The sequence below is a fragment of the Domibacillus indicus genome, assembly GCF_023715895.1.
In the GTDB taxonomy this organism is placed as follows: Bacteria; Bacillota; Bacilli; order Bacillales; family Domibacillaceae; genus Domibacillus; species Domibacillus indicus_A.
This window is the reverse complement of sequence record NZ_JAMBOO010000031.1, coordinates 1-45,802: the sequence shown is the minus strand read 5'-3', so window position 1 is coordinate 45,802 and position 45,802 is coordinate 1. Positions and strand designations below refer to the sequence as shown.

Below are 45,802 nucleotides of genomic sequence, written 5' to 3'. Positions count from 1 at the left end.
CATACGTCAAAGTCAAAAACAAATGGCATTACGTATGTATCTTTGTCGATCTCTTTAACCGCGAAATTATTGGCTTCAGCACAGGCCCAAACAAAGATGCAAGCCTTGTCGCACGGGCTTTTTCTTCTATTCAAGGTGATCTGCGGGATATCCAGCTGTTCCACACCGACCGCGGCAGCGAATTTAAAAATCAGTTGATCGATGAAACGTTAGCGGCCTTCCAGATTGGCCGCTCTTTAAGCATGAAAGGCTGTCCATATGATAACGCCGTGGCGGAAGCCACGTTTAAAATCATCAAAACAGAGTTTGTCAGCCAGATGAAGTTTGATAGCCTGGAGCATCTTACGCTTGAATTCAGTGATTATGTTAACTGGTTTAACAAGGTGTGAATTCACGGAACACTAGGCTATGTAAGCCCAATTGAATACAAACAATGGTCTTTTAAAAGAGTTGTCTGATTTAGTGTTGACAATCCAAGCATAAGTAAAATATCTAGAAGAAGAGAGAAGGCTATCGTAGGTGAGCAGGAACCTATTTGGCTCCACGGTAGTGGAAACATTTTTACTTTGTGAGCGATGTTCGATCAGGAAGAAGAAAGACTTGGTCACCAGACGTGTACTTACTCAAAAGTGTATCTTTGCTTAGGTACACTTTTATTTATATAGAAGTATACATAAGTAAAATATCTAGTAGAAGAGAGAAGGATATCCTAGGCGAGGAGAAATCGATTAGGCAGGAACCGGTTTGGCTGCACGGCAGTAAAAACACTTTTACTTTCTGAGCGATGTTTGATCAGGAAGAAGAAAGACATAGTTCGCAGAAGTGTACCTATATAAAAGTATACATTTGACCAAGTACACTTTTATTTATATAGGAGTATACATAAGTGAAATATCTAATAGAAGAGAGCAGAATACGAGTATATAGGAACCAATTTGGCTGCACAGCTGTGAAAACAATTTTACTTTGTGAGCGATGTTAAGGCCAACAAGAAGAAGAAAGACATAGTTATCATAAGTGTACTTATTAAAAGTGTACCTAATCAAAAGTATACATTTGATTAGGTACACTTTTGCGTAAAAATTCCTTATGAGAGCCAGACACGCCGCTGACAGACTAATAAAACTCTAAACAATGGTAGTGAAAGATTCTGGTTCATCCGAAACTTTTATCCAGAACAATAAAAAAATCGTGCAGAATTTGATTGAAACGATGCCCGAAAAATGGACGGCTCAACCGACTATCCAAAAGACTATGGAACAGCAACAAACACTGGAGCGCCTACACTTATCTGGACAGAAAAATTAAGGTCACGTACACTTGACCTAAAACAGATGAGGAGCTCTAACTATGACAAAGCGAGAACGCCGCACATTCACGCCTGAGTTCAAAAAGCAAATGGTGCAGCTGTACCAGAATGGAAAAACGAAACGAGCGATTATTGATGAATATGATCTGACTCCGTCATCTCTTGACCGCTGGATCAACCAGGATGAAACCTCCGGTTCTTTTAAAGAGAAAGACAATCGTTCTCCTGAACAGCAGGAGCTTTTGGAACTCCGCAAGGAACTAAAGCAGCTCAGAATGGAGAATGATATTTTAAAGCAAGCCGCGCTGATCATGGGACGAAAGTAAATGTCATTAAGCGAAATAAAGACAAATACTCGGTATCAGCAATGTGCAGCGTCCTGCAAATCTTCCGTAGTACGTACTACTATGAGGCCAAAGAGCGTCAGTCAGAAGACGACGTAACAGGCGCTGTCATAGAGATTTTCAAACAAAACCGAAGTGCCTACGGCACGCGTAAGATCAAAGTCGAACTGCACAAGCGTGGATTTACCGTTTCTAGAAGACGCATTGGCCGTATCATGAAGGAACAAGGGCTTGTTTCTTCCTATACAGTGGCACAGTTCAAGCCGCAGAAAACTCCCTGTAATGAGTCAGCTCAGGCAAACGAATTAAAACGCGAGTTTGAGCAGACAGAAGCCAAAAAAGTAGTCGTCAGTGATTTAACATACGTCAAAGTCAAAAATAAATGGCATTACGTATGTATCTTTGTCGATCTCTTTAATCGCGAAATCATTGGCTTCAGCACAGGACCCAACAAAGATGCAAGCCTTGTCGCACGGGCTTTTTCTTCCATTCAAGGTGATCTGCGGGATATACAGCTGTTCCATACTGACCGTGGCAGCGAGTTCAAAAACCAGCTCATCGATGAAACGTTAGCGGCCTTCCAGATTGGCCGCTCTTTAAGCATGAAAGGTTGTCCATACGATAATGCCGTGGCGGAAGCCACATTTAAAATCATCAAAACAGAGTTTATCAGCCAAATGAAGTTTGATAGCCTCGAGCATCTTACGCTGGAATTCAGTGATTATGTTAACTGGTTTAATAAACGGCGGATTCACGGAACACTAGGCTATGTAAGCCCGATTGCATACAAACAATCGTCCCTTAAGCAAGTTGTCTGATTTAGTGTTGACAATCCACACAATCCAGTTATGGCGTATGTCCGGTTTGTAAAAAAGGGCGCATGGTAGATCGGAAAACACTTATTGGCTGCTCGGAATATTCAAATGGATGTACGTTTTCCATTGGAAAAACCATTGCTTCCAAGAAATTGACGGAGAAAAACATTAAAGACTTGCTAGAAAAAGGGATAACTCCTGTCATAAAAGGCTTTAAATCATCTAAAGCAAAGAAATTAAGACAAAGAAAAACCCGTTAAAAAAGAACCGGCCGCGGCAATGGTTTTTGAGAATTCCGTAGAAAAATGTAATGCTGTGAAGCTACTACTCAGCTTTTCTTTGTCTTTAACGACTTTGTGAAAACTTGTACTTAAGCTAGCGGGGGCATTGTTTCATCTTGGATTAATGCCTCCGTTTGTTTAAGTGTATTCCTTCACAATGTCGCATGTTTATGGATGTACTACTTGTTAATAACAATGGATAATTTGTAGCTCACCAAATTGCTCAAACCTGTTAAGAATTCATCTAATATTTCATTGTATGGGAATTTGCATTCGAGAAGATAACAACTTTCTCCACTGATTTTATAGTTGTTTATGACGTATTGATCTTGTTCTTTTATAAACGACAGATAAGGTTGATGATTCGTGCTTTTCGTATAAATATGTATAATTGCGTGAACAAGATACCCCATTTTTACTTGATTCACTTTAATGGTGTACCCCTCAATAATTCCATTGTCCTCTAATTTCGCCAATCTAGCTGAAGTAGCTGGTCCAGTCAAATGGACTTTTTCACCCAATTCTTTCATTGTAATCCGACTGTTCTTAGTTAGTTCCTTCAAGATATGCATATCTGTGTTATCTAACATTTATTTAACTCCTTTCATAAATAAAGTCAAACCGCCAAAAGACTTTACTTAATTTATGTATCCGTCATGTGTCCATAGTTTAGACTATACATTGTTCAGAGGAAATTTCAAAAGATAAAGGAGTTAATAAATATGAATATACATCAAATTCGTAATGCAACAATTGTCGTTGAATATGCGGGAAAGAAGTTTTTAATCGATCCAATGTTATCAGAAAAAGGGACTTACCCGCCTTTCCCTAATTCATTAAGACAGGATCAAAACAATCCTTTAGTGAGCCTGCCCACATCCATTGAAGAAATCATTAACGTGGATGCAGTTATTGTTACTCACCTGCACCTAGACCACTTTGATGATGCAGCCAAAGAAGCACTGCCAAAAGAGATCAAAATGTTTGTTCAAAATGAAGAAGATGCTGGAGAAGTGAAAAAAGCCGGCTTCCAAAATGTCGAGGTACTGCAGGAAGATACTGCCTTTGAAGGAATCCAGTTAATCAAAACAAAAGGCGAGCATGGAAGAGGAGAAATCTTGAAGCTCGCTGGCCTTGTGTGCGGTGTTGTTTTCAAGCATCAAGACGAAAAAACGTTGTATGTAGCTGGAGATACCATATGGTACGAAGCGATCCAGGAAGCGCTCGATGCCCATAAGCCGGAAATCATCGTAGTAAATGGCGGAGACAACCAGTTCCTAGAAGGCGGTTCTCTCGTAATGGGGAAAGATGATATCTATGAAGTGCATAAAGCTGCCCCTCACGCCAAAATCATTTCTGTTCATATGGAAGCTGTAAACCACTGGACATTATCCAGACAAGAATTAAAAAGCTTCACTGAGGAAAAAGGATTCTCTGCGAGCCTTTTAGTGCCAGAAGACGGCGAATCTTACACATTTTAAACTGAAAGACGTCCAGACACTGTCGTCTTCTTTTTATTTCGTCTGATTTTTAAGCATTCATTTGCTCTTCCAAAATATAAGAAGCTCATGATTATCAATGATATAATCACGAGCTTCTTATTTATTTAATTATTGGTCAACAGCTGACCAAACTGCTGATAAAACGGTGACCTTCTAAAGGAGGAGGGACAAAAGACAGTTTAAAAAGCTGAAAATTTATTTTGTTAGGAAGTGCAGTTTATGATAAGGGAAACAGAAGACACCAGAGGGGCAAAACAGCAGCCTTCCTGGTTGCAAGGTTATATTGATTCATCAGAAAAACAAAAACAACTTTATAAGAAAACATTAAGAGTGGTAATCCTTGCACAAATCTTCGGAGGAGCAGGACTTGCTGCCGGTATAACGGTAGGCGCCCTTCTCGCACAAGATATGCTGGGGACGGAAAGTGGTGCAGGGATTCCCGTTGCCTTACTTACGTTAGGATCTGCGGGAGCCGCTCTGGTTGTAGGCCGGCTTTCACAGCATTTAGGACGCGGTGCAGGACTCGCAGCTGGTTTTCTTGCTGGCGGACTGGGTGCGATCGGCGTTATCGTCGCTGCCTTACTCAACAGCATTATGCTTTTATTCGCTTCCCTGCTGATTTATGGAGCTGGCACCGCTGCCAATCTGCAGGCACGATACGCAGGTACAGACCTGGCGACACCTAAACAGCGGGCAACGGCTGTAAGCATGGCCATGGTTTCGACTACCTTTGGTGCAGTTACGGGCCCTAATCTGGTCGGTGTAATGGGGGAATTTGCAGGTTCTATCGGGATTCCAGCTTTGGCTGGTCCCTTCATCTTGGCTGCTGCTGCTTTCATCCTTGCCGGACTGGTTCTCTTACTTTTTCTTCGGCCAGATCCTCTAGTTGTATCTACAGCCGTAGCAAATGCCCAGGAGAAAGATGGGACAGTGCAGGAATCACATAAGGAAAGTGCTGTAATAAACAAAAGAGGAATTGTCGTAGGCGCTACTGTTATGGTTTTGACTCAATTTGTTATGACGGCCATTATGACCATGACACCCGTTCATATGGGACACCACGGGCATAGTTTAAGCGAGGTTGGGCTGGTCATCGGTTTTCATATAGGTGCCATGTATCTGCCTTCTCCTTTGACAGGCTTGCTGGTAGATAAAGTGGGTCGCACGGCAATGGCTGTTGCTTCGGGTGCTACACTTCTAGCCTCCGGTATACTGGCAGCTTTTGCGCCGGGAGACTCAATGGCACTGCTTATCTGCGCGCTGATACTGCTTGGTGTTGGCTGGAACTTTGGCTTAATAAGCGGCACAGCTCTTATTATAGATGCAGCACACCCATCTGTTCGGGCAAAAACACAGGGATCGGTTGATGTCCTGCTTGCATTATCGGGTGCCTCAGGCGGTGTGTTAGCAGGCGTGGTAGCCGCTCATTATAGCTACGCGGCACTATCTCTTTCTGGAGCAATTCTGTCACTATTGCTTATTCCTGTAGTTGTTTGGTCTCGTAAGACTCCGAGCAAAGATTTGATATAAATTTTTTCTACTTGCAATAGACAGCAATTCCTCCTCCGATTCAATACTAAGTGCCTCATATTCCGGAACATATCTTACACGCCCTTATTTAGCCGAGCGTTTAATGAAGTCGGCTAACTCAACGGAAACACCATTTAACCGGGCATCTTTCATATGAATAATCCACCGGTCTTTTAACCGTTCCATATACAGATTGGCCACTGGGATCTGCCGTTAAAGCAGATCCATCACTTGATAGGTCAGGGAATAGACTGTCGGAAAATTGAGCACCGCATACCCAGGTTTCGTGCTGGGATTGCTCATTTCAATGAAAATGATGTAAAGCACTTTTCAATATTCACATTTGGATGAATTCTCTCGCCTTCAAATATCAATATTTATGATATTAAATAGGTAATTAATTCGTTTTACAATAGTTGAGTTCGTATTTAATATTTAGTTATCTAAATATTTTGTCTACTGAAAGGGGAGAAAAGAATATTGAACTGTAAAGTCCTTTATTTCAAAAAGGTATTTACTGTAACAAAAGAATCATGAATTCATGCTCTTAAACAATGGAAAATTTAAAACAAGAGGTATGTTTTTGCTTCTCGCCAGTTGCCGGGAAAGTTGTCCATTTTCTCATTTTTATACAAACACTCGGCCAATAATGTAAATAGGAAGGTGTCTGTATGTATCTGGAAATTAATGACATTAAAAACCTAAAAATTGGTCTTATCGGCTTTGGAGAAGTAGGGCAAATTTTTGCCAAAGAACTCATTGAACGTAAGAATCAAGTAGGGTCTACGATATTTTATTAGATAATAATGATAGTATTCTGTTGGATATAATAAGCAAAATAGGCGCTAATGCCGCTGAAAGAATTGAACAAATTGGAGAATACTGTGATGTTATTCTTTCATTAGTAAGCAGTTCAGCTTCTGAAACAGTAGCCGAAGGAGTGGTCAAGGGAATAAAAAAGGGTGCAATATTTTTAGATCTTACCACAAGCACTCCTCAAGTAAAGGTAAGGAGTGAAACGCTGATTGCATCTAATAACGGTATTTATGTAGACGCTTCCATTATGGGTACTGTGGCTACGGAACAGATGCAAATTCCCTTGCTGATAGCTGGAGAGCATTCGGAAAAAGTGGAATTACTGTTAAACTCAGTGGGATTTAACGCTCAAGCTATAAACCATCCCAATGGCAGAGCAGCCAGTATTAAATTATTAAGAAGCATTTTTATGAAAAGTTTGGAAGCGCTTACCTTAGAAACGTTGATTACTGCTAAGCATTATGAAGTTTCGGATGAAGTCATGCAAAGCATTTCAAAAACAATCAATAATAATGACTTTAGTACTTTTGCTGAGGCTCTTATTACTACCCATGTCATTCATAAGAACCGTAGGTATAAAGAGGTTCTGGACAGCTTTGACTTAATTAAGAATGCTGAACTTCAATCCTATGTAACAGAAGGAGTAATATCGTTCTTCTCAAATTCGATGGAAATGGATATAGACCAAGAGATAATTCAATCAAAGAGTGTCAGCAAAATTCTTGATCATTATTTATTAGTAAATACAAGAAGCCAGCAAGAAAATACTTTTTGAAAGTGCAATCACAATAGGGCTTGGCCTGATATCTTTTAAAAAGTTTTGAAAAACAAAATATAATTCACAATTTAAAAGGGGGTATTTAAATGTTCTTAAAGATAAATAGAGTTAAAATGCTTGCTGTTATGCTTTTGAGTTTTACTCTGGTTTTATCAGCTTGTTCGAACAAACAAAGTGTTAGTAAAAGTGGAAGCGCATCAGAAACATATCCTTCTGATCCCATTGAGGTAATCGTTTCATACTCAGCCGGTGGAAGTTCCGATCTTGGAACACGTACACTTATGCAGTATGTTGAAAAAGAACTTGGCGTACCAGTAGTTGTAGTAAACAAACCAGGCGGCGGTGGCTGGGTTGGCTGGGAAGAACTCTTAAATTCTGAGCCAGATGGAAATACGATTGCACTTATTAACACACCAAATTTAACGACGGGCTATATGGACCCTAATGCAGGCCGTGACGAAAACTTGGACGACTTTGAATTAATCGCAAATCAAATTACTGATCCTGGAGTAATCGCAATTAAAAAAGATGAAGATCGATTTAATAATCTAGAAGAATTAATAGAATATGCAAAGAAGAATACTACCACTACTACATCAACGGGTGTTGCGGGCGATGACCACATTGCAGCATTAAAAATGAACAAAACCTTTGGAACAAAATTTAATGCTGTTCAAAACGGTGGCGCAGGTGAAAGTACAACAGCTGTACTAGGTGGTCATGTAGACGTATTGTTTGCAAATGTTGGTGATGTGACAACATTGTACAACGATAAAGAAATCAAAGTCCTTGCAGTAATGAGTAAAGAGCGTTCACCACTTCTACCTGATGTCCCAACTTTAGAAGAGGAAGGATTTGAAGGGGTTGTTTCTTCGTCAAGTCGTGGGTATGCTGCACCAAAAGGTGTAGATGAGGAAAAAATGAAAGTATTGCGTGATGCATTTGAAAAAGCCATTCAAAACGAAGAACATATTAAGAAAATGGAAGAGACAGGATTGCAGGTTAACTATCAAGACCCTGAAGCCTTCGAAGCTTCCTTACAGAAAGAAGAAAAGGAAATTGAAGGAATTAAAGATCTATTGAATTGGTAAAGTAGTAGTTGTGTAAATTAGTGGGGAAGGAAGAGAAAGCTCTTTCTTCCTATCACTCATATTTCCATACTAAATTCTATTAAATGTGCTCTAAATAATAGTAGAAAAAAATACTAAAGGACTGATGTCTTTTGAAAAACTTAAGCTTTTACGTAGGTCTTTTCTTCCTTGTCTTCGCTGGAATCATTTTTTGGCAATCACTCTCGCTTGATTATTACAGCGAGTATGGACCAGGACCTGGATTCCTTCCAACTTGGACAAGCGGAATTATTATTGTTTTGTCACTGATCTACTTATTCCTTGCATTTAAAAAAGAAAGAATCCTATTTGAGAATGTTTTACCGAAAGGTGCAGGTTTGGTAAGTCTACTAGCGAGTATGGGGTCTTTATTACTTTTCATCGTAATCGTTCCCTATGCAGGTTTTCTCTTAAGCAGCATTCTTACGCTATCTCTGTTATTCAGTCGCGGTTATAAGTGGTACTGGGGACTTGGAATGTCTACGGTTGTTGCTTGTGTAGTCTTTTGGGTTTTTGGAAGTCTGCTCGGCATTCCGTTGCCAGTAAATAAATACGGTTGGTAGGAGGATGTAATGGAATCACTAGGCTATCTATTATCAGGTTTCGGTGAAGCATTAACATGGGCTAATTTGCTTTATTGTTTGATCGGGGTTTCTCTTGGCATGTTTATTGGTGTATTGCCAGGGCTTGGTCCCACAGCTGGCACGGCTCTACTTCTTCCACTGACTTTTGCTCTTGAACCTATTTCGGCAATTATCATGCTTTCAGGTATATACTATGGATCTATGTATGGTGGGACGATCACGTCTGTTTTAATAAACACCCCGGGAGAGGCCGCTTCACTAATCACTTGTTTTGATGGGCATCCTCTGGCAAAACAGGGGCGGGCGGGTGTAGCCTTGGGAGTTTCTGCTATTGGCTCGTTTCTAGGCGGCTGTGTTTCAATCATCGGCCTTGTGTTAATTGGTCCTGCTCTTGCAAGAGTAGCACTGCAATTTGGGCCTCCAGAATTTTTTGCATTGGTATTTATGGGAATGGCGCTGCTGCTTGGTCTAATGGGAAAATCATTAATCAAAGGTGGAATCAGTGCACTGTTCGGATTGACTTTAGCGTTTATTGGAATGGATCAGGGTACAGGAACCCTTCGTTTTACATTTGATCAGACACACTTAATGAGTGGTATTGATTTTATTTCTATTGCAATGGGACTCTTTGGTTTATCAGAGCTGTTTTTAAATGCTGAATCTCAAATGGGGGCAAATGCTCAAAAGCCGCCGAAAGTGAGCGGGCTTTTTCCGAAACGAGATGAGTGGAAGCCTACAATGAAATCAATAGGGAGAGGTAGTATCTTAGGCTTTTTTATAGGTTTAATCCCAGGGACAAACTCTGTTATCCCAACTATATTAAGCTACTCTATGGAAAAAAAGCTCGCGAAGGACCCTTCCCGATTTGGTAATGGAGCAGTAGAGGGAGTTGCTGGACCAGAGACGGCAAACAATTCATATAGCGGCGGCGCTTTAATTCCTTTATTTACGTTGGGCATACCGAGTTCTCCTACTATTGCTGTTTTATTAGGAGCGTTTGTAATGCACGGACTTACGCCAGGACCTACCTTATTCCAAAAGGAGCCTGATTTTGTCTGGGCAGTTATTGCCAGTATGTTTATCGGAAACGTAATGCTGTTATTTATGAATTTACCAATGGCGAATTTATGGGCTAAAATCACCATGGTTCCTTTCCGGTTACTGTTTCCGATCATCATTATGATTATTCTTGTAGGTACTTACAGTTTAAATAACAGTTTATTTGATGTGGGAGCAATGTTGATCTTTGGTATTATTGGCTATTTTCTTAAAAAGGCTGATTTTCCTCTGGCGCCTATTATTTTAGCTTTTGTTCTAGGCGAGCTGCTTGAACAAACATTAATTCAATCATTGACTATTTTTGAAGGAAACTTTTTTGGATTCTTTATTCGTCCTATCTCTGGAACAATTTTGGTCATTGCGATTATTGCTATTTTTATTACAATGATTTCATCATTAAAAAATAAACGTTTAGTAACAGAAGATGTTGAAATGTAATAATCAGTTTTGATGAATTTCTAATCTTACTAGGAAGCTTGTAAAAGTGAACTAGCTATGACAGAGTTCCTGATAATGATTGGGAACTTTTACTGTTATAAAAGTTCTGAAAAATGAAAAGGCAATTACGCCAGTCAAAGTCTAAGGAAAATTATATACTAGTTTTCAAAAACTTAAAGAAAAAGGGAGTAGCCAACAAAACAGCCAGCTGAAAAGGCTTAAGTGGGTTAATACGGTTGAAGTACTCGGATTGAACACTTAAACTATTTGGATGATAGGAATGGAGTGAAAGACTTGAGAAAAATTGCTTTTTTAGGACCGGCAGGAACGTTCACTGATAGCGTTGTCTCAGGTGCATTTCCGGATGATGAACGCATTCCATGTGTTACGATTCCGGAATGTATGGATTTTGTACTGGAGGACCAGGTGGATTTCGCTGTTGTACCGATTGAAAACACAATTGAAGGCACGGTTAATATGACCATCGATCATCTTTTTCATGAAGCTAATCTGACAATTATAGGGGAGTTAACAGCACCCATTCAGCAGCACTTGCTCGTTCATCCAAATCATGCCCTGCGCTGGAAGAAGGCCGAGCGTATATTATCGCATTCTCATGCCATTGCGCAGTGTCATAAATTTTTGCATCGTGAATTTCATGGTGTTCCGGCCCGGCAAATGACATCAACAGCCGCTGCCGCAAAGTATGTAAACGAACATCCAGAGCAGTGTATTGCTGCCATTGCCAACTCATTATCGGCAGAAGAATACGGATTGTTTACGGCCCAGGCGGATATTCATGATTTCAACTTTAACCATACCCGTTTTCTGGTGCTGTCCAAAACCCATGAAGAATTGACGTTTTCATTGCCGCAAACAGGGGGCAAAACGACCATTATTGTAACACTGCCAACCGATAGGCCCGGCACTCTGCACCAAGCCCTCGCAACATTTGCCTGGCGAAACTTGAATCTTACCAAAATCGAATCACGGCCGCTAAAAACCGGTCTTGGCAACTACTTTTTCATTATTGATGTTGCCCAGCGTATGGATGATGTGCTTGTTCCCGGTGCATTTGCTGAAATAGAAGCACTCGGCTGTCGTGTACAAGTACTTGGGAGTTATTACGGATATGAAGTTGGACAAACCACCAGCAAAGTATAGAAAAATACTGCCCCATTTTTAAGACAAAGTTCAAAACACCTTTAAGCAGCCAGCTGCCGGTACGTAACCGGCGGCTGGTTGTTTGGTTTCTCGCCTGAATCACCTCAGGACAAAAATAAAACACATTAGTAAAGCAAATCAGCGGTTCTTTCCATTTAGAACCCTCTATGATACCGCATTTAAATGGCTTTGATTGGTTTGATTTGCTGCATGCTTTTAGGTTTATATCAGCACCAGTCTTGCCAATGGTGACAGGAACGTTTAACCAAACTCTTCCTGAAAGAGATGATCCAATGTTTCTAAAGCCTTTTGCTTAAGCAGTGTTTGCTTTATGTGAGTAAGTTTATAAACTGTATAATCTGGAGGGGAATCTGTAAGCTCATAAATTTTGTAATTCCCCCGTTTAATTGCTTCATTAGCTATCCAGCTTGGGACAATCGCCCACTGCATGGGATCTTGGAGAAGATATAAAAGTAAATGAGTACTGTCTAATTTTGTTCTGGAAATCGACAAAGGATCCCACCAATAGCGATGCCAGGATTGATATTCGAGCCCCCACGGCATAAATAATTCGTAATTAGAGTCTAATTCTTTAGGGTCAAGTTTCTCTGAACTATAGCCACTCGTATCAGAAGGCTTAAGAACGACCATAGGCGATATAAAGCACTTTTCAACATTCACATTTGGATGAATTCTTTCTCTAAGGGTGTAGGCTACATCAATATGTCTTTTTTCGACTTCTGAGTATAAAATATCAGAATGTAAAGTATGGATTTGAAGCTTTATTGGAGGCTGATGGTTACTTAGTTTTTTAAAGACCCTTGGCAAAACAAAGGTATTAGTGCTGTCAACTCCCCCAATGGTTAAAGATAATCGTGGACCTTGAGTTTTTAACAGATTTGCTTCTTGTTCTATACGACTCCATTCTTCTGCTAATTTATAAAATTCTTCACCTAAAGGAGTTATAATGATTTGTTTTATTCCTTTCCCACGCTCAATTAATTGAACCCCAAATTCTTTTTCAAGTACCTTAATTCGCTGACTAACAGTCGTTTGCGCTACGTGTAATTCTTGTGCTGCGCCACTGATCGTTTTTGTTCGAACAACTGCGAGAAAAGTTTCAATAGAATCAAAATCCATTATTCCGCCTCCGAATAGCAATTTTTATGTTATTAAATAGGTAATTTATTCGTTTTACAATCATTATATTAATATTTAATATAAAGTTAATTAAAGATTTTGTCTAATTGAATGGGGGAGAGAAATAACATCGAACTGTAAAGTCATTTGTCTTGAAAGGGCATTCAAAGTAATACAATAAATAGTAAACGCCTTCAAAAGTCCAGGCATAGAGGTTAAATACTAGGCTCATTTGATTGATGTAGAAAAAGAGCAGGCAGTACATGAAGTGAAATATTTAATTACGGGATCTTATTCTTTTATATATGAGGTGAATTTTATGAAAACTTTAATTCTCGACCCTATTGATTCAGAGGCCTTGGAATACGCGATAGAGAGATTAGATATAGTTGATTGGAGAAATGTAGAGAGTAAAGACTACCCTATTGCAGAAGCAGTTATTGTACGGACATTTAAAATGACAAAAGAAATAATGGATCAAATGCCAAATCTAAAAATAATCGCAAAGCATGGAGTGGGAGTAGACAATATAGATTTGGATTATGCAAAGAGCAAAGGGATTATAGTGACAAATACTCCTCAAGCGAATATGAACTCAGTTGCTGAATTTGTTATTGCTCTAGCATTAAACTGTGCCAGGAAAGTTACCATGGCACATAATATGGTTAAAGAAGGTATTGAAAAAAATTCTCCATTTGAATTGGCTGGTTTTGAGCTGCAAAATAAAACTGTTGGATTAATTGGACTTGGACGTATAGGTACATTAGTAGGTACGAAACTAAAAGCGGCTTTTAATACGAAAGTGCTTGTATATGATCCATACGCAAGCGAATCAATCTGTGAAAAAGAAGGATTTATAAAGTGTGAACATTTAGATCAAGTACTAAAAGAAAGTGAGATAGTTAGTATCTCAGTACCTTTGACAAAGGATACAGAGAATTTGATTTCCGCACGTGAGCTCTCCTTGATGAAAGAAAATGCAGTCCTAATTAATACATCAAGAGGAAAAGTGATCAATGAAAAGGATCTATATGATGCATTACAGCAAAACAAATTATTTGGTGCAGCTATCGATGCATTTGCCGAAGAACCTGTTTCAAAAGAGCATCCGTTGTTAACATGTAATAATTTTATTGGGACTCCGCACAATGGAGCAAATACAAGGGATGCGCTTATTCGAATGGGAACAGAGGCTGTCGATGAAATAGTTAGGCTGATGAGTAATGAGGAATCTTTAAACAGGGTTGTAATGTCTTAATGAAGTTAGATATGAAATCATTGTAATCGCTTTCTTAGGGGCGTGACTAGAGATGTGTTAGAAACTGTACTGCGCGTATCCTTTGAAAATATAAGTAAAGTCGAAGCAGGGAACACGCCTGACAATGTAGTGATACTGACTTCACCTGCTGTTTGACACTTAATAAATGAATTAAAAATAGAAAAGGGGAATTAAGTTATGTCTAATGTTGGAATGCGTGTATACTCAAATATTAATCGACCAACTAAAGAAGTAATAAAACAGTTTAATGGTTTACCAGTCTCTGTAATTGCGGATAATATGAATCGTATGTTTTGCATGAATTCTAAAATTCGCCCAATTAATGATGTGCCTTTACTTGGGCCCGCTTTTACAGTTAAAACACGTCCCGGTGACAATCTAGTCTTTCATAAAGCACTTGATCTTGCCCAACCCGGCGATATATTAGTTGTGGATGCTCAAGGTGATTTAACAAATGCAATTATGGGTGAATTAATGGCATTATGGGCTCAAAAAAGAGAGTTAGGCGGGATAATAATTGATGGTGCTATTCGCGATGTAAGAGCTTTAAAAGAAATGGATATCCCAATTTACGCAGCAGGAGTTAATCCGCGGGGTCCATATAAAGATGGACCTGGAGAAATTAATGTTCCTGTTTCTTGTGGAGGAGTAGCAGTTCAACCTGGTGATATTTTAGTCGGTGACGATGACGGTGTTGTGGTCATTAATCCAAAGGACGCGGATGAATTGCTAGAAAAATCCAAAGCTAAACTGCTTAAAGAACAACAGGAAATGGAAGCTATCAGTAATATGAGTTGGGACCGGACATGGGTTGATAAAAATCTTGAAGACCGAGGCTGCGAGTTTAAAGATAAGTCATTCACTTTTAAATGAAATTAGTCTAAATAATTTGATTTAAGGTTATTGAGACTAACTATGGTGTATGCTATGTTTTTATAACTTGCGCATTCTGGCAGCAACTATTCCAAGAGTGTAAGTTATTTTATGTATTGCTATTTAAGTAGTGCTGATGGCAACCGCTTTCTATAGACTGCTCTAGAATTTCCCGGGCATTTATCAGGGTGCTGGGAAATTAAACTAGAGTTTTCCATTCTTTTAGATTTAAAGCATTTGAAAATCTTTATATTAAGGGAATTTACAAATGAAGTACATGATAACGAGGAGATTTTCACTAAATAAATTAGAAGGAAATCTATGTTACAGCGAAGTCTTTATCAGAAGGAGAGTAACATAATGCAGAATTCATTACAAAAAAAGACTCGATTTCGTTGGGTAGTCATGGCCATAATCTTTATAACTTACATGATTGCCGGGGCAGACAGGGCTAATATAAGTGTGGTTATTCCATATTTTCAAAAAGAATTTGAGTTGAGTAATACCGATATTGGTGCAATGGCTAGTCTTTTTTATCTCGGATATGCTCTTATCCAGATTCCATCTGGATTTATCTATAGTAAATTCGGAACGCGTAAAATATTTACCTTTTCTATGATTGTTACTTCAGTGGCAACATTTTTTATGGGTACGGCTACTTCGGCTCTCCAACTTAAGATTGGAAGACTTTTACTAGGTGTGGCAGAGGGACCACTGCCAGTCGGAATTATTACGACTATTAACCGATGGTTCCCTGGGAAGGAGAAGGGAACTGCGACAGGTATTTATATGTCAGCCATCAAGTTTGCTCCGGCGATCGTTCCTCCGTTGTGTGCGTTTATTATTTTACATTTTGGCTGGCGTGAGGTTTTCTATGTATTTGCTATTCCGGGTATATTATTCTCTCTAGTTTGGTTCTGGCTGGTAAGGGATACTCCAGAAGAAAGCCCGCACTGCTCAAAAGAGGAAATAGATTATATCAGATCTGAGGAACTTTCAACTCCTGATGTAAAATCAAAAGGAACTAAGAAAAAATATTCCATGAAATGGTTGGATAAAATTATTCGTACCAAGAAAGTAGATTCTTTGGATACAACTAAGAAGGTTTTTCTTTCATGGAATATATGGGGTTGTACGCTCGGTTACTTTTTCATGGTCGGTATTGTTTATGCCATTATGACATGGATCCCTACTTATTTGGTAGACGTTAAAAAGTATTCCATCATGGAAATGGGATTTGTTGCTTCAGCTCCATGGATAGGAGCTATGTTAGGAAACTTAATTGGCGGATGGCTTTCGGATAACTTCTTTAATAAACGTCGTAAGCCTCTTATGATCGTGACTGCAGCATCAACCATTTTCAGTATGTATGCATTATTGTACGCACCAAATGACCCAATATTTTTAGGTATCCTTCTTCTTGTTACGGGTATCTTACTGAACTTAGGATATTCTACGTTTTTAGCATATCCTATGGGAATTGCCTCTAAAGAAAAATTGCCACTTGCAGCTTCGATTGTTAATACAGGAGGCTCATTAGGCGGTGCTTTTGCTCCGTTCGTAGTAGGTTTAATTTTAGATACATTTAATTGGGATACGGTGTTTATGTTCTTATCAGCCTGCTCTTTAATGACGTTCATCCTTCTCTTCACTATTATTGAACCGAGGGAAAAGCTTGATCTAGAAATGGAAGAGGAAGGTTATAAAAAAGCCATGCCCTAATTAAGTTAGTATAAAACGTATTGTAATCGCTTTCTAATGGGGCATGTGCTCATCTAAGTCGATTCTTGTATTTTGATATGAATGTTTAAGGTATCTGTTATTTATATCAAAATGTTGGACTTGTCGATGCTATGACTCTAAAAGAATCGATATATTGTATATAAAAGTTAATAGATCTAACCATTTTTTCATTGACCTCTTATGAGACAAGTAAACTGTTTCTCTTAAAAGAGAAACAGTTTATTTTATTCCTATTAATGCTATTAGTGAAGGGACAGATTAAGTATGGATTTGACAACCCAAAAAATCAAAAAAGTTCTAGTGGCAAATCGTGGGGAAATTGCTATTCGCGTATTCCGAGCCTGCACAGAACTACATATCCGGACAGTAGCTGTTTACTCGAAGGAAGATTCAGGTTCATATCATCGCTATAAAGCCGACGAAGCGTACTTGGTAGGAGAAGGAAAAAAACCGATTGATGCTTATCTTGATATCGAGGGCATCATTGAAATTGCCAAGCAGGCAGAGGTTGATGCCATTCATCCCGGCTACGGATTTTTATCTGAAAATATCGAATTTGCGAGACGCTGCGAAGAGGAAGGCATTATCTTTATTGGACCGAAATCCGCTCACCTTGATATGTTTGGCGATAAAGTAAAAGCACGCACACAGGCAATAAAAGCGGAAATTCCGGTTATTCCAGGTACAGACGGACCGGTCGGTAGTTTGGATGAAGTCATTGAATTCGGGAAAAAATATGGCTTCCCTATTATCATCAAAGCCGCTCTTGGCGGCGGCGGACGCGGCATGCGGATTGTTCAAAACCTCGGAGAAGTGCGTGAAGCATACGACCGCGCGAAGTCTGAAGCCAAAGCAGCTTTCGGCAACGATGAAGTTTATGTAGAAAAGTTTGTTCAAAATCCAAAGCACATTGAAGTGCAGATTATCGGCGACCATGAAGGAAATGTCGTTCATTTGTATGAGCGTGACTGTTCGGTTCAGCGCCGCCACCAGAAAGTAGTGGAGGTAGCACCGGCAGTTTCGATTTCGGAAGACCTGCGTGACCGTATCTGTGAAGCAGCTGTAAAGCTGATGAAAAACGTCGACTACTTAAATGCAGGGACTGTTGAATTTTTAACAGCTGGCGAAGATTTTTATTTTATCGAAGTGAATCCGCGTGTTCAGGTGGAACATACCATTACTGAATTGATCACGGGCATCGATATTGTTCAGACCCAAATTTTAGTCGCCGAAGGCCATGGCCTTCATAGCGATAAAGTAGGCATTCCGGAACAGAAAGATATTTGTACTATGGGGTATGCGATCCAGTCCCGTGTCACAACGGAAGACCCTGAAAACGGCTTTATGCCCGATACAGGCCGCATCATGGCTTACCGTTCCGGCGGCGGCTACGGCGTTCGCTTAGACTCCGGAAATAGCTTCCAAGGAGCTGTGATCACGCCATACTATGATTCGCTTCTCGTAAAAGTATCCACTCATGCAATGACCTTTGAGCAGGCAGTCTCGAAAATGGCGCGTAATCTGCAGGAATTCCGGATCCGCGGAATTAAAACGAACATTCCGTTTTTGGAAAACGTGATGCGCCATGAAGATTTTATTTCAGGCAGCTATGACACGTCTTTTATTGACAAATCACCTGAGCTGTTTGTCTTCCCGAAACGAAAAGACCGAGGAACGAAAATGCTCAATTACATCGGCACGATCACAGTGAACGGGTTCCCGGGCATAGAGCAGAAGAAAAAGCCTGTCTTTGACACGCCGCGCATCCCGAAAGTGAAACTGTCCGAAAAACCGGCGGGCGGAACGAAGCAGATCCTGGATGAGCAGGGTGCAGAAGGCCTTGTAAACTGGGTAAAAGAACAAAAAGAAGTCCTCTTAACGGATACGACCATGCGCGATGCTCATCAGTCACTGCTTGCAACACGCGTCCGCACGACGGATCTGACTCATATCGCACCCGCAACGGCCCGCCTTCTTTCAGAATTGTTTTCAATGGAAATGTGGGGAGGAGCCACGTTTGATGTGGCGTACCGCTTCCTGAAAGAAGATCCGTGGAAGCGTCTTGAAACGCTTCGCAAGCAGGTACCGAATATTCTCTTCCAGATGCTGCTTCGCGCATCGAACGCGGTCGGCTACAAAAACTATCCGGACAACGTCATTCAAGAGTTTGTCCAGCAGTCTGCCGAGTCCGGCATTGATGTGTTCCGTATTTTCGACAGCTTAAACTGGGTAAAAGGCATGGAGGTTGCCATCGATGCAGTCCGCCAGTCCGGTAAAATTGCCGAAGCGGCGATTTGTTACACAGGGGATATCGATGATCCATCCCGTGCGAAATACAATGTAGAATACTACAAAAACATGGCGAAAGAGTTGGAAGCACAGGGTGCCCATATTCTGGGCATTAAAGATATGGCCGGCCTTTTGAAGCCGCAGGCTGCCTACCGCCTGATTTCTGAATTAAAAGAAGCGGTTGATATTCCGGTTCACCTGCATACGCACGACACAAGCGGCAACGGTGTGCTGATGTACACGAAAGCGATTGAAGCGGGTGTGGATATCGTTGATACGGCTCTCAGCACAATGGCGGGGCTTACATCACAGCCAAGCGCCAACACGCTTCACTATGCACTCGAAGGAACAGACCGCGCTCCGTCTGTCCGCATTGATGCGCTTGAAAAAGTCTCTTACTACTGGGAAGATGTCCGCAAGTTTTATGCGCCGTTTGAAAGCGGGATGCTTGCGCCGCATACGGAAATTTACGAGCATGAAATGCCAGGCGGCCAGTATTCGAACCTTCAGCAGCAGGCGAAAGGCGTCGGCCTTGGCGACCGCTGGGATGAAGTCAAAGATATGTACCGCCGCGTAAACCTTATGTTTGGTGATATTGTCAAAGTAACGCCGTCTTCTAAAGTAGTCGGGGATATGGCCCTCTTTATGGTGCAGAATGACCTGACGGAAGAAGAAGTGCTGCTTCGCGGCGACAAAATCGACTTCCCTGACTCTGTGATTGAACTGTTTGAAGGCTATCTTGGCCAGCCGGTGGGCGGCTTCCCAGAGCAGCTGCAGAAAGTCATCTTAAAAGGAAAATCACCGATTACCGTACGTCCGGGTGAACTTTTGGAAGACGTTGATTTCGATGCTCTTCGCAAAGAGCTAGAGCAGGAGATCGGAGAAGAACCAACGGATCATGATGTGATTGCGTATGCCCTGTATCCAAAAGTGTTTACGGATTATGCAAAAGTAAAAGCACAGTATGGCGATATTTCGGTTCTCGATACACCAACGTTCCTGTACGGCATGCGTCTCGGTGAAGAAAAAGAAATTGAGATTGAAACAGGAAAAACACTGATTATGAAACTCGTTTCGATCGGCCACCCGCAGGTAGATGGAACACGCATTTTAAGCTTTGAGCTGAATGGCCAGCCGCGTGATGTGGTGATTAAAGATGAAAGCATCAAATCAGCCGTCAATGCAAAAGTAAAAGCAGATCCGAAGAACGAGGGCCATATTGCGGCCACAATGCCTGGTACGGTCATTAAAATCATCCTTGAAAAAGGCGATAAAGTGAAGCGCGGGGATCATCTTATGATTACCGAAGCGATGAAAATGGAGACCACGGTACAGGCGCCATTTGATGGAACAATAAAAAGTATGTACATTCAGAACGGTGACTCGATTAATACGGGAGATTTATTAGTGGAATTAGTGAAGTAAGAAATAGATAGAATAATTGTGAACTTTCTAACCATAATTCATACAAGTATATCTTTTGTTTGCTTAAAAGGGGAGAGTCCAATATCTTGCTGAGCCACATTAAGTCGTGATTTACAGAGTTCTGTTTGGCATTTAAAAGAACGCAAAAATGACGATTAAAAAATATAAGGGGAATTAGTAACCGGATAAAAACTACTTGGTGAATTTAGAAAGGCGAGATGACATGCTTCAAAAACAAAATGTGATTGGACTGGATCCTGGTCTTGAATCAAGAATGGCATCTCATTTTGTCCAGAAAGCTTCTTCCTTCAGCAGTGAGATTTTGCTGATAAAGAATGAAAAAAGGTAGCAGCGAAAAGCATTATGGGCATCATGGCCTCAGCAATTCGTCGAGGTGATAACGTGACGCTCATCACAAATGGCTGGGACGAAGAAAAAGCAATTCATGTACTGGGTGATATTCTTACTAACGGATTTGATGAATAAATAAAACGATTATAGAGCTAAGGCGCTTTTTAAAGAAGCGCCTTAGTTTTAGTAAGAAATCAAAAGCCGCCATTCTTATATCTTCCACGTCTCAAAAACATAAACAGGCCGCTTTCTTATTTTTAAAACACTCATAGTCAAAATTGAGATGCCGTTTACTGAACCGTAATTTTTTATATACATATTTGTTTTTTTATATTATGTGCTAAATTCACATATATATTTATTTAAAAAAGCTCCGAACACGGTTTGTATTCGACGAAGAGCCTTTCTCTAGAAAACTGAAGTTAAATATGTAGCGGTTCAAGCCATGTGGTCCCTTCCACATAGCTTTTGCAACAGGTTTTCCGCTTAACTAAAACAGGAACCAGGCAATTACAATCACAGAAATAAAATAAAAGACTGACTTAAATAAGTCAGCTCCAATTTTACTTTAATACTTAAAAATGATTGATATTATCCCCGCTGCGTCCTTGATCGCGTTTATATACTTCTTCAGGGATCTCAGCAGCAATGTCCTGCATACTCTTGCCTGTCTGTTCTCCTTTGGTTCGGAGCCAATCTTTAATATCGACTGAAAGGGAAACCGATAGCAATTCCTCCTCTGACTCAATGCTGAGTGCTTTATATTCAGGAACATAACGCACACGTCCCTGTTTTGCTGAGCGTTTAACAAAGTCAGCTAACTCAACCCAAACACCATTTAACCGTGCATCTTTCATATGAATGACCCATCGGTCCTTTAACCGTTTCATATACAGATTGACTACGGGAACCTGCTGATAAAGCAGATCCATACTTGATAGGCGGGGGAATAGACGGCCAGCAGATTGAGCACCACATATCCGGGCTTCGTGCTGAGCTTGCCCATTTCAATGGAATAGTCAGGTGTTGACCTATGTGTATAGAACCCTTCCATGTAGCTCAAAGTATCGTTCTTCTATTCGTTATTCTTTTAAATCGCTCTCTTGCGTAAGGGAATTTTTCATCTTTAAATTTTGATAGGAGAAATATATTGCTTCTATCCTAAACAGTGGGAGTGCTTCCTGTTATATTAGGTTCAGGAAAACACGTTAATCATAATAAGTGTATATGTGCAAAAGAATACCTATACAAAAGAGTACCTATACAAAAGTATACTTTTGTCTAGGTACTCTTTTGTTAGTAATTGGCCAATGGCACCTACTGATAAACCGCTTTTTTGGCTTTTTTATTGTAGTATTGCTGCTGTGAAAGCAGGTCTTCCCAAATTTTCTTTTCGTACAGCTCGCAAAATTCTTTCAACAGCCTGAGGGCTTGGAAAAAAGAGCAGCCAAATTATCCTTGATCAAACTTTAGCTATAAGGCACGCTTGGAGCGAAGTTGATGATGAAGACTGGATTTTGATTACAAGAAAGGAAACGGAATTCCTATACAAAGTTGTTCCAAATCCTTTACAATTTGGTTACAGACACTATTCGATATTTATCACGAAAAACGAGTATGATAAATGATTGATAATGTTATTGTAGATTACTATTATTGTTACCCAATGGTTATCCTTAAAGCAACAGTTAACGGTCAGTAAGAAGAACTCAGTTCAGAGGGAGAAGGGAATATGTTTAAAATTAGAGCGAAGGATCTTGGGATTGACTTAGGAACAGCAAACACACTTGTTTATGTAAAGGGAAAAGGTATTGTGCTTCGAGAGCCTTCTGTTGTGGCGATTCAAACAGAATCTAATAAAATTACTAGCATTGGACACGCCGCCAAAGAGGTGCTCGGGCGTGCTCCTAAAGGTGTGGCGGTTGTTCACCCTCTAAAGGAGGGGGTTATTGCCGATTATGCCTCTACGACAGCTATGATAAAACATTTTCTAACGGAATCCAACAAAAAAAGCCTGATGGGCGGCAAGCCTTTTGTGATGATTTGTGTCCCTTCCAGCATTACGGCGGTTGAACAGCGCGCTGTTACTGATGCAGCTAGAGAAGCAGGAGCGAGGGATGCTTATGTAATAGAAGAGGCATTGGCAGCAGCCATCGGCGCAGGCTTACCAGTCTGGGAACCAATTGGAAGCATGGTGGTGGATATTGGCGGTGGTACAACGGAGGTGGCAGTTATTTCTTTAGGGGGAATTGTGACCAGCAACACAATACGAGTAGCCGGGGATGAGATGGACAAAGCAATTATTAACTATGCCCGGAAGCGGTACAATTTGATGATAGGAGAGCGCACAGCGGAAAGTATAAAGGTTGAAATTGGTTCTGCTGGATATTTAAAAGATGAAATAAAAAAAGCCGTGCGGGGACGAGACATGGTTACTGGGCTCCCAAAGACGATTGAAATCTCGGGTTCTGAAATCTCTGATGTATTAAGTGACTCTGTGAATGCTATAGTAGATATAGTGAGGCTGACATTAGAAGAAACGCCGCCAGAACTAGCAGCTGACATTATGGACAGAGGTATAACGTTAACGGGAGGCGGAGCCTTGTTAAACAATTTAGATAATGAATTGAACAAAAAAACAGGTATTCCGGTTTTTATTGCTCAGGACCCGCTTGATTGTGTAGCGTTAGGAATAGGAAAAGCTTTAGATCAAATTCAGTTGTTTAAATCCAACGTTTAATAACTAATCCCAGGTCACATATATACTGTCAAAAAATAATAGGTGCCAAAAATTTATATTGTGCTTATACCGGTGCAGAATTGAACTACCGCCCACTTACCTGACGGTTGAAGTGGGGGATTCCTGGGCAAGAGGATCTTCGACCCCCAGTAATCAGGCTAACCCCGTATTCCAACGGTTTTATGACCAAGTTTAAATAGACTGAAGTGAAAGAAGCCGAAGGGCTTCTTTTTCAATATTCAGGCTCGCATTCAGGTCCCGGTCGTGACGTACGCCGCAGGAAGGACACTCCCACACCCGTACAGCGAGATTTTTTACATCCTTATGCTGGTAGCCACACCCAGAACAGAGCTGGCTTGTATTCCGCAAAGCAGGCGACGATCGTGAGCGTAATGCGGATCACTCTAAGAGAAATGGTATTGCGACTTTATTAGATGCAGTATTAACTTTCTTTGTCGTCTGGCTTATGAGTAAATCACTATTTATTAATGATGGAGATGTTCTAGCCGCTTCTTTTATCTCGGCAATTGCTATTGCAGTTGGTGAATGGTTGTTCCATAAATATCTCGATAGACATGTATTTGATGAAAAACATGCTCACTCTCGTATCGAGTAATATGTAAAGTAGGAGATTCTTATGGCAGCACGCATTATCATAAGAGATGCTATCCTTTTATTTTACAATCTAATGAATAAAAAACTAAATAAAACAACAAAGTAGCCCGTTCGAGAACCTTCGACGGGCTTTTTCTCTGGTCTTGAGGATTAGATTAGAAAACCAGCTGCCGAACCAATATCGGCAGCTTGCTGTTTAAAAGGTGTTCAGATCCCTATCTCAAAAATGGAGGTCAGTTCCAATTAGCTGCCGGCCCATTCATTAAAGGAAGTTTATAAAAAATAACAAAAAAGCATTCTGCAGATGCAGAATGCTTTCCCATTTTATGAAGCTGAAACGTGTAAATCGGGCTCCATTCGTTTATATCGCAAAATCTGTCTTACATATAAAGCAATCACAATTGCAGTAAGCGTAAAACCAATAGCCATTGAAACTCCATATGCCAAACCAAACCCTTCTGGCGCATAAAAAATATACGTGCAGACAACCCCGGTCATAAATACAGCGGGCACTCCGGCAATCCAGTGGTTTTTCCCTTCTTTCAGCAAATATGAAACCGCCGTCCAAAGCATCACGGCTGCCACAACTTGATTGCTCCAACCGACATACCGCCATAAGAACGAATAGTCAATGGTTGATAAGTAAAAAGTAGGCACGCTAACCACAATCGTCATAATCAGTACCATTCCTTTCCGGTCCATATTGACAAAACCAGAAAGCCAGTCAGATAAAATCATACGGGATGAACGAAGTGCCGTGTCGCCTGTTGTAATAGGCAGAATAATAACACCGAGAATCGCCAGAATGCCGCCAAATGTGCCAAGCAGTGAAACAGAAATTTCATTTACAACCCCGGCAGGGCCACCCGCAGCTAATGCTTCTTGAAGACCCGCTGTACCGCCAAAGAATGTCATGCCGGCCGCCGCCCAAATTAGGGCAATCACACCTTCTCCAATCATTGCTCCGTAAAACACTTTGCGCCCTTCCGACTCCTTTTTCAATGTCCGTGAAACAATTGGACTTTGGGTAGAATGGAATCCAGAAATTGCACCGCATGAGATGGTTACCATAATCAGCGGCCAAATAGGCAGCTCAGCCGGATGAAGGTTTGCAAGAGTCAGCTCAGGAATTGGTTTGCCGCCAAAAAGAAGCGCTACACCAATAGCTACAGCCATGACAACTAAAATAACACCAAAAATCGGATAAATCTTTCCGATAATTTGATTAACAGGCAGAACAGCAGCCAATAAAAAGTACGTAAAAACAAGAATAAGAGCGGTCATAAAACTAAGCGGCGTTAATTGGGTTAGCAGCTGTGCCGGTCCTGCTGTAAAAGCAGCGGCTACTAAAATCATTAAAATGAGAGAGATGACGTTGACTGCTGATTTTACAGCATTGCCCAAATATTTTGCTACTAAAGCTGGAAATTGAGCACCACCATGGCGTAGTGACAGCATACCTGAAAAGTAATCATGCACGGCCCCTGCAAAAATACAACCGGCTACGATCCAGATAAAAGCGACCGGGCCATATAATGCGCCTGATACTGCACCGAAAATGGGTCCGAGTCCGGCGATATTTAACAGCTGAATAAACCAGCCTTTCCACCATGGCATGGGAACGTAATCAAGACCGTCCGTTTTTTCATAAGCTGGCGTTTGCTGTGCATCATTAATCACAAACACACGCTCAACGAATTTTGCATAAAAAAGATACCCGCATAAAAGAAGAATAATAGATGATAAAAATGTAATCACTTGTGCAACCTCCTGATGTAAACAATAACTATTTCATTATTCTATATTCTGAAAAATTAAAATACAACCTTTTTTAGAAATAATCTGTTTATTCGTCTTGCTTTTTTTATTTAAGAAACTATTTTTGCATTTTATTTTGCGATAATAATCATAAAACTTGCTTCAGCCGTTTACTGAAGCAAGTTTTATGATCATCAGGTTACCGCAGGCAAATGCTCTTGGGTGTACTTATTCACAAGTATTATCGTGGATATAATGAACCTCGTCGCTAATTTTAATTTCGGGTAGCTGGGTGTTGACCTGTGTGTATAGGTCTCTTCCATGTAGCTGAACGTATCATTGGTTCCCGGTACAATAAAGTACCAGTTCCCTAGACCTTTGCGTATAAGCAGACCTTCTACAAGTTTTCTACATAAGTACATTTTCAAAAGAGTACAATATAGAAGAATTATTAATCCCCACGGAATGGCTGAAAAGAGTCTGTAGAACTTGATATCCGTGCAAAATATGGCATCAGTGTCATTGCCATCGTAAGCGGCATGGACATCACCGTATCCCCATCTCCAGATCAGATTATTCATAAAGGAGACTTACTAGTAGTAAATAGGGACAGAGAAAGTCTAACCGAATTTTCAAGTATAGAATAACCATTATCCAGACAGAGTGGCTTACTATTTGTAGCCACTCTTTTTTTTATGAAAGACTAATAGGTACGTTCCTATTTGAATTTTATTTGAAAAGGGCCAACGCTTATTCGGATTAATGGAGTAAGCATAAAATGACAGCAAGCTTATAAATTCAGATAGGCATGATAAGAGATTGTTTAATGTTGAGACACTTAGCAAAATAACCTCAAAATTTTTATCCTGTCAAACTGATATAAGCTCGATAAATCTAATCTTAGAATGAAAGTAGGAGAGATAGTGAGCACACAGCATTTCCATTGTGATGAGTGCAGAAAGCATCATCAACAACACAGTTTTTGTGGATGCAAAGGCGGCTTTAAGAATCATGATTTTGGCCTGCATGATCATCACTTTTTTAACCACCAACATCATTCATGCGGTTGTAAAGGCTTTAAGAACCGTGATTTCGACCTGCATGATCATCGTTTTTTCCACCACCAACATCATTCATGCGGCTGTACAGGTTTTAAGGACAATGATTTTCGGCATCATCATCAATGTCTATGCGATGACCGTTTCCGCTTTCGCTTAAGCGGATTAAGAAGCAGCATGGTGTTTCGTTTCCGGCAGCTGATCGGTGAGCGTGTTAAGATCGCCTTTGAAGAAGAAAAGGTTATTCAAGGAAAAATTATCTTTGTAGGAAACGATTTTATTGAGGTTGTTGCGAATGTGAAAAAAGAGAAGCATAAGCATGAATTCAAGAAAAGAGAGAAGCGTAAGCATGAATTCAAGAAAAGAGAGAAGCATAAGCATGAATTTAAGAAAAAAGTGTTCCTTGTCCAATTTGATCAAATTAAATGGGTAGAACGGCTTGACATATTTTGCTGACAAGCTCTATAAAAAAAGCGGTATTCCTTATGGAACACCGCTTTTCCCTGTGAAAACGAAATAAACCGTTTAATCTTATCAATGTTAATGAGATAAAGGCGGCAAATGGGGCTGTACTTTGCTGTGAACCCGCATAATCCCCCACATTCCCTGTTCGATATCCCAGCGAATGTTGCCGGACCGGTACATATAATCCCCAGGATAGTTATACGTTCCTCCAGCACCACCAATTAAAAGCAGGTCTTCTGTGACACCGGCAACCATATGACCGGTGTATGAATCAATACGGGATTCAATATCTCTCGGGTCAAATTTCCAATTATGGCCGTGAAGGTGGAAGGTATGCGCTCTCTGGCGTTCAGACGGTGTCGTAAGCCGAATAACGACAGGATCACCTGGATATGCTTCGAAAACAGGTGTGGCCGGATCACCGTGAACCTTTGAGCTAAATAAGTCACCTAAAACTGGATGTTTTCTAAAACGGTTAATTAACCGCTCTGTCCGATAGTTGAAGCCGCGTGACCCGAAATCATAGGTGTCTACTTCATCGTCTTCAGGATCAGGTTCTGGAATGACGCCGTCCAGTGGATCGATAATCACTTTGCCGTGCTTATCTTCTAAACGAACACCGTCATGCATAACCAAAACAAATTCTCTGTATTCACTGCCAAACGGGTTCCTGAGCACCACATTTGTGCCTGTTCGGACAGGTTCCAGCGTATAAGGGTCGTGGTATGTTGTAAACCGCGGCTCCGCAATAAAAGCACCGAACGTTCCAAAGGAGCGGTGATTCCGTAAGTCGGCCATATCCCACATGGCACAGGTACCCATGGCATCCTGCACATGCCAGCGGTACGTGATTGTTTCGCCAGGTCCCACTGTCTGATCGGGATTAAAGCCGATGGTGCCGCCGCTTGAAGTCGTCACGTCATAATCCAGCATATTGACATACAGGGAAATCCGCAGAGATGGCGGATAAAAAGCCTGCTCTTTTACCGGCGGGTAAGGATGAATGCCATCCTGAAACGGGAATAAATCAAACCTCAGCCGGCTGGTCAAAGTAACTTCGACCAGATCACCAGAATTTCCTCTCAATACCAGCGGCTCTGGATTTTTTTTGCCGCATAGAATGTCCTCTACATCTTCTTCTAAAGCAAATACGATGCCAAATGGGTCATGGTCTCCAAATGCGTTGTATAAAATCGGTGTTTGAAATGCGACAACATTGTATCGGCGAATCGGCGCATTGTGCGCTACCTCAGGTGGCAGGGTCGCCTGCGGATCAGCGGGAGCCGGAGGCTTTCCGGTTACTTCAGGCAGCGGCCTTGTTCTTGGTTCAGGTAAAGACCGGCCATACAAAGGGATCAAGTGCTCCACTTCCTGGTCATATGCACGAATCAATCCCCACGTGCCGTTCCACACATCTTCTTCCGTTTCAAAAGCCCATAAATAATCTCCGGCTCTTGGAATATCCATTTCAAACGTAAAAGACTCTGAAATGCCGATATGCTGCTGTGAACGGATCTGGGAATCGTTGCTGGGCCGTTCTGATCTCCATCTTAAGCCGTGCAGGTTAAAGCTGTGCGATTCCTCATGGGCACCCTGCAGCAGCCGAATACGGATGGAATCTCCTTCATAAGCCTGAAAAACAGGGGTAACAGGGTCTCCATTGACATAAGAGCTGAACGAGTAAGCCGGGTCACAGTCTTTTCCAAGCCGGAACTGCAGCGGTTCATTTTTATAATTAACCGCAAAAATACCAGGATCGTCCTGTGAGCCGGGGAACTGGGGCGGCTGAATCGGACAGCCGTTCTTGTCAAACAAGAAAACGAAATCTTGGACAAACAGGGCAAAGTCACGGTAATCAGGGATAATCGGATTGTGAACCGTAATTTCGGTGCCCTTATCCGTTTCTTCGCCTGTTTTAGAATCCAAAAATTGAGAGAAGCGCGGCTGCACAACAATGGTTCCAAAAACGCCATGCTGCTGGTGGGAAACAGGAAACAAGTGATCGTGAACAAAAAAGGCTTTTACTTCCGTTTCGGCAAAGTATTCATACCGAATGGTTTCGTTAGGCAGAACGGAGCTGTCATAATTCCAACCTACGTTAGCGCCGTCTGCTACGAGAACATCGAATTTCACAAAGTGAATATGAAAAGCCGTCTCATAGGTCCGGGTCACCAGCTGAAATGCGTCGCCATCCAAAATGTGAGGGAGCCGATTGGTAAAATTAACTCGAATACATGTGTTGGCTGCTACATGCAGTACAAGCGGCTCCGGTTCTTTTTTTCCGGACAGCACATCATCAAGATCTTCATCCCGCACATAGATTCTTCCTTTTGGGTCATACCAGCCTTGTTTGTTATACACAATCGGTATCTCAATTACTGAGATATTGAACTCCTCGACGACCGAATTATTCATGCATGGATCTGCAAAAACAGCTCCAGGCCTTGCATTTGGTATAGCGGCATTTTTCTCAAGCTCTGTCATGTCCCGGCCGCCGACAATGCCAAGAGGAGGCCGGGGTGCCTTGCAGCCGACTTTTCCGGGAATGAAGTTCGGGAATCCTGGCCTTTCTTTTGTCGGACGCGGCGGGCAAGGGCGATCCGGCAACGGCTGCAGCGGCGCGATCGGTGTGCCGTTTGGATAACACTGGGTTCCGTCCTGCAATGTGTCGAAAATCCGGTTTAGTCCCCACATCCCGGCTTCAAAATGTGGATATAGGTGGCAGTGAATGATTACATCTCCGATTGCACCGTGCAGACTTCCAAGTCCGTATAAAGGCTGAACGCTGTAGTGAGACTGCGGGCTGATCGCCTGTGCATCCACAAATTCAGACTGAACATTACTCGGGTCTCTCAGCCACTGGTGCGCATGGTAGTGGAAAACGTGTGTTTCTTTGGCAGCTGCATGAATAAGGCGGATGGTGGCCGGGTCATCTCGATACCCGCGTAGAATCGGCGTTGCAGGATCGCCGAACATCCAGGAGTCATGATGAACCTCTTCGCCCTCAACCTCGGGAGATACGACACCTTCTTCCACCAGCCTCAGGCGGTTATGAAGAGGCTCATACCGGTAATTAACGCCGTGAAACGATTCAGCTTCCTGATTGGTCATCGGGTTCAGCGGCCGGTTGCCGGTTAAGTCATCCACTTCCATTTCATCATGAAAAAACCATGCATATTCACGGAAGGAGGGCAGAAAAGGGTTGTGAATATCCGCGAACACGCCGCTGTTAATCGGACCGCCTGTTACGGGATCGGTCCACCAGGAACCTCTTTTTTCAACGAGCAGCGTACCAAAAAGGCCCTGGATACTGGAGCCTTCTTCGGTGCTCGATACATTGCCGACATCGGTGAAAAAACAAATTCCTTCATACGTGGCATCCAGCCTGTACAGAAGCTGTTCGCCGCACTCGGCCAGTGAGCTTGGATTAAAACCGACATTCGCTCCGTCTGACGTTAGCACGTTATAATCGAGATCTTGAAAATGCATGCCCGCGGCAAAAGGAAGCTGATTTTCAAAAAGAATTTCGACAGTATCCCCTTCGTTCGCTCTGATCGTCAGCGGCTGTACAAGTTCTACCGGTGTAAAGGGATTTTTGCGAATCAGCTCTTTTACCTTTGCTTCATTTTCCTTCAACACATACATCTGTCCATCAGGGTTATGGTCGCCAAAATTGTTTACCACCATCCGGATGGGAATCGCGACTACATGATAACGTCGTATCATCGTTTTCCTCCTCGTTACAGCATGTCATTTAACTCTGGAATGCGCGGATCGCCGGGAAACTCAATATAAAACACTTCAATATTGTGAACATGAATGAGCCAGTTTCGGTTTTCCAGCTGGGCAAAATGGGTTGTTTCAACTGCAAGCTCTACTTGGTCTCCTATTATGGAAACAATTTCACCGATAAACATAAAAGGATAAGAGGGAGTCAGTATAAAAGCCCTCTGGCCAATGGCTGCCCTGAAGTGCTCCACTAGCGCACCATCATGCATAACGTTGTGGTCATTTAAACCAAAAAATCTAGGTGTCATTTTTTTACACTTCCTTTCTTCCTGACGTTAAATAAGCGGGAACCGCTCACTGCAATCAAAACAAGGCGTCAGCTGGGCGATTTTTTCAAAAGGAATAGACAGTGGCAACGGAAACTGGAAAAATGGCGCATTCAATATTTTGATGGTGACTGGATCAATCGTCAGATGGCCTCTCTCTACTTCAACAATAGGTCCGCAAAAAATAGGCCTGAATGTCTGGCCGAGCAAATTTAATTGAGACGCTTCGGTAATAATTAATACACTTTGGCCTATCAAAGTGGTCAATTCTTCAAAAAACTCGTCATCCTCATCATCATCTTCCTCTTCCTCTTCTTTTTCCTCGTTTTCATGATCCGCATCGTCTTTTTCCTCATTCTTTTTTTCGTCGGTTTCTTCACTTTCTGCATGTTCCTTTTCTTCCACGTTTTCCTCTAGTACCTCGGGCTCTTCATCCGTATTTTTGTTCTTCAGCATTGCTGTTTCATTTTCCTCGGCAGCTAGGTTTTCATCGTGTTTTTCTTTTTCTTCCCGTTTGCTGCGCATGCTATCTCTCCTTTACCAAAAGAACTCACCGGCAAGACGTGTGAAAGGATAAAGCAGTGACTGCTAAAATTTTCATTGTTCCAGGTGTTTAAAGGTATTCGGAAAAGAACAGTCAGTTAAAAAAAGGTCTGAGAAATCTCTTGGCGAGTCATTGTATAAAGACTAAAGAAGCGTATGCAGTGAGCAGATGTAATATTCTGTATTCGCAGTTCGGTTTCCTCATTATTCGAGCGAAATTAAACAACCAGCCGCCGGCTGCGTACCGGAATCTGGCTGGTTAAAAGGTATTTTAGCCCTGTCTCAAAAATGGGGGTCAGTCCCAGAAAATGTGAGGTATATTTAAAAGTTGTTGTACACAAAAAGATCAATTTGTCTAGTCTGAAAGTCTCTGCTGTGCTATTCTGATATAAACAATACTCAGATGTTGTTTAAGCTTGACTAAAAAAGCCATTTGGAAAAGGAGTGCTGTTTATGTCACTGGAAAATCTGTCAAAAAAAGAGCTGATTGCCATCATTAAAAGCTATGCTCGACTTGTTGAACACCTGGATCTGGAACAAAACAGCCAAGGGTCTGCTGATTTTGATGATCAACCCGGTTACAAAGGGTATCAGCCATTGTTCCCTGCTGCACCAGAAGAGAAAATTTTCCATCTATTGAGAGAAAGCGCTCCTTCAGATATAGTCCGAAAATTAGTTGAGATAGAGAAATTAGAAATGGTCAGCCATCTTGCTGCAAGTATCTCTCATGAAGTGAGGAACCCATTAACCGTAAGTAGGGGGTTTATACAGCTTTCCTTAGAAGATAGATTAAATTCACAAGTACGGAATCATTATATCAATACTGCAATTGAAGAATTAGACCGTGCTACAGAAATCATTAATGACTATTTAACCTTTGCGAAGAAAGAGACTAATGAGAAGGGAAAAACAACTGTTTCTAAAGAAATTCAGCGCGTGATCAATATCCTTGCTCCTTTAGCGAATATGAATAATGTTGAAATCAGCTTATCTTTAACAAAGAATGATCATTATCTTGTATGCAGTGAAGGAAGAAAGCTCGAACAATTGTTAGTTAACATTATAAAAAATAGTATTGAAGCAATGCCGAACGGCGGAAAAATACAAATAGATCTTACTGATTCTCCGTCTGACGTGCAGATCAACATCCAAGATGAAGGAATCGGCATGACACAAGCACAAATTAACCGTCTTGGTGAGCCATACTTTACTACAAAGGCACAGGGTACAGGGCTTGGTATGATGGTTTCATTTAGGATTTTAAAAGAGATGAATGGGAAAATCAGTGTGTTAAGTGAGGTAGGGGAAGGAACAAACTGGAAAATAAGTCTCCCTATACGTACATAAGTAAAAGTAAGTTAACTAATAATAAGGATTGAATTGTAAAAGTTTAACTTTTTAGGGTTCATTTCAAAACCTAGGTGACCCTTATCGTACTTGGAATCATAAATCGTAGTCAAAAGCGAGAGGCTGTTAACGTTATCATAGTTTATTATATGTATGCACTCGCACACTATACATATTTTTACACTATACACTAAATTAAAATATATATTTTGTCAAAAAATCTATTAACATAGTTTGTAGTCGACGGAGAGCTTTTCTGTAGAAAAATTAAGTTAAATATGTAGCGGTTCAAGCAATATGGTTCCTTCCATATAGCTTTTGAAATAGGTTTTCCGTTTAACTAAAACAGGAACCAGGCAATTACAATTATAGAAATAAAAGAACTGACTTAGACAAGTCAGCTCCGGTTTTGATTGAATTCTTGAAAATGATTGATATTATTCCCACTTTGGCCTTGTTTTCTTTTATACACTTCCTCAAGGAGCTCCGCCGTAATATTCTGCATACTCTTGCCTGTCTGTTCACCTTTCTTTCGCAGCCAATACTTACAGCAATTCCTCCTCCGATTCAATACTAAGCGCCTCATATTCCAGAACATATCGCACACGCCCCTGTTTAGCTGAGCGTTTAATAAAGTCAGCTAATTCAACCGAAACACCATTTATCCGGGCATCTTTCATATGAATGACCCATCGGTCTTTTAACCGCTCCATGTACATATTGGCCACCGGCACCTGCTGATAAAGCAGATCCATTACTTGATAGGTCAGGGAATAGACGGCCGGCAGATTCAGCACCGCATATCCGGGCTTTGTACTGCGTTTACCCATTTCAATGGAGTAGTCAGGTGTTAACCTGTGTGTATAGATCCCTTCCATATAGCTGAATGTTTCATCGGTTCCCGGCACAATAAAGTACCAGTCCTATAAACCTTTGCGCATAAGTCTTGCCTCAGGAATGGAAGGAGAAGAAAAGCGCTAGTATGAGGCTTCCTTGTCTTTTTTATTGTAGTACTACCGCTGCGAAAGCCTGTCTTACCAAATCTTCTTTTCGTGCAGCTCACTGAATTCTTTCAGACTACGTTAATGGAAATTAAGTTTTTTAAAATATTCTATTGTTCTTTTTAACGTTAATTCTTCAGATTTTTCTAACTTGCTTGGTGCTTACCTAAAAAAGGTTAGGACAGAGAAAATTGAGTAAAACAACAAGTATAGCCAGCTTGGCTGGTCTTCATACGACTTTCTGTGGTTTTCTGAAATAGTCCTAATTAATTCAGGTATAATCAAGGTCTTTTTCTTCTTATTATTTTAATTAATGGTTATGTTTTACCGACGCTTTAAACCGCTAATATTGTCAACCCTTGGCGTGGCTGATCCGCTTGTGAGCAAGATGTACGGCGTTTATAAGGCAAACAAGAATGTCTTGGTTAAGCAAGGGGGCATCCGATAAACGGAGACGTTGAAAGTATCGTTATAACCAATTTATACACGGCTGTTATATGTACGAAAACGGAGCGTGTCCGTAACTTGGCCGCTTCTACAATGGTAAGTTAATAAGAAGCTGTATCGATTTGTCTACAAAGACAGTCACCGTGTGCTTGAGGAATTATAGTTGACAGCATAAAGAAGCCACGGAAGCAAATCCGTGGTAAATGGTATGGAGTTATGCAACTTTTCAGGGCTGATGAGGTGTCCCTTAGCTACATAGTTTATTTGTTACCCGTTTTGTCAGTAAATCAAACCGTGTATAAAAAAAGCTGCGGAAAGATCCGCAGCAAAAAGCAACCAGTATGTAGCAAACAAAAAAGTCGTCAGGAGGTTGTGTGGTTACCACATTATTTCCCTACCCGTTGCCATGAGAAGGTAAACTACAAAATGAAAAAATCTATACCGACATATAAACATCGAAACTAGACGGATTTCAATTAACAGTGGTATCAAACGGAGGACAAAACGTAAGAAAGAAAGTAGCAATCAGTCTTCACGGGTACCGCTGCTAAATGAACGACATTACTTTACGCAAATCATTCAAAATTGCGAAACTCGTCGGTGTGACCCGTATTTTATCTGTTGTTTCAACAACTTGCTCACCGTTTTTCTGAAAAACGATTACCTGCTGATTTCGTCTCATCTTAAAGAGTTTTTTCAGTATTAAAAACTTTCTTTTTTGAGGAGCAGATTTTGTGATCTGCAGCAGATTCGCCTGTTCTTTGTATTCAGTAAACAAGCGTGTTTTCTGTAGGTGCTGTCCCAGCAGGGGAGCTGAATCTTTCTTTTGTTTCGTCTGTTTTGCTTTCAGTTCGCGGTTCCTGTTTTCTTTTTTCGAGCAATACGGAAAGGTATTGATCAAACCTCATATGGGTTTTCATTATGTTCCCGCCTATGCCAAACTACAGAAAATGTATATGTACACGCAGAATGATTATTCTTATAAAAAACATCGAGGACCGCAGGTTGTTTTTGTACTTTGCTGAGCAATTAATTTAAAAAACTAGCAAAATTGGTTAGATGCATTATACGTCGCTATATGCATGTTCATATGATATAGAACCAAGAAAAAAACTTGGAATAAATAGGGAGGGGGGTAACGAATACATGGGCAGTTGGAAATGTTATCATTGCAAGTCTAAGAATGACGATAAGGTGAAAAATTGCAAACGTTGCAATGCCTATTATTATAAAAAGGAGGAAAAGGATATGGAGTGTAAAAAGCAAAAACACAAAAAAGTATATACGACGGGGCCTATTTCGAATGCGGCAGCAGGGGCTCAGGTCGCCCAAGAACTATGGGTATCTGCCACAAACTTTGACAAAGATTCTGTACAGGTGAAAGTAGAAGTATTGAACTGGGGCGACCCGGCTATTTCTGCTGGACTTATGACTACACCTGTTGGTATGGCGGTTCCAATGAAAGCGATGGCTGTACCGGTCATGCCGGCAGAAAAAACGAAAATTCCATGCCATCAGACGCAGCACTTTTTTGCAGACTTACTAAATGGCGGTCCTATGGCAACACCGGTTCTTTCATTTGAAATTCGCATCACAGTCATCAGTAAGGATCCTGATGCAAAAGTTGTTTTTAATGCTGTTTCTTACAGCGCAGAAGCAGAAGCAGCAGAGCCGGTAGAAGAAATTGACGTGCTAGGACTGGAAGAAGAAGAGGAAGAAGAGCCGGCAGCAGGCGCAGCAGTAACAGCCGCTTTATTCTCATTCAAAGATTTTGTTTTGCTGGAAAAGAAGTAAAACAGCATTATTGATGTTTTGTAAGACCCCTGAGCTAGAAGGGGTCTTATTTGTGTGAGCAAGAGATATCTGCTTAAGAATACCATAGCTATAACAAGCAAAAATTGCAAAGAAAGTTGTTTTTATTAAATTATTCAGCCTGTGAAAGTGAGGTGCAAGAAGGAAGGAAGTTACTCTGCTGTGTCTTTTGACTATAGACATACTATTATACAGTATTCTATTTGTGTATGTATTTCGCCGGAAAAAATGGGTCGGCATTCAACTTGGAATGAATATCAGCCAGGTGGTGGGCGGAGTAGCCAGTAATAATTAACACACTTTAGTATATCAGATTGATCAACTCCTCAAAAAATTCGTCGTCTTCATCATTTATTTCTCTAATCTCTTCCTCGTCTTTTTCCTCATCCTCTGTTCTGACATCTTCTTCATTTTCTGCATGTTCCCTTTCTTCCATGTTTTCCTTTAATATCTCCGGCTCTTCCTTGGTATTTTTGTTCTTCAGTACTGCTATTTCACTTTCCTCGGCAAGTGGATTTTCGTCTTGTTTTTCTTTTTCATCTCGTTTGTTGCGCATGCTATCTCTCTTTTGCTAAAAGAACTCCCCGACAAGACGTGTGAAGGGTGAGGCAGTGGCTGTTATACTTTCATGATTCCAGGTGTTTAAGCGTATGGGGAAAATAACAGAATAAGTAGTTTATATCTTGCGCTAAATTCAAATACATACTCAATTAAAAGAGAGCTCAATATGGTTTGCATTCAACGGGGAGCCTTTCTGTAGAAAACTTAAGTTAAATATGTAGCGGTTCAAGCCACGTGGTTCCTTCCACATAGCTTTTGAAATAGATTCTCTGCTTAACTAAAGCAGGAACCAGGCAATTACAATCACAGAATACAAAATAAAAGAACCGACTTAGATAAGTCAGTTCCGATTTTGGTTGAACTCTTGAAAGTAATTGATATTATCTCTGCTTTGGTCTTCTTCGCGTTTATATATTTCTCAAGGATTTCTGCCGCAATATCCTGCATAATCTTGCCGGTCTGTTCTCCTTTTCCCGCAGCCAGTCCTTAATATCCATGGACAGTGAAACTGACAGCAATTCTTCCTCTGATTCAGTGCTGAGTGCTTCGTATTCCGGAACATACCGCACACGTCCTTGTTTAGCCGAGCATCTTTCATATAAATCACCCATCGGTCCTTTAAGCGTTCCATATATAGATTGGCCACTGGAACCTGCTGATAAAGCAGCTTCACTACTTATAGGTAAGGGAATAAATGGTCGGCAGATTTAAGCACAGCATATCTAGGCATTGTGCTGGCTACGCTTGCCCATTTTAGCGAAAAAATCAACAGCCCAGTTGGTTTTCACAATGGGCTGTTGATTTTAATAAGGAAATTGCGAAGAGTAATTGTTAAATTGCTTATAAGCTTTATCAATTTTTTGTTGTTCCTCGGCCTCAAGCTTGTACCAGCCGTTTTGAAACATCAAATTATAAAGCTCACGGCAGCTCTGATGTGTTTCTGTAAGAATTTTAAGCATGTCTGAATACAATTGTTCGTGGCTTGCTTCGCGTACAGCAATGTTTAAGCTGTCCGTTAAATATTTACATGTACTGAGACCATCATTAATAAAATCCCGGTCGTTCATATCAGGCCCTTTTACTTTTGGTAATTGTCCTGTCTGGGGATTGGCAATTTGATTCTGGTTTTGCTGGTTTGACACTTATTCCACCTCCGTTTGGTTCGTTACGACTGCTGCCCCTGCTGCTGGTTGGGCAGGCTGGTTAATGTAGCATTGTTATCCACTTGTAGATGGGGAAGTAACTTCTGAAAGTGGTCTTGGTGCATTTTTCCTGCTTTTTCGAGTGCTTGTTTGATTTCTAAATTGCTCACCTGTTGGGCAAAGAAATGAAATTTTTTGAATGCTAGAAGTTCCCATGATAGTGCATCCTTTAAATAGAGTACGTCTTTTGTTGAGAGAGCCCTGGGCGGATATGGAATGGGTGCTTGATTATTCTGCATTAGAAAGCTCCTTTCATCTTGTCGAGTATTACAGGTATAAAATGAACAAATAGGAGGCTTATTATGCGAAAAAACGGATGCTCACTTTTAAATACTCTTATTAAAGGAATTAACTTTAATGCATCCTTTTTTCTAAAAAGATTAAGTATAGTTTTCATGCAGAAAGGTCGTCATTCTGTAAAAGGTAGATGATTCAGCATAGGTTTCTTATCTATGGAAGACAGCTGAAAGATTGACTGTTGCCTTATAGCCCTTTACGTATTTTTTTGTATTATGTGCTAAATTCAAATAAAAATTTAAAAATAATAAATGTGTTCAAGATAGACTTTCATTAAGGTTAAACGACGTGCATTAGATTTCAAGGAGCACGCTTATAATAGATGTATCAATATGGTTTCCAATCAATGAGGATATGGAGAATAGCCCTTCCGTAGAAAACTTAAGTTAAATATACAGCGGTTTAAGCTGTGTGGAAGGGTCCACTTAGCTTTTGAAATAGGTTCTCCACTTATAACTAAAGCAGGAATCAAGCAATTACAATCACAGAATACAAAATAAAAGAACCGACTTAGATAAGTCAGTTCTGATTTTGATTGAATTCTTGAAAATGATTGATGTTATCTCCGCTTTGGCCTTGCTCGCGTTTATACACTTCTTCAAGGATCTCCGCTGCAATATCCTGCATACTCTTGCCTGTCTGTTCTCCCTTTTTGCGAAGCCAATCTTTAATATCAATTGACAGGGAAACCGATAGCAATTCCTCCTCTGATTCAATACTAAGCGCCTCATACTCTGGAACATACCGCATACGCCCTTGTTTAGCCGAACGCTTAATGAAGTCAGCTAACTCAACCGAAACACCATTTAACCGGGCATCTTTCATATGAATGATCCATCGGTCTTTTAGCCGTTCCATATACAGATTGGCCACTGGAACCTGCTGACAAAGCAGATCCATGACTTGATAGGTGAGGGAATAGACGGTCGGCAGATTTAACACCGCGTATCCAGGCTTTGTGCTGCGCTTGTCCATTTCAATGGAATAGTCAGGCGTTAACCTGTGTGTATAGATGCCTTCCATATAGCTGAATGAACCATGCGTACCCGGCATGATAAAGTACCAGCCCCTAAACCTTTTCGCATAAGTCTTGCTTCTAGATTGGAAGGGGAAGAAAAGCGCTGATACACGGCTTCCCTGGCTTTTTTATAGAAGAAACTCGACAAATTTGGTTTAACAAGCTACGAATTCATAGAACCCTATGCTATGTGAGTCCAATTGAATACAAAGGATCATCCCTTAAGAAAGTTGGGTGATTTGGTGTTGACAATCCAATCCTATTCTATGAAGATTTAATAAAGGTTATGGAATGGGCCAGAAAATAGTGGTGTTTAGTAATACAGTGGCTCAAAAGCCCCTCGTGTAGCTAGAGAACAATAATGACTTAGAAAAAAATAGCAGAGTAAAAAGCACAGCGTATAGCTGTGCTTTTTTATGATTGATAACCGACAATGATATGAAGCCTGGCTATGGGCTGCAAAAATCAGCTCTTACTAATTTATCAAACGTGATTAAACTATACGTAAAACACGTTTGAAAGGTAAAACAAAAACATATGTACATAATTTCTAGATCTAATATTGGGTTAGCGGACCTAATTATATTCGTTAAATTGAGGTTTAATACAAAGGTATTCTCCTTTGTAACCATCATAATTATCGGTCTTTGCAGATAAAATGGTTGTGACGGTTAATAAAGTTTTTATAATCTATTACTTCTTCAGTCATTCAGAAATTTTTTTACTGCTGCATCTATTTACATCATTATATCAGTCAGCCAATTAAACGAGTAAATGCAGCAACCATGATCAGAAAGCACTCCAGGTTCCAGGAAAATACCATTAGTGACAGCAGAATATTCCCCTAATATGGAAGAAAAGAAAGAGAGAGCAATAACAGTCATCATACTGTTCTTGCTCCTTTTGCATATTAAGCAATTAATTTCATTGGAATTATGGCGTTTTTTTTCACCACATTCAATGTCCTCGGCTTTCCCTGTTCCTAGGTTACGTATCCGGATGCCTTTAAACGATCAAGATGGCCCTTTACTGTGGAAGAAGACTTTAGCTCAACCGCGTCACCTATTTCACGAATAGACGGGGGATAGTTTTTGGCGCTTACATAGTCATCTATAAACTGCAGCATTTTTTCCTGGCATGCAGACAGTTGTTTAAGCATAAGCCTTTCTCCTTTGCGATGCTTTTCCTGCTTCTATATGAATCTGAAAAATGTTGGTCTCTAGTAGTGTTACAAGCTAAATACAGAGTCATACTATCCACTTCACTTTCTTGTTATTTTTTATTAAATAACATAGAGTTCTTTTTATATTATAATTGACTAATGAGTTATAAATCCATTTATATAAAATATTTACAATAAAAGTGAAGCTTCGACTATGACAGTGAGGAAATTCCATATTGATATGCATACAGACTTATCACTTCAAGGCTCATACACATTATGCTTATTTTGGTGTAAAAATACACATTTTTTATTGTTTTCTTTTCTGGAAAAGCTATAATTTAATTAAAACTACAGAAAATGGGAGCAATTTAAAATGAAATTATTATGGATGCTATTGTCTATAATTCCTGTGTCATTCTTTTTTGTGTATACCGAGTATGCTACTCGTACTAACCAAGCAGGTTTCTTTATTGCCTTGCTTATTGCACTTATGTTTGTTGGCATCTTAGGCTTTCTATCAAAAGAATTTAGATTTTTATCTGTTATTTTATTGAGTCTTGTTTCAAGCATCCTTTCTATGATTCTGTCCAGTAAATTTATTCCGAATGACGGGTATTATTTTGTTATCGTAGGCAGAGACGGATATATTCTGTTTGTTTCACTTATGTTTTTATTGGGTGTAGCAGTGGTTAGATTCATATTTCATGCTCGAATGCATGGAAAAACAACAGAATAGAAAGGGAATAATCAAGAATGTACAAAAAAATGATCGCTTTTACCATTACAGCGAGCCTGTTAGTTGGCTGCCAAAATTCAGAACAAAACGCACAGCAAGATTCATCAAATTCAGCTCTATGGGAGACATTAACGGAACTGGATCAGGCAGACTCGATCGAAATTGTAGATGGCAGAAACGGGAAAAGGATTTCTGTAACAGATGAGAAAGAGATAGAGGAAGTAAAGCGATTTATAGAGGGAATAGAGATAAAGAAAAAAGATTTCGAGGAAGTCATGGGTACCAGTCATCACATTAATATAAAGAATAAGGGAGAAGTAACAGATGCACTCTTTTTCCTGGGTAAACGTTTAAGCATTAATGGCGAGAAATATGAAATCCAAAATGAATTTGACCCAGCCTTTTTAGACAAGCTTCTGGAAACCCATGAACATATCGAACATATACCTGAGTGATTTTAAAAAGAAGTATAGATGAAATGGCTGTTAGACATCTGTCTGTTTGAAAGCTCTTCTTTTCACATATCCACTCAAAGTTGTTTCTTTCAGACATTTAGTTCATAGCTGATTTTTGTATAATTTTCAAATATCGATTTTCATTATTTATTCAACAAATGGAGAGTTTTTTGAACATACTGTTAAAAGCTCTAAATCTAAGCTGTTCAAAAAATAACGCTATTATACAAAGCAAAATTTAATTAAACAATGAATACAGAAGTAAAAAAAGTGGGCTTACTAATTCCTGTCCGATAAATAATTCTGGCGTCTAGTGCTGGGAAGATCGGCTGTATTGGGACAGGTGGAAGAGGTAGTTACCATTATCCCTGCAAACATTAAAATCGACGTACCGCACGATTAGAAAACGGCTACATTTCCTACACTCAGCAAATATCTCAGCTACGTTGCTATCAATAATGTAGAGACGAAATCGCCGGTAGGCTTTGCATAGGTTTGTCAAAAGATTACACATAGGTTGATGAAACGTTTAATTGAAAACGGAACGCCGGTCACCGGGCCACAAATATGCGTGTGGACGTCTGTGGAAAGTGTTGAAATGCGGGAAAACCGGCACATTTGCGTTTTCGTAAGTAGGCTCGTTGGACATTTGTCTGTAATAGCACACAAAAAAAGGCCGCGGAAAGATCCGCAGCCAACAAGACGAACTATGTATAGTTCAGGAGAATGGTGTGGCGGGTGTGGTTGCCACATGATAACGTTTACCCACTTGAGCGCTAATGTAAACCGGATTATATAAAAAAGGCCGCGGTAACCGCCGCAGCAAAGGGTTGAAACTCGCAGAAGGTAGCGTGGGGCTACTCTGAATATCAATCTACCCGTTTCGACGCGAAGATAAACCTATATACGCCAAAAAAGGCCGCGGTCGCGACCCCGCGGCGGGAAAAGATGAGTTAATGATGCAACGACTGTTGAGGTATCCAAGGTGTTGTGCATCGTCGCATGGTATTTTTTTACCCGCTGTTACTGGAAGATAAACCCTAACGGACCCTGTCGGTGCATCAGTGAGCAAGCGTGGCGGACATGTGCCGCAAATGAGCCTGTTTTCAGACAGTGCGAATATGTACATTTTTACGCGAAATTCATTTGAACGACAAATACTTTACTGTCAGATTGGTTAATAGTAGACCAATACTATTGACTAACAATTTACGATAGATGTTCCAGTCCCATATAAGATAAACAATCCATCCAAATTGGTGAACAAGCAATAGACAAACCACATAATAGAGGTGCCTTTTTCAATCGTTTGATCCGAAAAGGCATTTTTTACGTAGGTTCTGTTAAAGAACAATGCTGATTTTCTTATTGAACTAAAGGTGCAGTTTAGTTTAATAACAATAAATAAAAAAGAGCTGATTTTTTCAGCTCTTTTTACTTTCCTGTTGTTTCTTCACTTTCCCCGTAAAGTTCATCTAAGTGCTCTAAATGTGTTAATCCCCATTCATGCATTGACAATAGTAGTGGCTTTAACCCTTCTCCGTATTCAGTTATTGAATATTCAACTTTTGGTGGAATTTGTGCATAAACCTTACGATTAACTATATCGTGGTATTCCAATTCTCTTAACTGAGTTGTCAGCATCTTTTTAGTTACATCGGGAATCAATTTTTGCAATTCGCTAAAACGCAAAGTTCCTTTATTCGCTAGATGAAAAAGAATGACAGGCTTCCATTTACCAACAAGAATTTCGAGAGCTGTTTCAACAGTTCTTTTACTGTGACATTCGCTAGCCATATAAATTCCTCCTTAGGTATCTTTTTGTATACTATGCCACATTAAAGTGCCTACTTCCAGTTATTCTTTCTAGGGATTATTATAACCGTAGAAGTTAAATTAAAACAAGGTGCATCGTATCACTAATCCCCTCAATTCTAGAGTTTTTGTCTAACACTTATTTTTTGCAGCGAAATAAATTTATCAAAAGTACAGGAGGTAAAAGAATGCTTGGGTTTTTGCAACGAAATAAATTCCTTAAAAATATAGGAGGTAAAAGAATGAATTCTTATCATAGCAAACCTAATACATTTGCAAGCCACGTTCATTTAAAAGTTGAAAATTTGAGCCGGTCTCTTGCGTTTTACCGGGATTTGATGGGATTCCAAATCACGGATCAGTCGGAAACAAAAGCAACAGTGACGGCAGACGGCATCACGCCTTTGCTTACCATCGAACAGCTTGAAGATGCTGTTCCGAAGCAGGCACGCACAACAGGCTTGTACCATTATGCATTGCTTCTTCCAACCCGTAAAGATCTAGGGAAACTGACCGTGCATCTTTTTGAAGCTAAGTATCCTTTGCAAGGAGCTTCCTATCACGGGACCCACGATGCGCTTTATTTTCAAGATCCGGACGGAAATGGGATCGAAGTGGCCGCAGATACTGATCCATTGACATGGAGAGACCAGACAGGAGAATTTGATTTTTCGAAAAATGGTCCGATGGACCTTGAAAGCGTCGTGGCAGAAGCGGGCGGAGAAAGCTGGACGGGTATACCAGAAGGGACCGTCATCGGACATTTGCATCTGCATGTAGCAGATTTAGAGAAAACAAAAGAGTTTTACCAGGCCGGGTTAGGGTTTGAAGTTACAATCGAGTTTCCGGAAGGCATCTTTTTTTCAACAGGAGGATACCATCATCATATCGGGACAAACATCTGGCATGGAAAAAACGCGCCGAAACCTGCATTGAACAGTGCCGGAATGCTTTTTTATACACTTATACTGCCGAACGAGGAAACAAGAAAATCAGCGGCAGCAAAACTGGAATCGCTGGGCTATTCGGTGTCGGAAAAGAACGGGGAATTCTTTACAGAAGACCCGGCCGGGAATCGGATTCAACTGGCTGTTTGATGTGATGCGCTGCATCAAGCCGGGTGCTGACAGGTACCTGGCCAGAAATAAAGTACTGAAAACAAGGAGGAATTTTTCAATGAAATGGACAGTTCGAATTTTACAAGGGGTACTGGCTGCTGGATTTTTATTATTCGGGTTTATGAAAGTGAGTGCAAACCCCATGCAGGTGGAGGCATTTAACAACGTCTATGGATATGGAACAGGTTTCATGTATGTGGTGGGAGCTATTGAAATCATATCAGCGATCGGCTTGCTTATTGGGTATAAGAAGAAAAATTTAGTTTCTATTTTCAGCGGTTTATTAATAGTGGTGATGGCGGGTGCAGTGTTCACACACCTTATGGCTGGCCAAGGTTTCAGTGTTGCCATGATGCCGTTAATTCTTCTTATTTTAGCCGTCATTGTGTTTTTCGGTCAGAGAAAAATAATGAATACAACAAAAACAGTATAAAAGAAGGGTTGAACTGTAATCCGAATATCAAACACACTAAAACTAAGGTGTTGTTTGATATTCTTTTTTTGTTTCTACTGAAATAAGACCAGTATCCTGAAGGTTCTCTACGATAAAAAGTTTGTGAAATAATGTACTTAAAGTAACGGGGGCGTTAATTGAAAAAGTGAAACATGAAGTTCGTTCCAAATGCAACATAAAGGAATGATCTGCCCCCCGTCAAGTAGACACTCATAAAGAGCTACATAGCCTTCACACGATATTCAACAGGGGAAAGGTTATGTAGTTTCTTTTGACACCTTGAGGTGTTATAGAATTCGATGTATTTATGT

Annotated in this window: 41 protein-coding genes and 3 pseudogenes; 28 read left to right on the top strand and 16 right to left on the bottom strand. The window is 40.6% G+C overall.

Annotation, left to right across the window (positions count from 1 at the left end; genetic code table 11):
- From M3221_RS23000 to M3221_RS22990, 3 genes and pseudogenes are all read left to right on the top strand, one after another.
- A pseudogene (locus M3221_RS23000) lies at positions 1-458 on the top strand (transposase); the annotation flags it as partial.
- Between the two features lie 892 nt (positions 459-1,350).
- Positions 1,351-2,471 (top strand): IS3 family transposase gene (locus tag M3221_RS22995; RefSeq protein ID WP_251274202.1). Its coding sequence is split into 2 segments (ribosomal slippage): positions 1,351-1,600 and positions 1,600-2,471, totalling 1,122 coding nucleotides; the frame shifts between segments, so codons are not numbered across the junction.
- Positions 2,472-2,533: 62 nt separating this feature from the next.
- Complete coding sequence (locus M3221_RS22990; protein WP_251274200.1) at positions 2,534-2,728, top strand: topoisomerase C-terminal repeat-containing protein; 195 nt, start codon at positions 2,534-2,536, stop codon at positions 2,726-2,728.
- 200 nt (positions 2,729-2,928) lie between these two features.
- Here M3221_RS22990 and M3221_RS22985 read toward each other — a convergent pair whose 3' ends face one another.
- Complete coding sequence (locus M3221_RS22985; protein WP_251274198.1) at positions 2,929-3,339, bottom strand: Lrp/AsnC family transcriptional regulator; 411 nt, start codon at positions 3,337-3,339, stop codon at positions 2,929-2,931.
- 132 nt (positions 3,340-3,471) lie between these two features.
- Here M3221_RS22985 and M3221_RS22980 point away from each other — a divergent pair, with 132 nt between their 5' ends.
- The 8 genes from M3221_RS22980 (at position 3,472) to pheA (ending at position 11,729) form a co-directional block, all read left to right on the top strand.
- Positions 3,472-4,230, top strand: coding sequence for an MBL fold metallo-hydrolase (locus tag M3221_RS22980; protein ID WP_251274196.1), 759 nt, complete (start codon positions 3,472-3,474; stop codon positions 4,228-4,230).
- A gap of 240 nt (positions 4,231-4,470) precedes the next feature.
- The gene (locus M3221_RS22975) at positions 4,471-5,781 is read left to right on the top strand and encodes an MFS transporter (RefSeq protein ID WP_251274194.1); all 1,311 of its coding nucleotides are present in this window, start codon (positions 4,471-4,473) and stop codon (positions 5,779-5,781) included.
- A 671-nt stretch (positions 5,782-6,452) separates the two neighbouring features.
- Positions 6,453-6,581, top strand: a complete 129-nt coding sequence (locus M3221_RS26415) for a hypothetical protein (protein ID WP_285881919.1) — start codon at positions 6,453-6,455, stop codon at positions 6,579-6,581.
- A gap of 20 nt (positions 6,582-6,601) precedes the next feature.
- Positions 6,602-7,372, top strand: a complete 771-nt coding sequence (locus M3221_RS22970) for an NAD(P)-binding domain-containing protein (RefSeq protein ID WP_251274187.1) — start codon at positions 6,602-6,604, stop codon at positions 7,370-7,372.
- A gap of 89 nt (positions 7,373-7,461) precedes the next feature.
- On the top strand, positions 7,462-8,466 hold the full coding sequence (locus M3221_RS22965) for a tripartite tricarboxylate transporter substrate binding protein (RefSeq protein WP_251274184.1): 1,005 nt from the start codon (positions 7,462-7,464) through the stop codon (positions 8,464-8,466).
- A 131-nt stretch (positions 8,467-8,597) separates the two neighbouring features.
- Entirely contained in the window at positions 8,598-9,047 is a 450-nt protein-coding gene (locus M3221_RS22960) for a tripartite tricarboxylate transporter TctB family protein (protein ID WP_251274182.1), read from the top strand.
- A 9-nt stretch (positions 9,048-9,056) separates the two neighbouring features.
- Complete coding sequence (locus M3221_RS22955; RefSeq protein ID WP_251274180.1) at positions 9,057-10,565, top strand: tripartite tricarboxylate transporter permease; 1,509 nt, start codon at positions 9,057-9,059, stop codon at positions 10,563-10,565.
- A 294-nt stretch (positions 10,566-10,859) separates the two neighbouring features.
- Positions 10,860-11,729, top strand: coding sequence for a prephenate dehydratase (gene pheA / locus M3221_RS22950; RefSeq protein ID WP_251274178.1), 870 nt, complete (start codon positions 10,860-10,862; stop codon positions 11,727-11,729).
- A 261-nt stretch (positions 11,730-11,990) separates the two neighbouring features.
- Here pheA and M3221_RS22945 read toward each other — a convergent pair whose 3' ends face one another.
- Complete coding sequence (locus M3221_RS22945; protein WP_251274176.1) at positions 11,991-12,869, bottom strand: LysR family transcriptional regulator; 879 nt, start codon at positions 12,867-12,869, stop codon at positions 11,991-11,993.
- Between the two features lie 319 nt (positions 12,870-13,188).
- Here M3221_RS22945 and M3221_RS22940 point away from each other — a divergent pair, with 319 nt between their 5' ends.
- The 6 genes from M3221_RS22940 (at position 13,189) to M3221_RS26645 (ending at position 20,964) form a co-directional block, all read left to right on the top strand.
- Positions 13,189-14,127: a hydroxyacid dehydrogenase gene (locus M3221_RS22940; protein WP_251274174.1), complete on the top strand. Its 939-nt coding sequence runs from the start codon at positions 13,189-13,191 to the stop codon at positions 14,125-14,127.
- A 198-nt stretch (positions 14,128-14,325) separates the two neighbouring features.
- Complete coding sequence (locus M3221_RS22935) at positions 14,326-15,021, top strand: RraA family protein (protein WP_251274172.1); 696 nt, start codon at positions 14,326-14,328, stop codon at positions 15,019-15,021.
- 360 nt (positions 15,022-15,381) lie between these two features.
- Positions 15,382-16,743, top strand: coding sequence for an MFS transporter (locus M3221_RS22930; protein WP_251274170.1), 1,362 nt, complete (start codon positions 15,382-15,384; stop codon positions 16,741-16,743).
- A 285-nt stretch (positions 16,744-17,028) separates the two neighbouring features.
- Positions 17,029-20,478 (top strand): pyruvate carboxylase, encoded by a 3,450-nt coding sequence (gene pyc, locus M3221_RS22925; RefSeq protein WP_251274166.1) that lies wholly within the window; start codon positions 17,029-17,031, stop codon positions 20,476-20,478.
- Positions 20,479-20,701: 223 nt separating this feature from the next.
- Positions 20,702-20,827 (top strand): HPr family phosphocarrier protein, encoded by a 126-nt coding sequence (locus M3221_RS26925; protein ID WP_396395321.1) that lies wholly within the window; start codon positions 20,702-20,704, stop codon positions 20,825-20,827.
- A gap of 14 nt (positions 20,828-20,841) precedes the next feature.
- Positions 20,842-20,964 carry an HPr family phosphocarrier protein gene (locus M3221_RS26645; RefSeq protein WP_311316167.1) on the top strand — a complete coding sequence of 41 codons (123 nt, stop codon included), beginning with the start codon at positions 20,842-20,844 and terminating at the stop codon, positions 20,962-20,964.
- 440 nt (positions 20,965-21,404) lie between these two features.
- Here the strand turns inward: M3221_RS26645 and M3221_RS22915 are convergent, their stop codons facing one another.
- On the bottom strand, positions 21,405-21,686 hold the full coding sequence (locus M3221_RS22915) for a hypothetical protein (RefSeq protein ID WP_251274164.1): 282 nt from the start codon (positions 21,684-21,686) through the stop codon (positions 21,405-21,407).
- Between the two features lie 875 nt (positions 21,687-22,561).
- On the opposite strand from M3221_RS22915, the gene mreB reads away from it, so the two are divergent.
- Positions 22,562-23,569, top strand: coding sequence for a rod shape-determining protein (mreB, locus tag M3221_RS22910; RefSeq protein WP_251274162.1), 1,008 nt, complete (start codon positions 22,562-22,564; stop codon positions 23,567-23,569).
- Between the two features lie 192 nt (positions 23,570-23,761).
- Here the strand turns inward: mreB and M3221_RS22905 are convergent.
- Positions 23,762-23,929, bottom strand: a pseudogene (locus M3221_RS22905) (zinc ribbon domain-containing protein); the annotation flags it as partial.
- Between the two features lie 58 nt (positions 23,930-23,987).
- On the opposite strand from M3221_RS22905, the gene M3221_RS22900 reads away from it, so the two are divergent.
- Positions 23,988-24,185, top strand: coding sequence for a DUF2512 family protein (locus M3221_RS22900; protein WP_311316168.1), 198 nt, complete (start codon positions 23,988-23,990; stop codon positions 24,183-24,185).
- 323 nt (positions 24,186-24,508) lie between these two features.
- On the opposite strand, the gene M3221_RS22895 is transcribed toward M3221_RS22900, so the two are convergent.
- Entirely contained in the window at positions 24,509-25,942 is a 1,434-nt protein-coding gene (locus M3221_RS22895) for a carbon starvation CstA family protein (protein WP_251274158.1), read from the bottom strand.
- Between the two features lie 539 nt (positions 25,943-26,481).
- Here M3221_RS22895 and M3221_RS22890 point away from each other — a divergent pair.
- The 3 genes from M3221_RS22890 (at position 26,482) to M3221_RS22880 (ending at position 27,456) form a co-directional block, all read left to right on the top strand.
- Complete coding sequence (locus M3221_RS22890; protein ID WP_251274156.1) at positions 26,482-26,589, top strand: hypothetical protein; 108 nt, start codon at positions 26,482-26,484, stop codon at positions 26,587-26,589.
- A 301-nt stretch (positions 26,590-26,890) separates the two neighbouring features.
- Complete coding sequence (locus tag M3221_RS22885) at positions 26,891-27,160, top strand: hypothetical protein (protein ID WP_251274155.1); 270 nt, start codon at positions 26,891-26,893, stop codon at positions 27,158-27,160.
- A gap of 20 nt (positions 27,161-27,180) precedes the next feature.
- Positions 27,181-27,456, top strand: a complete 276-nt coding sequence (locus M3221_RS22880; RefSeq protein WP_251274153.1) for a hypothetical protein — start codon at positions 27,181-27,183, stop codon at positions 27,454-27,456.
- A gap of 84 nt (positions 27,457-27,540) precedes the next feature.
- Here the strand turns inward: M3221_RS22880 and M3221_RS22875 are convergent, their stop codons facing one another.
- From M3221_RS22875 to M3221_RS26640, 3 genes are read right to left on the bottom strand one after another with little or no spacing between them, the layout of a single operon-like run.
- Positions 27,541-31,191, bottom strand: a complete 3,651-nt coding sequence (locus tag M3221_RS22875) for a multicopper oxidase domain-containing protein (RefSeq protein WP_251274151.1) — start codon at positions 31,189-31,191, stop codon at positions 27,541-27,543.
- A 14-nt stretch (positions 31,192-31,205) separates the two neighbouring features.
- Positions 31,206-31,502, bottom strand: a complete 297-nt coding sequence (locus M3221_RS22870) for a hypothetical protein (RefSeq protein WP_251274149.1) — start codon at positions 31,500-31,502, stop codon at positions 31,206-31,208.
- Positions 31,503-31,529: 27 nt separating this feature from the next.
- On the bottom strand, positions 31,530-32,045 hold the full coding sequence (locus M3221_RS26640) for a hypothetical protein (protein WP_311316166.1): 516 nt from the start codon (positions 32,043-32,045) through the stop codon (positions 31,530-31,532).
- A 471-nt stretch (positions 32,046-32,516) separates the two neighbouring features.
- Between M3221_RS26640 and M3221_RS22860 the strand changes: the two genes are divergently transcribed.
- Positions 32,517-33,410, top strand: coding sequence for a sensor histidine kinase (locus M3221_RS22860; protein ID WP_251274147.1), 894 nt, complete (start codon positions 32,517-32,519; stop codon positions 33,408-33,410).
- 545 nt (positions 33,411-33,955) lie between these two features.
- Here the strand turns inward: M3221_RS22860 and M3221_RS22855 are convergent.
- Positions 33,956-34,318, bottom strand: a complete 363-nt coding sequence (locus tag M3221_RS22855; RefSeq protein WP_251274145.1) for a hypothetical protein — start codon at positions 34,316-34,318, stop codon at positions 33,956-33,958.
- 1,788 nt (positions 34,319-36,106) lie between these two features.
- On the opposite strand from M3221_RS22855, the gene M3221_RS22850 reads away from it, so the two are divergent.
- A complete protein-coding gene (locus M3221_RS22850; RefSeq protein ID WP_251272675.1) occupies positions 36,107-36,652 on the top strand; it encodes a hypothetical protein in 546 nt (181 codons plus the stop codon).
- 319 nt (positions 36,653-36,971) lie between these two features.
- On the opposite strand, the gene M3221_RS22845 is transcribed toward M3221_RS22850, so the two are convergent.
- From M3221_RS22845 to M3221_RS22825, 5 genes and pseudogenes are all read right to left on the bottom strand, one after another.
- Complete coding sequence (locus M3221_RS22845; RefSeq protein WP_251274143.1) at positions 36,972-37,226, bottom strand: hypothetical protein; 255 nt, start codon at positions 37,224-37,226, stop codon at positions 36,972-36,974.
- An 808-nt stretch (positions 37,227-38,034) separates the two neighbouring features.
- Entirely contained in the window at positions 38,035-38,373 is a 339-nt protein-coding gene (locus M3221_RS22840; protein WP_251274141.1) for a spore coat protein, read from the bottom strand.
- Between the two features lie 23 nt (positions 38,374-38,396).
- Positions 38,397-38,672: a ferritin-like domain-containing protein gene (locus tag M3221_RS22835; RefSeq protein WP_251274139.1), complete on the bottom strand. Its 276-nt coding sequence runs from the start codon at positions 38,670-38,672 to the stop codon at positions 38,397-38,399.
- A gap of 577 nt (positions 38,673-39,249) precedes the next feature.
- Positions 39,250-39,783: a hypothetical protein gene (locus M3221_RS22830; RefSeq protein WP_251274136.1), complete on the bottom strand. Its 534-nt coding sequence runs from the start codon at positions 39,781-39,783 to the stop codon at positions 39,250-39,252.
- Between the two features lie 953 nt (positions 39,784-40,736).
- A pseudogene (locus tag M3221_RS22825) lies at positions 40,737-40,907 on the bottom strand (LexA family protein); the annotation flags it as partial.
- A gap of 379 nt (positions 40,908-41,286) precedes the next feature.
- Here M3221_RS22825 and M3221_RS22820 point away from each other — a divergent pair.
- Both M3221_RS22820 and M3221_RS22815 read left to right on the top strand, forming a co-directional pair.
- A complete protein-coding gene (locus M3221_RS22820) occupies positions 41,287-41,649 on the top strand; it encodes a hypothetical protein (protein WP_251274133.1) in 363 nt (120 codons plus the stop codon).
- 17 nt (positions 41,650-41,666) lie between these two features.
- Positions 41,667-42,104 (top strand): hypothetical protein, encoded by a 438-nt coding sequence (locus tag M3221_RS22815; protein ID WP_251274131.1) that lies wholly within the window; start codon positions 41,667-41,669, stop codon positions 42,102-42,104.
- A gap of 1,434 nt (positions 42,105-43,538) precedes the next feature.
- On the opposite strand, the gene M3221_RS22810 is transcribed toward M3221_RS22815, so the two are convergent.
- Complete coding sequence (locus tag M3221_RS22810) at positions 43,539-43,901, bottom strand: winged helix-turn-helix transcriptional regulator (protein WP_251274129.1); 363 nt, start codon at positions 43,899-43,901, stop codon at positions 43,539-43,541.
- A 260-nt stretch (positions 43,902-44,161) separates the two neighbouring features.
- On the opposite strand from M3221_RS22810, the gene M3221_RS22805 reads away from it, so the two are divergent.
- Both M3221_RS22805 and M3221_RS22800 read left to right on the top strand, forming a co-directional pair.
- Positions 44,162-45,016, top strand: a complete 855-nt coding sequence (locus tag M3221_RS22805) for a VOC family protein (protein ID WP_251274127.1) — start codon at positions 44,162-44,164, stop codon at positions 45,014-45,016.
- 79 nt (positions 45,017-45,095) lie between these two features.
- Entirely contained in the window at positions 45,096-45,470 is a 375-nt protein-coding gene (locus M3221_RS22800) for a DoxX family protein (protein WP_251274125.1), read from the top strand.
- A gap of 241 nt (positions 45,471-45,711) precedes the next feature.
- On the opposite strand, the gene M3221_RS26920 is transcribed toward M3221_RS22800, so the two are convergent.
- The gene (locus M3221_RS26920; protein ID WP_396395329.1) at positions 45,712-45,792 is read right to left on the bottom strand and encodes an IS3 family transposase; all 81 of its coding nucleotides are present in this window, start codon (positions 45,790-45,792) and stop codon (positions 45,712-45,714) included.
- Positions 45,793-45,802 lie beyond the last annotated feature (10 nt).

Excerpts from the sequence above, each read along its gene's own strand:
- M3221_RS22990 (WP_251274200.1), top strand. The coding sequence starts at position 2,534 with ATGGTAGATCGGAAAACACTTATTGGCTGCTCGGAATATTCAAATGGA.
- M3221_RS22985 (WP_251274198.1), bottom strand. The coding sequence starts at position 3,339 with ATGTTAGATAACACAGATATGCATATCTTGAAGGAACTAACTAAGAAC.
- M3221_RS22980 (WP_251274196.1), top strand. The coding sequence starts at position 3,472 with ATGAATATACATCAAATTCGTAATGCAACAATTGTCGTTGAATATGCG.
- M3221_RS22975 (WP_251274194.1), top strand. The coding sequence starts at position 4,471 with ATGATAAGGGAAACAGAAGACACCAGAGGGGCAAAACAGCAGCCTTCC.
- M3221_RS26415 (WP_285881919.1), top strand. The coding sequence starts at position 6,453 with ATGTATCTGGAAATTAATGACATTAAAAACCTAAAAATTGGTCTTATC.
- M3221_RS22965 (WP_251274184.1), top strand. The coding sequence starts at position 7,462 with ATGTTCTTAAAGATAAATAGAGTTAAAATGCTTGCTGTTATGCTTTTG.
- M3221_RS22955 (WP_251274180.1), top strand. The coding sequence starts at position 9,057 with ATGGAATCACTAGGCTATCTATTATCAGGTTTCGGTGAAGCATTAACA.
- M3221_RS22945 (WP_251274176.1), bottom strand. The coding sequence starts at position 12,869 with ATGGATTTTGATTCTATTGAAACTTTTCTCGCAGTTGTTCGAACAAAA.
- M3221_RS22940 (WP_251274174.1), top strand. The coding sequence starts at position 13,189 with ATGAAAACTTTAATTCTCGACCCTATTGATTCAGAGGCCTTGGAATAC.
- M3221_RS22935 (WP_251274172.1), top strand. The coding sequence starts at position 14,326 with ATGTCTAATGTTGGAATGCGTGTATACTCAAATATTAATCGACCAACT.
- M3221_RS22930 (WP_251274170.1), top strand. The coding sequence starts at position 15,382 with ATGCAGAATTCATTACAAAAAAAGACTCGATTTCGTTGGGTAGTCATG.
- pyc (WP_251274166.1), top strand. The coding sequence starts at position 17,029 with ATGGATTTGACAACCCAAAAAATCAAAAAAGTTCTAGTGGCAAATCGT.
- M3221_RS26925 (WP_396395321.1), top strand. The coding sequence starts at position 20,702 with ATGCTTCAAAAACAAAATGTGATTGGACTGGATCCTGGTCTTGAATCA.
- M3221_RS26645 (WP_311316167.1), top strand. The coding sequence starts at position 20,842 with ATGGGCATCATGGCCTCAGCAATTCGTCGAGGTGATAACGTGACGCTC.
- M3221_RS22915 (WP_251274164.1), bottom strand. The coding sequence starts at position 21,686 with ATGAAAGATGCACGGTTAAATGGTGTTTGGGTTGAGTTAGCTGACTTT.
- mreB (WP_251274162.1), top strand. The coding sequence starts at position 22,562 with ATGTTTAAAATTAGAGCGAAGGATCTTGGGATTGACTTAGGAACAGCA.
- M3221_RS22890 (WP_251274156.1), top strand. The coding sequence starts at position 26,482 with ATGGACATCACCGTATCCCCATCTCCAGATCAGATTATTCATAAAGGA.
- M3221_RS22885 (WP_251274155.1), top strand. The coding sequence starts at position 26,891 with ATGAGTGCAGAAAGCATCATCAACAACACAGTTTTTGTGGATGCAAAG.
- M3221_RS22875 (WP_251274151.1), bottom strand. The coding sequence starts at position 31,191 with ATGATACGACGTTATCATGTAGTCGCGATTCCCATCCGGATGGTGGTA.
- M3221_RS22870 (WP_251274149.1), bottom strand. The coding sequence starts at position 31,502 with ATGACACCTAGATTTTTTGGTTTAAATGACCACAACGTTATGCATGAT.
- M3221_RS26640 (WP_311316166.1), bottom strand. The coding sequence starts at position 32,045 with ATGCGCAGCAAACGGGAAGAAAAAGAAAAACACGATGAAAACCTAGCT.
- M3221_RS22860 (WP_251274147.1), top strand. The coding sequence starts at position 32,517 with ATGTCACTGGAAAATCTGTCAAAAAAAGAGCTGATTGCCATCATTAAA.
- M3221_RS22850 (WP_251272675.1), top strand. The coding sequence starts at position 36,107 with ATGGAGTGTAAAAAGCAAAAACACAAAAAAGTATATACGACGGGGCCT.
- M3221_RS22845 (WP_251274143.1), bottom strand. The coding sequence starts at position 37,226 with ATGCGCAACAAACGAGATGAAAAAGAAAAACAAGACGAAAATCCACTT.
- M3221_RS22835 (WP_251274139.1), bottom strand. The coding sequence starts at position 38,672 with ATGCAGAATAATCAAGCACCCATTCCATATCCGCCCAGGGCTCTCTCA.
- M3221_RS22830 (WP_251274136.1), bottom strand. The coding sequence starts at position 39,783 with ATGCCGGGTACGCATGGTTCATTCAGCTATATGGAAGGCATCTATACA.
- M3221_RS22820 (WP_251274133.1), top strand. The coding sequence starts at position 41,287 with ATGAAATTATTATGGATGCTATTGTCTATAATTCCTGTGTCATTCTTT.
- M3221_RS22815 (WP_251274131.1), top strand. The coding sequence starts at position 41,667 with ATGTACAAAAAAATGATCGCTTTTACCATTACAGCGAGCCTGTTAGTT.
- M3221_RS22810 (WP_251274129.1), bottom strand. The coding sequence starts at position 43,901 with ATGGCTAGCGAATGTCACAGTAAAAGAACTGTTGAAACAGCTCTCGAA.
- M3221_RS22805 (WP_251274127.1), top strand. The coding sequence starts at position 44,162 with ATGAATTCTTATCATAGCAAACCTAATACATTTGCAAGCCACGTTCAT.
- M3221_RS22800 (WP_251274125.1), top strand. The coding sequence starts at position 45,096 with ATGAAATGGACAGTTCGAATTTTACAAGGGGTACTGGCTGCTGGATTT.